The organism is Streptomyces sp. DSM 40868 (assembly GCF_011820545.1).
Classification (GTDB): Bacteria; Actinomycetota; Actinomycetes; order Streptomycetales; family Streptomycetaceae; genus Streptomyces; species Streptomyces eurythermus.
In genome coordinates, this window is record NZ_CP050504.1 from 1,207,284 (window position 1) to 1,263,410 (window position 56,127).

53 protein-coding genes and 1 pseudogene (2 of these 54 running past the window's edge) are annotated in these 56,127 nt (G+C 72.5%); 21 read left to right on the top strand and 33 right to left on the bottom strand.

What is annotated here, in order from left to right:
* The 5 genes and pseudogenes from HB370_RS05245 to HB370_RS05265 all read right to left on the bottom strand — a co-directional run.
* Window positions 1-619 carry the 5' portion of an aldo/keto reductase gene (locus HB370_RS05245; protein WP_030783785.1) on the bottom strand. 365 nt of this gene lie to the left of the window's left edge, so only the first 619 of its 984 coding nucleotides appear in the window; it begins with the start codon at window positions 617-619; its stop codon lies off the left edge, out of view.
* Between the two features lie 50 nt (window positions 620-669).
* Window positions 670-2,214, bottom strand: a complete 1,545-nt coding sequence (locus HB370_RS05250; protein WP_030783788.1) for an AMP-binding protein — start codon at window positions 2,212-2,214, stop codon at window positions 670-672.
* Between the two features lie 88 nt (window positions 2,215-2,302).
* Window positions 2,303-3,190, bottom strand: coding sequence for a LysR substrate-binding domain-containing protein (locus HB370_RS05255; RefSeq protein WP_030783791.1), 888 nt, complete (start codon window positions 3,188-3,190; stop codon window positions 2,303-2,305).
* Window positions 3,191-3,331: 141 nt separating this feature from the next.
* Window positions 3,332-3,598: pseudogene (locus HB370_RS05260) on the bottom strand (lipase family protein); the annotation flags it as partial.
* Window position 3,599: 1 nt separating this feature from the next.
* The gene (locus tag HB370_RS05265; protein WP_030783793.1) at window positions 3,600-4,796 is read right to left on the bottom strand and encodes an FAD-dependent monooxygenase; all 1,197 of its coding nucleotides are present in this window, start codon (window positions 4,794-4,796) and stop codon (window positions 3,600-3,602) included.
* A gap of 330 nt (window positions 4,797-5,126) precedes the next feature.
* Between HB370_RS05265 and HB370_RS05270 the strand changes: the two genes are divergently transcribed.
* Both HB370_RS05270 and HB370_RS05275 read left to right on the top strand, forming a co-directional pair.
* The gene (locus HB370_RS05270; protein WP_030783795.1) at window positions 5,127-5,507 is read left to right on the top strand and encodes a tyrosinase cofactor; all 381 of its coding nucleotides are present in this window, start codon (window positions 5,127-5,129) and stop codon (window positions 5,505-5,507) included.
* 34 nt (window positions 5,508-5,541) lie between these two features.
* On the top strand, window positions 5,542-6,363 hold the full coding sequence (locus tag HB370_RS05275) for a tyrosinase family protein (RefSeq protein WP_030783798.1): 822 nt from the start codon (window positions 5,542-5,544) through the stop codon (window positions 6,361-6,363).
* On the opposite strand, the gene HB370_RS05280 is transcribed toward HB370_RS05275, so the two are convergent.
* The 4 genes from HB370_RS05280 to HB370_RS05295 all read right to left on the bottom strand — a co-directional run bounded on the left by HB370_RS05280 (window position 6,364) and on the right by HB370_RS05295 (window position 9,098).
* Complete coding sequence (locus HB370_RS05280) at window positions 6,364-7,077, bottom strand: ribonuclease H (RefSeq protein WP_030783800.1); 714 nt, start codon at window positions 7,075-7,077, stop codon at window positions 6,364-6,366. It abuts the gene before it with no gap.
* A gap of 34 nt (window positions 7,078-7,111) precedes the next feature.
* Window positions 7,112-7,906: a VOC family protein gene (locus tag HB370_RS05285; protein WP_030783803.1), complete on the bottom strand. Its 795-nt coding sequence runs from the start codon at window positions 7,904-7,906 to the stop codon at window positions 7,112-7,114.
* A gap of 103 nt (window positions 7,907-8,009) precedes the next feature.
* The gene (locus HB370_RS05290) at window positions 8,010-8,492 is read right to left on the bottom strand and encodes a VOC family protein (RefSeq protein ID WP_030783805.1); all 483 of its coding nucleotides are present in this window, start codon (window positions 8,490-8,492) and stop codon (window positions 8,010-8,012) included.
* Between the two features lie 213 nt (window positions 8,493-8,705).
* Window positions 8,706-9,098, bottom strand: coding sequence for a helix-turn-helix transcriptional regulator (locus HB370_RS05295; protein WP_030783808.1), 393 nt, complete (start codon window positions 9,096-9,098; stop codon window positions 8,706-8,708).
* Between the two features lie 291 nt (window positions 9,099-9,389).
* On the opposite strand from HB370_RS05295, the gene HB370_RS05300 reads away from it, so the two are divergent.
* Window positions 9,390-10,280, top strand: a complete 891-nt coding sequence (locus HB370_RS05300; RefSeq protein WP_030783810.1) for an RNA polymerase sigma factor SigF — start codon at window positions 9,390-9,392, stop codon at window positions 10,278-10,280.
* 98 nt (window positions 10,281-10,378) lie between these two features.
* Here the strand turns inward: HB370_RS05300 and HB370_RS05305 are convergent, their stop codons facing one another.
* From HB370_RS05305 to mgrA, 3 genes are all read right to left on the bottom strand, one after another.
* Window positions 10,379-10,831, bottom strand: a complete 453-nt coding sequence (locus HB370_RS05305; RefSeq protein WP_030783812.1) for an ATP-binding protein — start codon at window positions 10,829-10,831, stop codon at window positions 10,379-10,381.
* 151 nt (window positions 10,832-10,982) lie between these two features.
* Entirely contained in the window at window positions 10,983-11,393 is a 411-nt protein-coding gene (locus HB370_RS05310; RefSeq protein WP_030783815.1) for a hypothetical protein, read from the bottom strand.
* Between the two features lie 310 nt (window positions 11,394-11,703).
* Window positions 11,704-12,696, bottom strand: coding sequence for an L-glyceraldehyde 3-phosphate reductase (gene mgrA, locus HB370_RS05315; RefSeq protein WP_030783818.1), 993 nt, complete (start codon window positions 12,694-12,696; stop codon window positions 11,704-11,706).
* A 112-nt stretch (window positions 12,697-12,808) separates the two neighbouring features.
* On the opposite strand from mgrA, the gene HB370_RS05320 reads away from it, so the two are divergent.
* Both HB370_RS05320 and HB370_RS05325 read left to right on the top strand, forming a co-directional pair.
* On the top strand, window positions 12,809-13,690 hold the full coding sequence (locus tag HB370_RS05320; RefSeq protein ID WP_030783821.1) for a LysR substrate-binding domain-containing protein: 882 nt from the start codon (window positions 12,809-12,811) through the stop codon (window positions 13,688-13,690).
* A 58-nt stretch (window positions 13,691-13,748) separates the two neighbouring features.
* Window positions 13,749-14,264: a DUF664 domain-containing protein gene (locus HB370_RS05325; protein WP_030783823.1), complete on the top strand. Its 516-nt coding sequence runs from the start codon at window positions 13,749-13,751 to the stop codon at window positions 14,262-14,264.
* Here the strand turns inward: HB370_RS05325 and HB370_RS05330 are convergent.
* The 4 genes from HB370_RS05330 to HB370_RS05345 all read right to left on the bottom strand — a co-directional run bounded on the left by HB370_RS05330 (window position 14,246) and on the right by HB370_RS05345 (window position 17,422).
* Window positions 14,246-15,316 (bottom strand): adenosine deaminase, encoded by a 1,071-nt coding sequence (locus HB370_RS05330; RefSeq protein WP_030783826.1) that lies wholly within the window; start codon window positions 15,314-15,316, stop codon window positions 14,246-14,248. The two genes, HB370_RS05325 and HB370_RS05330, sit on opposite strands and share 19 nt — an antisense overlap.
* 38 nt (window positions 15,317-15,354) lie before the next feature.
* The gene (locus tag HB370_RS05335; protein ID WP_030783829.1) at window positions 15,355-15,750 is read right to left on the bottom strand and encodes a VOC family protein; all 396 of its coding nucleotides are present in this window, start codon (window positions 15,748-15,750) and stop codon (window positions 15,355-15,357) included.
* Between the two features lie 735 nt (window positions 15,751-16,485).
* The gene (locus HB370_RS05340; RefSeq protein ID WP_051815745.1) at window positions 16,486-17,043 is read right to left on the bottom strand and encodes a GNAT family N-acetyltransferase; all 558 of its coding nucleotides are present in this window, start codon (window positions 17,041-17,043) and stop codon (window positions 16,486-16,488) included.
* Window positions 17,018-17,422: a hypothetical protein gene (locus HB370_RS05345; protein WP_078637545.1), complete on the bottom strand. Its 405-nt coding sequence runs from the start codon at window positions 17,420-17,422 to the stop codon at window positions 17,018-17,020. The genes HB370_RS05340 and HB370_RS05345 overlap by 26 nt, the downstream gene beginning before the upstream one ends.
* Window positions 17,423-17,668: 246 nt before the next feature.
* Between HB370_RS05345 and HB370_RS05350 the strand changes: the two genes are divergently transcribed.
* Window positions 17,669-18,127 (top strand): pyridoxamine 5'-phosphate oxidase family protein, encoded by a 459-nt coding sequence (locus tag HB370_RS05350; protein ID WP_030783836.1) that lies wholly within the window; start codon window positions 17,669-17,671, stop codon window positions 18,125-18,127.
* Between the two features lie 249 nt (window positions 18,128-18,376).
* Here the strand turns inward: HB370_RS05350 and HB370_RS05355 are convergent, their stop codons facing one another.
* From HB370_RS05355 to HB370_RS05365, 3 genes are all read right to left on the bottom strand, one after another.
* Window positions 18,377-18,892, bottom strand: a complete 516-nt coding sequence (locus tag HB370_RS05355) for a hypothetical protein (RefSeq protein WP_157855575.1) — start codon at window positions 18,890-18,892, stop codon at window positions 18,377-18,379.
* A 69-nt stretch (window positions 18,893-18,961) separates the two neighbouring features.
* Window positions 18,962-19,852 (bottom strand): serine protease, encoded by an 891-nt coding sequence (locus HB370_RS05360; protein WP_051815706.1) that lies wholly within the window; start codon window positions 19,850-19,852, stop codon window positions 18,962-18,964.
* Window positions 19,853-20,184: 332 nt separating this feature from the next.
* On the bottom strand, window positions 20,185-20,445 hold the full coding sequence (locus HB370_RS05365) for a helix-turn-helix domain-containing protein (protein WP_280117789.1): 261 nt from the start codon (window positions 20,443-20,445) through the stop codon (window positions 20,185-20,187).
* 344 nt (window positions 20,446-20,789) lie between these two features.
* On the opposite strand from HB370_RS05365, the gene HB370_RS05370 reads away from it, so the two are divergent.
* A complete protein-coding gene (locus tag HB370_RS05370) occupies window positions 20,790-21,593 on the top strand; it encodes an endonuclease (RefSeq protein WP_030783851.1) in 804 nt (267 codons plus the stop codon).
* A 175-nt stretch (window positions 21,594-21,768) separates the two neighbouring features.
* Here the strand turns inward: HB370_RS05370 and HB370_RS05375 are convergent, their stop codons facing one another.
* The 3 genes from HB370_RS05375 to HB370_RS05385 all read right to left on the bottom strand — a co-directional run bounded on the left by HB370_RS05375 (window position 21,769) and on the right by HB370_RS05385 (window position 25,036).
* Window positions 21,769-22,674: an aldo/keto reductase gene (locus tag HB370_RS05375; RefSeq protein WP_030783852.1), complete on the bottom strand. Its 906-nt coding sequence runs from the start codon at window positions 22,672-22,674 to the stop codon at window positions 21,769-21,771.
* A 34-nt stretch (window positions 22,675-22,708) separates the two neighbouring features.
* On the bottom strand, window positions 22,709-23,374 hold the full coding sequence (locus HB370_RS05380; protein ID WP_244406009.1) for a chitinase: 666 nt from the start codon (window positions 23,372-23,374) through the stop codon (window positions 22,709-22,711).
* A gap of 339 nt (window positions 23,375-23,713) precedes the next feature.
* Window positions 23,714-25,036 (bottom strand): aldehyde dehydrogenase family protein, encoded by a 1,323-nt coding sequence (locus tag HB370_RS05385; RefSeq protein ID WP_030783855.1) that lies wholly within the window; start codon window positions 25,034-25,036, stop codon window positions 23,714-23,716.
* A 216-nt stretch (window positions 25,037-25,252) separates the two neighbouring features.
* Between HB370_RS05385 and HB370_RS05390 the strand changes: the two genes are divergently transcribed.
* A complete protein-coding gene (locus HB370_RS05390; protein WP_030783864.1) occupies window positions 25,253-26,383 on the top strand; it encodes an acyl-CoA dehydrogenase family protein in 1,131 nt (376 codons plus the stop codon).
* A 28-nt stretch (window positions 26,384-26,411) separates the two neighbouring features.
* On the opposite strand, the gene HB370_RS05395 is transcribed toward HB370_RS05390, so the two are convergent.
* Both HB370_RS05395 and ssuE read right to left on the bottom strand, forming a co-directional pair.
* Window positions 26,412-27,554, bottom strand: a complete 1,143-nt coding sequence (locus HB370_RS05395) for an LLM class flavin-dependent oxidoreductase (RefSeq protein WP_030783867.1) — start codon at window positions 27,552-27,554, stop codon at window positions 26,412-26,414.
* 42 nt (window positions 27,555-27,596) lie between these two features.
* Window positions 27,597-28,157, bottom strand: a complete 561-nt coding sequence (gene ssuE, locus HB370_RS05400) for an NADPH-dependent FMN reductase (RefSeq protein ID WP_030783868.1) — start codon at window positions 28,155-28,157, stop codon at window positions 27,597-27,599.
* 540 nt (window positions 28,158-28,697) lie between these two features.
* On the opposite strand from ssuE, the gene HB370_RS05405 reads away from it, so the two are divergent.
* Entirely contained in the window at window positions 28,698-29,132 is a 435-nt protein-coding gene (locus tag HB370_RS05405) for an SPW repeat protein (RefSeq protein ID WP_030783871.1), read from the top strand.
* A gap of 116 nt (window positions 29,133-29,248) precedes the next feature.
* Here the strand turns inward: HB370_RS05405 and HB370_RS05410 are convergent, their stop codons facing one another.
* From HB370_RS05410 to HB370_RS05420, 3 genes are all read right to left on the bottom strand, one after another.
* The gene (locus HB370_RS05410) at window positions 29,249-29,710 is read right to left on the bottom strand and encodes an SRPBCC family protein (protein ID WP_037701816.1); all 462 of its coding nucleotides are present in this window, start codon (window positions 29,708-29,710) and stop codon (window positions 29,249-29,251) included.
* A gap of 33 nt (window positions 29,711-29,743) precedes the next feature.
* Window positions 29,744-30,262, bottom strand: coding sequence for an acetyltransferase (locus HB370_RS05415; protein ID WP_030783875.1), 519 nt, complete (start codon window positions 30,260-30,262; stop codon window positions 29,744-29,746).
* A gap of 117 nt (window positions 30,263-30,379) precedes the next feature.
* The gene (locus tag HB370_RS05420) at window positions 30,380-31,825 is read right to left on the bottom strand and encodes an APC family permease (RefSeq protein ID WP_030783877.1); all 1,446 of its coding nucleotides are present in this window, start codon (window positions 31,823-31,825) and stop codon (window positions 30,380-30,382) included.
* A 200-nt stretch (window positions 31,826-32,025) separates the two neighbouring features.
* Here HB370_RS05420 and HB370_RS05425 point away from each other — a divergent pair, with 200 nt between their 5' ends.
* Window positions 32,026-34,743: an exo-beta-D-glucosaminidase gene (locus tag HB370_RS05425; protein ID WP_030783882.1), complete on the top strand. Its 2,718-nt coding sequence runs from the start codon at window positions 32,026-32,028 to the stop codon at window positions 34,741-34,743.
* A gap of 245 nt (window positions 34,744-34,988) precedes the next feature.
* Here HB370_RS05425 and HB370_RS05430 read toward each other — a convergent pair whose 3' ends face one another.
* Window positions 34,989-35,360, bottom strand: coding sequence for a MerR family transcriptional regulator (locus tag HB370_RS05430; RefSeq protein WP_030783886.1), 372 nt, complete (start codon window positions 35,358-35,360; stop codon window positions 34,989-34,991).
* A 60-nt stretch (window positions 35,361-35,420) separates the two neighbouring features.
* On the opposite strand from HB370_RS05430, the gene HB370_RS05435 reads away from it, so the two are divergent.
* Window positions 35,421-36,686 (top strand): MFS transporter, encoded by a 1,266-nt coding sequence (locus tag HB370_RS05435; RefSeq protein ID WP_030783888.1) that lies wholly within the window; start codon window positions 35,421-35,423, stop codon window positions 36,684-36,686.
* Between the two features lie 4 nt (window positions 36,687-36,690).
* Complete coding sequence (locus HB370_RS05440) at window positions 36,691-37,182, top strand: nucleoside deaminase (RefSeq protein WP_030783891.1); 492 nt, start codon at window positions 36,691-36,693, stop codon at window positions 37,180-37,182.
* A 5-nt stretch (window positions 37,183-37,187) separates the two neighbouring features.
* Here the strand turns inward: HB370_RS05440 and HB370_RS05445 are convergent, their stop codons facing one another.
* Window positions 37,188-38,042 carry a GNAT family N-acetyltransferase gene (locus HB370_RS05445; RefSeq protein WP_030783894.1) on the bottom strand — a complete coding sequence of 285 codons (855 nt, stop codon included), beginning with the start codon at window positions 38,040-38,042 and terminating at the stop codon, window positions 37,188-37,190.
* 368 nt (window positions 38,043-38,410) lie between these two features.
* A complete protein-coding gene (locus HB370_RS05450) occupies window positions 38,411-39,118 on the bottom strand; it encodes a chaplin (RefSeq protein ID WP_208974374.1) in 708 nt (235 codons plus the stop codon).
* A gap of 283 nt (window positions 39,119-39,401) precedes the next feature.
* Here HB370_RS05450 and HB370_RS05455 point away from each other — a divergent pair, with 283 nt between their 5' ends.
* On the top strand, window positions 39,402-41,114 hold the full coding sequence (locus HB370_RS05455; RefSeq protein WP_030783899.1) for an alpha/beta hydrolase: 1,713 nt from the start codon (window positions 39,402-39,404) through the stop codon (window positions 41,112-41,114).
* 206 nt (window positions 41,115-41,320) lie between these two features.
* A complete protein-coding gene (locus tag HB370_RS05460) occupies window positions 41,321-41,860 on the top strand; it encodes a DUF4232 domain-containing protein (protein ID WP_030783901.1) in 540 nt (179 codons plus the stop codon).
* Between the two features lie 53 nt (window positions 41,861-41,913).
* On the opposite strand, the gene asnB is transcribed toward HB370_RS05460, so the two are convergent.
* The gene (gene asnB / locus HB370_RS05465; RefSeq protein ID WP_030783903.1) at window positions 41,914-43,755 is read right to left on the bottom strand and encodes an asparagine synthase (glutamine-hydrolyzing); all 1,842 of its coding nucleotides are present in this window, start codon (window positions 43,753-43,755) and stop codon (window positions 41,914-41,916) included.
* Between the two features lie 413 nt (window positions 43,756-44,168).
* On the opposite strand from asnB, the gene HB370_RS05470 reads away from it, so the two are divergent.
* Entirely contained in the window at window positions 44,169-45,263 is a 1,095-nt protein-coding gene (locus HB370_RS05470) for a hypothetical protein (RefSeq protein ID WP_030783907.1), read from the top strand.
* A gap of 119 nt (window positions 45,264-45,382) precedes the next feature.
* Complete coding sequence (locus HB370_RS05475; protein WP_030783909.1) at window positions 45,383-46,408, top strand: Gfo/Idh/MocA family oxidoreductase; 1,026 nt, start codon at window positions 45,383-45,385, stop codon at window positions 46,406-46,408.
* A gap of 38 nt (window positions 46,409-46,446) precedes the next feature.
* Here the strand turns inward: HB370_RS05475 and HB370_RS05480 are convergent, their stop codons facing one another.
* Entirely contained in the window at window positions 46,447-46,860 is a 414-nt protein-coding gene (locus HB370_RS05480) for an SsgA family sporulation/cell division regulator (RefSeq protein ID WP_030783910.1), read from the bottom strand.
* Window positions 46,861-47,209: 349 nt separating this feature from the next.
* Between HB370_RS05480 and HB370_RS05485 the strand changes: the two genes are divergently transcribed.
* Entirely contained in the window at window positions 47,210-48,619 is a 1,410-nt protein-coding gene (locus HB370_RS05485) for a SpoIIE family protein phosphatase (RefSeq protein ID WP_030783913.1), read from the top strand.
* A gap of 39 nt (window positions 48,620-48,658) precedes the next feature.
* Here HB370_RS05485 and HB370_RS05490 read toward each other — a convergent pair whose 3' ends face one another.
* Window positions 48,659-50,155 (bottom strand): hypothetical protein, encoded by a 1,497-nt coding sequence (locus HB370_RS05490; protein ID WP_030783915.1) that lies wholly within the window; start codon window positions 50,153-50,155, stop codon window positions 48,659-48,661.
* 334 nt (window positions 50,156-50,489) lie between these two features.
* On the opposite strand from HB370_RS05490, the gene HB370_RS05495 reads away from it, so the two are divergent.
* From HB370_RS05495 to HB370_RS05510, 4 genes are all read left to right on the top strand, one after another.
* A complete protein-coding gene (locus HB370_RS05495) occupies window positions 50,490-51,638 on the top strand; it encodes an aminoglycoside phosphotransferase family protein (protein ID WP_030783917.1) in 1,149 nt (382 codons plus the stop codon).
* 475 nt (window positions 51,639-52,113) lie between these two features.
* The gene (locus tag HB370_RS05500; protein ID WP_030783921.1) at window positions 52,114-53,598 is read left to right on the top strand and encodes an alpha/beta hydrolase; all 1,485 of its coding nucleotides are present in this window, start codon (window positions 52,114-52,116) and stop codon (window positions 53,596-53,598) included.
* A gap of 184 nt (window positions 53,599-53,782) precedes the next feature.
* A complete protein-coding gene (locus tag HB370_RS05505) occupies window positions 53,783-54,508 on the top strand; it encodes a dienelactone hydrolase family protein (protein WP_030783924.1) in 726 nt (241 codons plus the stop codon).
* A 316-nt stretch (window positions 54,509-54,824) separates the two neighbouring features.
* Window positions 54,825-56,127, top strand: the 5' portion of a protein-coding gene (locus tag HB370_RS05510) for a peptidoglycan recognition family protein (protein WP_037701840.1). It continues 686 nt past the right edge of the window; only the first 1,303 of its 1,989 coding nucleotides appear in the window; its start codon is at window positions 54,825-54,827; its stop codon lies off the right edge, out of view.

Below are 56,127 nucleotides of genomic sequence, written 5' to 3' on the forward strand. Positions count from 1 at the left end.
GCCCGGAGGCGAGCGGCACCCGCGCGATGATGCCGACGCCGGCCGCGCGGGCGGCGGGCACCACCTCGCGCAGCGGCTTCATGCGGAACGGGTTGAGGATGATCTGCACGCTGGCCACGCCCGGGCGGGCGATCGCGGTGAGCGCCTGCTCACAGGTCTCCACGCTCACCCCGTAGGCGGCGACGCGCTCCTCCGCCACCAGGGTGTCCAGGGCGTCGAAGACCTCGTCGGAGGAGTAGACGGGGGTGGGCGGGCAGTGCAGCTGCACCAGGTCGATGCGGTCGACGCCGAGGTTGCGGCGCGAACGGTCGTTCCAGGCGCGGAAGTTGTCCAGGACGTAGTTCTGCGGGATCTGCTCCACCCGGCGGCCCATCTTGGTGGCCACGAGGACGTGCAGGTCGGGCCGGCCGCGCAGGAAGGAGGCGATGGTCTGTTCGCTGCGCCCGTCGCCGTACACGTCGGCGGTGTCGAAGAAGGTCACCCCGGCCTCGGCCGCCGCCTCGAGGACGGAGAGGGCCACCTTGTCGTCCACGTCGCCCCAGTCGGCGCCCAGCTGCCATGTGCCGAGCCCGACCACCGATGCCCACTGACCCGACCTGCCGATCACGCGTTCGTCCATGGCCTCAGTCTGTCATCCGGTACGGCGTCCCGTGCACCTGGCAGGCCGGATCAGCCGGTCAGCAGGGTGCGCAGCTGCCGCTTGTCCGGTTTGCCCGCCGCCGTCAGCGGGATGTCCGGCACCAGGTGCAGGGTGGCGGGGGCGTAGAGGCGCCCCTTGCGGGCGGTGACGAAGTCCCGGATCTCCTCCAGCGTGGGCCGCTGCCCGGCGGCGGGAACCACGGCGGCGTGGACGTGTTCCACCGCGTCGTCGTCCCGGCTGCCGAACACCGCGCACCGGCCGACGGCGGGATGGCTCAGCAGCAGTTCCTCCAGCTCCGCCGGGTAGACGTGGCCGCCCACGACCACGATCATCTCCTTGATCCGGTCCACCAGGTAGAGGTAGCCGTCCTCGTCGAGGTAGCCGACGTCGCCGGTGTGCACCCAGCCGTCCCGCAGCACCTCGGCGGTCAGCTCCGGCTGCTTCCAGTAGCCGCCCATCACATACGGCGAGCGCACCCGCACCTCGCCCCACTCCCCGGGCGGCAGGGTGGTGCCGTCGGCGTCCCGGATCGCGATCTCCACGCCCGGCAGGGCCCGGCCGACCGTCAGCTGGCCGCCGCGGCCGGTCACCTCCTGCTCCTCGGGGCCCGTCTGGGTGATGAGCTGCGTCTCGGCCTGCCCGTACATGCCGTGCAGCACCGGCCCGAGGACCCGGGCGGCCTGCCGCATCCGGGCCGGAGAGGCGGGCGTGCCGCCGTAGCTGATCCGGCGCAGCGCGGACAGGTCGGTGCGCGGCAGGTCGGGGTGGTCCAGCAGCCGGTACAGCAGGGGCGGCAGCAGCCAGGTGTGGGTGACGCGTTCGCGCTGGATCGTGGCCAGCACGTCCCCGGGTTCGAAGCCGTGCCGCAGCACCACCGAGCCGCCCTGGTACAGCGCCAGGTCGGCGAAGATCCCGGCGAGATGGGCGAGGGCGGTGCAGGCCAGGAAGCGGGGCGGGTCGCCGGCGACCGCGAAGCCCTGGTCCATGCTCAGCCGGTAGGCGCCGTGGGTCATGCGGATGCCCTTGGGAATGCCGGTGGTTCCGCCGGTGTGCCGGACGCACCAGTCGTCGTCGGGTCCCACCCGGCCGCCCATCGGCCGGGCCGGGCGCCGGGCCGCCGCGGCGAGCAGGTCCTCCGCGTCACCGTCCGGTCCCAGCCAGCGGAGTTCGGGGGTGCCGGGGAGCCGGGACAGCTGCCGGGCCGCCTCCCGCTGCCGGTCGTCCGCCAGCAGCAGGGAGCAGTCGACGCTCGCCATCACCCGCGCCATGACCGGCGGGCTCATGCCCTCGTAGAGGACGACCACGCGGGCGCCGGTCAGGTTGGCGGCGTAGCGGGCCACGAGGGCCTCCACGGTGTTGCCGGTGAGCAGGGTGACCGTGGTCCCGCGGCCGACCCCGCGCCCGGCGAGTTCCCAGGCGAGCCGGTGCACCTGGTCCCGGAACTCGCCGGCGCGGACCACCCGTCCCTCGGCGGTGGTGACCGCCGCCCGTGCCGGCCGGGCGGACAGCACGTCGAGGACGGCCTCCGCGTAGCTGCGGAACCCGGCCTGTGCGGGGGCGTGTTGCTCGCTCATCACTGTTCTCCCTCGTCCGGAGCGGTGGGCACGGTGCGACGCTAATGGGGAGGCGCTCATGCCTTCCACGACCGGTTCGGCCATGTGTTCATGACGCGAGGGGCATGAGCCGTTCCCGGGCCAGCCGGCGGAAGTCCCGCGCGGCGGGCGAGAGATAGGCGTTCTGCCGCCACACCAGGGTCAGCGTGCGGTGGCAGTCCGGGGCGTCCAGCCGCAGCCAGGCCACCGGTCCGTCCTCACCGATGGCCCGCCGGGCGACGGCCGGCAGCAGGCAGAGGCCGAGTCCGGCACCGACCAGCTCGGGGGTGGCGGCCGCCTCGTCCCCCTCGCAGACCACTCGCGGGGTGAGGCCCTCGCGGGCGAACAGCCGCTCCAGCAGCGCCCGTTGCCAGTGGCCGGCGCGGGTGCTGACGAAGTCCTCGCCGGCCAGCTCGGCCACCGCGACGCTTCCCCGGCCGGCCAGGGGGTGCCCGGTGGGTACGGCCAACAGCACCTCTTCGCGGGCCAGTTCCAGCGTGGACAGCCCGGGCCCGGCGAGTGGCTGGGAGGCGATGGCGAAGTCCACCTCGCCCGCGCGCAGATGGCGGTGCATGGCGTCCGCCGGGGCCTGGAAGAGGCGCACCCGCACCCCGGGCCGCAGCGCGCGGAACGCGGAGAGCACGCCGGACAGCTGGAGCAGGGTCTCGGCGGCCACGGCGACACGTCCGGGGCCGGGCCCGGCGGCGTCGGCCAACTCCCGCCGTGCGTCGTCGAGTTCCGTCAGCGCGCGGTCGACCCGGGCCAGGAAGGCGGCGCCGTGGTCGTTGAGCCGTATGCGGCGGCCCTGACGGTCGAACAGCGGGACGCCGAGTTCGGTTTCGAGCCGGGGGATGGTCCGGCTCACCGACGGCTGGGCGACCCGTAGTTCCTCGGCGGCCCGGCTGATGTGCTGGTGCCGGGCGACGGCCTGGAAATAGCGCAGGGACAGCAGATCCATGCCGACAGTGTCGCCGGATCCCCGGCGGTCGCCCCGCCGGACACCGGCCGGGTGGACCGGCAGCCCATCCCACGCGGTCGCCCCTCCGCACACCGGCCCGGTGCCGACACCCGGTCCCGCCCGGTCGTCCCGCCGGGCGGCTCAGGCCGGGTTGTGTTCCAGGGCGGCGAGGTAGTGGCGCATGAGGTGGTCGCGGACGCCGTCGGCGGCGGGTGCGAAGGGGTCCGCGGTCAGACCCCGGGCCCGGTCGCCCAGCGCCGGCAGCAGCGGCACGGACTCGTGCAGCCTGCCCTCGGAGTCGAGGTGACGCAACGCCCTGACGGGGGTGCGGACCGGCTCCGGCGGGAGCTACGGAACGATGCCGTTGTTGTTGACGAAGCGGTACATCCGGCCGCCGAAGCCCTGGTGGTCAGCGGGGGCGCTCGGTGCGGGCCTGCAGGACGCGGGCGGCGCGGGGGCCGAGCCAGCGCTTGAACCTGCGCAGCGGCTCCAGCCGTCCGGCCGCCTTGTCCAGGCCGTAGTACAGCTGCGGAGGGACGTACGGCAGCAGGGGTGAGTGGCGCTGGCCGAGCAGGGCGAACATCCGGTGCGGGGGCAGGTGGATGTAGCGGGGCAGGTTCTCGTACCAGCGGGCGCTGTGGCGGGCGGCGCTCTGCGCGGGCAGCAGCGCGGTCCGGCGCCGGCGCTCGTAGACGGCGAGGGCCTCGGGCAGGGGGTGCGCGCGCAGGGCGTCGGCGAGGCACATGGCGTCCTCCAGGGCGAGGGTGGTGCCGGCGCCGATGGAGTAGTGGGTGGTGTGGGCGGCGTCGCCGAGCAGGACCACGTTGCCGTCGTGCCAGGTGCGGTTGGTGAGGGTGCGGAAGGTCGTCCAGGAGGCGCCGGGGCGGGCGACGAGGGGGTGGCCGTCGAGGACGCGGGCGAAGAGTTTCTCCAGCTGGGGGAGGTCGTCGCCGGGGCCGGCGCGGTCCAGCCCGAGTCCGGTGAGGGTCTCCGGGGCGCACTCGACGACGCAGGTGCTGTGGTCGCCGCTGTAGCCGTAGCCGTAGGCCCAGATCCAGCCGTGCGGAGTCTCCGTGAAGGCGAAGGTGAAGGCGTCGAAGACCTTGGTGGTGCCGAGCCAGAGGTAGGGGTTGCGGCCCGGGGTGACGTGGGTGCCGAAGTGCTCGGCGCGGCGGGTCCGCAGGGCGCTGTGGACGCCGTCGGCCGCGACGACGAGGTCGGCGTCGGCGGGCGGCCGGGTCCGCGTGCTCCCGTACTCCAGGCGGACGCCGAGGACGCGGGCCCGGGCGGCGAGCAGGCCGAGCAGCCGGTGCCGGCCGATGCCGAAGCCCTCGTCGCCGTGGTGCCGGGTGGTCAGGTCGCCGACGTGGGCGACGCCGTCCGTCCACCGGACGGAGTGTGCCTCGATGGCGTGGGCGGTCTCGGGGTCGTAGGCCCGGAGCCGGTCGAGCAGGCCGCGCCAGTACGTCACGCCCCAGCCGTAGGTGGAGCCCTCGGGGTCGCGTTCGTGGACGGTGATGTCGTGGGCCGGGTCCTGCCGCTTGAGCAGGAGGGCGAGGCAGAGGCCGGCGGGCCCGCCTCCGACGCAGACGACCTTCACACGCACACCCCTGTCAGTGACCGTTCGCACCCGAACGGCACCGGAGAGTAGCAGGGCGGCGTCACATGATCGCGTCAGTCTGGAGTGGTGAGCCGCGCCACTCGGCCGGACCGCCACCGGAAAGGATCAAGGAAAACCGGGGCGCTCCAGCAAGGAATTCCCCGTTCCGGTGCGGATCGGAGCACCGCCCCAGCAAGATCATCTTTGTTGAACTCTGTATGACATGTGGTTAATTGTCCGGATCACAGCCAACCGGTTCCGGCGGATTTCTTCCGCTCCGGGTGCTGTCGATAGGCATGCGTCGTCACCAAATCTTCACTCTTCCGGAGGACACGCATGCCTGAGATCACCCGGCGCCGCGCGCTCACCGCGGCAGCCGCCGTCGCCGCGACCGCCTCGGTGGCCGTCACCTTCGCCGCTCCCGCCGCGTCGGCCGCCGGCCACCACGAGCCCGCCGCGCCCGAGTCCTTCGACGAGGTCTACAAGGGCCGCCGGATACAGGGGCGTCCGGCGGAGAGCGGCGCACACCACCACGAACACGGCGGCGGATACGAGGTGTTCATCGACGGCGTACAGCTGCACGTGATGCGCAACGCCGACGGCAGCTGGATCAGCGTCGTCAGTCACTACGACCCGGTACCCACCCCGCGCGCCGCCGCCCGTGCCGCGGTGGACGAGCTGCAGGGCGCCCCACTGCTGCCGTTCCCCGCCAACTGACCACCCCAGCAAGGACTTCGGAGCACCGCGCACCATGACCGTACGCAAGAACCAGGCCACCCTGACCGCCGACGAGAAGCGCAGGTTCGTCGCCGCCGTCCTCGAACTGAAGCGCAGCGGGCGCTATGACGAGTTCGTCCGCACGCACAACGAGTTCATCATGTCGGACACCGACAGCGGGGAGCGGACCGGCCACCGCTCCCCCTCGTTCCTGCCCTGGCACCGCAGATTCCTGCTCGACTTCGAGCAGGCGCTGCAGTCCGTGGACTCCTCCGTCACGCTGCCGTACTGGGACTGGACCGCCGACCGCACCGTGCGGGCCTCGCTGTGGGCGCCGGACTTCCTCGGCGGCACCGGGCGCAGCACCGACGGCCGGGTGATGGACGGGCCGTTCGCCGCGTCCACGGGCAACTGGCCGATCAACGTACGCGTCGACGCCCGGACGTTCCTGCGCCGCTCGCTCGGCACCAGCGTGGCCGAACTGCCCACGCGCGCCGAGGTCGAGTCGGTGCTGGCGATGTCGTCCTACGACCTGCCGCCGTACAACAGCGCCTCGGAGGGCTTCCGCAACCACCTGGAGGGCTGGCGCGGGGTCAATCTGCACAACAGGGTCCATGTGTGGGTCGGCGGGCAGATGGCCACCGGGGTCTCCCCCAACGACCCGGTGTTCTGGCTGCACCACGCCTACGTCGACAAGTTGTGGGCCGAGTGGCAGCGGCGGCACCCGGAGTCCGCGTACGTGCCGACGGGCGGCACGCCGGACGTGGTGGACCTCAACGAGACCATGAAGCCGTGGAACACCGTGCGCCCGGCGGATCTGCTGGACCACACCGCGTACTACACGTTCGACGCCTGATCAGGCCTCGGCGGTACGGCACTCCGGGTGGCCCCAGCCCTGCGCGTTCTTGGCGATCTTCTCGCCGGCCGCGTAGGACCGGCCGCACAGGCAGCGGCCGGGGAACTTGGCCTTGATGGTCCGGGAGGACGACGAGGACGAGGACGCGCCGGCGCCGGTGCGGCGGGGCGTCTTCCGCCGCGGCGCCCCGGCCGCCGCCGGGGTGTCGGGCGACGGCGGGGGCTCCGGGGAGCCCAGTTCACTGCCGGCGGACTCCTGGACGGAGGCCGCCTGGCTGGCCGCGCGGTCGGCGAAGTCGTTCAGCGGGTCGCCGTCGACCTGGTGGGCGGGTACGTAGCGGAACTCGACGGACCGGCCGCCGAGGAGTTCGTCGATGCGGACCACCAGGTCCTGGTTGGCGACGGGCTTGCCGGCCGCGGTCTTCCAGCCGTTGCGCTTCCAGCCGGGCAGCCAGGTGGTGACGGCCTTCATCGCGTACTGGGAGTCCATCCGGATCTCCAGCGGCACGTCCGGGTCGACGGCCGTGAGCAGCCGCTCCAGCGCCGTCAGTTCCGCGACGTTGTTGGTGGCCCGGCCGAGCGGGCCCGCCGCCCAGCGGGCGGGGGTCCGCTCGTCGCCGTCCGAGACCACCCACGCCCATCCGGCCGGTCCGGGGTTTCCCTTCGAAGCCCCGTCGCACGCGGCCACCACACGTTCACGCATGCGCTCGATGATGCCATGGCCGCGGGCGGGGCCGTGCCGGGGCCGGTCAGACGTCCCTGATCGCGGGCATCTGCCCCTCGGTGGTGGTGATGTCGATCACCGAGAAGTCGGCACCCTGCGGGTCGCTGAGCGCCGCGAACCGCCCGAAGGGGCTGCTCATCGGCCCGAAGCGGAGGATGCCGCCGAGTTCGACGGCGCGCGCGACGGCCGCGTCGCAGTCGTCGACGGCGAAGTAGACATTGATGTACGAGGGCACCTCGGGCGGGAAGTCCTCGGTCATCCGCATCCGGCCGAGGACGGTGTCCTCGCCGATGTCGAACATCCGGAAGTCCACCGCGTCGTCCTCGATCTCCTTCATCCGGTAGGGGAAGACGGAGGCGAGGAAGGCGTCCGCCTGCTCCGGCTCCCTGGTGAAGACCTCGGCCCAGCAGTAGGCCCCGGGCGTGGCCGTCGCCTCGAAGCCCTCGTGGGCGCCGGCCTGCCACACGCCGAACACGGCGCCGCTGGGCTCACGGGCCAGGCACATCGTGCCGAAGTCGCCGACCCGCATCGGTTCCAGCAGCACCTCGCCGCCGGCCTCCCGGATCCTGCGGGCGGTGGCCGCGGCGTCCGGCGAGGCGAAGTACAGACACCACTGCGACTGGCCCTCCTGGCCGGGCATGGGCGGGACGACGGCCGCTACGGCCTTGCCGTCGGCGTAGGCCTGGGTGTAGTTGCCGTACTCCGACGAGGACTCGCCGAAGGTCCAGCCGAGGACGTCGCCGTAGAACCGCTTGGCTCCCTCGACGTCGCTGAACATCGCGTCGGCCCAACAGGGCGTTCCTTCGGGTTGTACGGCCATGCCGACGGCCCTCCTGGAGTGGTGTGTCCCCGTTTGTTCACGCTAGCCACCGGGGGTCCGGCCCGCGCGCCGAGCCGGGACCCGTGACGGCGCCGGGCGGCCGCTACTCGCCCGCGTACGCCCGCTCCAGCCCGGCCGCGTCCAGCTTGCCCATGCCCATCATGGCGCGCAGGGCGCGTCCGGCCCGCTCCGGGTCCGGGTCGGCGATCATGTCGGGCAACGGGGCGTAGACGACCTGCCAGGACAGGCCGTACCGGTCCTTGAGCCAGCCGCAGGGGCCGCCCTCGCCGCCGCCCTCGGTCAGCTTCGTCCAGTAGTGGTCGATCTCCTGCTGGTCGGCGCAGAGGATCTGGAAGGAGACGGCCTCGTTGAACGTGAACTCGGGGCCGGCGTCGAGCGCGACGAACCTCTGGCCGTTGGCCGTGAACTCCACGGACAGCACGGAACCGGCCGGGCCGGGCCCGGACTCGGGCCACCGCACGACCCGCTCGACGGCGGAGTTCTTGAACACGGACACGTAGAAGTGCGCGGCCTCCTCCGCCTTGCCGTCGAACCAGAGACAGGTGGTGAACGCGTCGGCGGTCATGAGCGCCTCCCGGGGCGTGGAACGGGACAGGGAACGTCGGGGAACGTCGGGGAATGTCGGGGAACACGGTCATGGAGGCAGACCGTTCCGCGCCGCGGAACTCATCGGCCCGGCCACCGGTTCATTCGAACAGGTGAAAGATTCCGGGCGCCGGGGCCCGGCCTGCCTGCCGACAGGCAGGCAGACAGGACCCCTGTACGTCCGGTGCCGGGCTCAGGCGGCGAGGCAGAGGCCGCGGTACGAACGGGGCCGCGGGGCCGCCGCCCGGTGGTGGCCGGCCGTACGGCGGGCCAGCTCGCCGTGCGCCCGCGCCAGCAGGTCGCCGAGGCTCAGGCCGAGGGCGTGCGCGGCGGCCGCGAGGACCTCGGACGACGCCTCCTTGCGGCCCCGCTCGATCTCCGACAGATACGGCAGCGAGATCCGGGCCGCGTCGGCCACATCCTTCAGGGTGCGCTCCTGTTCCCGCCGCTCTCGGCGCAGCACCTCGCCGACCAGATCACGCCACAGGGGTTCCCTTGGGGCGGGCTCGGTCCGAGGCGCCTGAGGGCGGGCCGGGGCCGGTCGCAGGGGGATCACTCGGGCTTCGTCACTCACCGGGTTGCTCATCCCGTCAGCCTAGGAGCGATGCCGCCCGGGGCAAGGAGGGGCGTTGCGCCCTGAGGGAAATCGCGGGCCGGACCACGCCCGACCGGACGTTTCGCGCCACTGCGGCACGGCGGGGGCATGCGATGCGTCACCATGGGTACCCGGGCCGTGAGCGGCTCCGCGAGCAGGCATGACCCGTCGCACAGCGGGTACTCGCCGGAGACTGCCCGGACACTGGAGCCGGCCCTATGCGGGTGCCGGCCCGGAGGCCGTACAGGGAGACGTCGAACCGTGACTTTCGTGGGAGAGGCAATGAACACCGCCGCCGGGATCCGGTCGGAAGCCGAGGTCGTCGAGCAGACCGAGCAGGACAGGACGGGCGAGGGGTCTCTGCCTGGCATCACGGACCCGGCGTCCGTCGCACCGCGCGACGCCCGGGAGCTGTCCCGCCAGTTCTTCCGCCGCCTGGCCGAACTGGAAGAGGGAACGCACGAGTACCAATACGCGCGCAACACACTCATCGAGATGAACATGTCGCTCGTGCGGTTCGCGGCCGGACGGTTCCGGGGCCGCGGCGACGACATGGAGGACATCGTCCAGACCGGCATGATCGGCCTGATCAAGGCCATCGACCGGTTCGAGCTGTCGCGCGAGGTCGAGTTCACGTCGTTCGCGCTGCCGTACATCGTCGGCGAGATCAAGCGGTTCTTCCGGGACACCACCTGGGCCGTCCATGTGCCGCGTCGGCTCCAGGAGCTGCGGGTGGAGCTGGCCAAGGCACGCGAGGAGCTGTCCAGCCGGCTGGACCGGGACCCGACGGTCGCGGAGCTGGCCACGCTGATGAACCTCCCCGAGAAGGAGGTGGTCGAGGCCCAGCTGGCCTCGAACGGCTACAACTCCGCCTCCCTGGACGCCGCGCTCACCGGTGACGGCCCCGAGGACGGCGAGGCCGTGCTCGCCGACTTCATCGGCGTGGAGGAGGAGGGGCTGCGGCTCGTCGAGGACTTCCACGCGCTGGCCCCGCTGATGGCGGAGCTGAGCGAACGCGACCGGCAGATCATCCATCTGCGGTTCGTGGAGGAGGCCACCCAGGCCGAGATCGGGGAGCGGCTGGGGTGCTCCCAGATGCACGTCTCCCGGCTGATCAAGCGGATCATCACCCGGCTGCGCCAGGGCATGCTCGGCGAACTGGGCTGCGCCTGACGTCCGGGGACCGGGCCACCGTCCCGGCTGGGTCAACGTCCGGCCGGGACCGGCGAGCCACGTCGTGATACCGGCCCGCCCACAGGGGTCACACGGGCTCAGCGGCTCAAAGGAAAGACGGCCCGTACCCGCTTGCCCACGGGAACGCGTTCCACGGTGACCTCGGTGGCCAGTGCGTGCACGATCTCCAGCCCGTGCCGCCCGACGCGCTCGGGGTTCTTCGGGAAACGGCGGGGCAGAGCGGTGCTGCTGTCGTACACGGACACCACGACCGAGCTGTCCGTGCCCTCCAGCTCCAGGATGTAGGGACCGTTGCTGTGCCGGTCGGCGTTGGTGACCAGTTCGCTCACCACGAGCAGCAGCTCGCCGCCGGCCCGGTCGTCGACGCCGGCGCACCACTCGGTCCGCAGCTGCTGGAGGAACCGGTCGGCGAAGGCGCGTGCCTCGGCGATGCAGCCGGGCGCGCCGGTGTAGTGCGCCGCGCGCCGCAGCGGCTCCACGGGTACGTCGAAGCCAGTCGGTATCACTTCCCCGCCCAGGTGCTCGGTCATGCTGTTCTCTCTCGGAAAAAGGCCCGGTGCGGCCGGTCGCCGTCGCTCCAGTCCTGGTACCCCGAGCCCGGCCCCGCAGTCCCTACGAGGCGTTCGCCGACCGCGCACAGGGGCACCGGCCCCCGACGGAGATGCCACGGCGGCGCGGCGGTCAGGCGACGGGGACGATCAGCGCCGGTATGGTCCGCTGCATGCGCACCGCGTCGACGGACTCCGCGAGCAGCTCGTACTCGGTGGTGTCGTCGCCGGTCGCGATCCGCACCAGCCGACCCGCGGCCAGCTCGTCGGCGACCAGCTCCTGCCGGTCCGGGTCGCCGCACCACGCGCGCAGGACGGCCGGTACGTCGGGCACGGTGTCCGCGACGGGGACCAGCGCGCCGGGCGGGAAGTGCGCGGCCTCCGGGCGGGGGTCGAGCCGGTCGGCGATCCAGCTCGCCCGGTCGCGCAGCCACCACAGGGCGAGCGCGAGCGTGGGGGCCCGGTAGGTGCCGAGCGGTACCCCGATACGCTGTCCGCCGCAGGTGCCGTACGCGGTGACATGGCACAGGAACTCGTCGTGCATGCGCACTCCCCCGTCGCGTCGTCCGCCTGCGGGCCGGCCTCGCTTTCGCTGCGGCTCGTGTGCGGTGCGTGATCGGGGCCTCGCTGGAAGTGAAGCCCGCACAGTCGAGTATGTTCACTGCTGAACCACTGTCACCATGTTTTCCGGCCAGTCTCCCGGCATATTCCGCGCCCGCTCTGACCGGAATCCAGCGGTGCGGCAACGCCCTGCTCCGGGTGTGCTGCCCGCGGCCCCCGAGGGCCGCCGAACCGTACGAGCCCGGCCGCCGGGGCGGGCGGCCGGGCTCGTACGGTTCCGGTGGGGCAGGACGTCAGGGCTTGACGATGGCGTCGATCCGCGCCAGCTCCTCGGTGTCGAACTCCAGGTTGCCGATGGCCGCGACGCTGTCCTCGATCTGGCGGGTGCTGCTCGCGCCGACCAGCGCGGACGTCACCCGGCCGCCGCGCAGCACCCACGCCAGCGCCAGCTGGGCCAGCGTCTGGCCGCGGGACTTGGCCAGCTCGTCCAGCGCGCGCAGCCGGGCGACCAGGTCCTCGGTCACCGCGTCCGAGTTCAGGAACGGGCTGTCGCTCGCGGCCCGGGAGTCCTCGGGGATGCCGTCGAGGTAGCGGCCGGTGAGCAGGCCCTGCTCCAGCGGGGAGTAGACGATGGAGCCGACCTGGAGTTCGTCCAGGGCGTCGAGCAGGCCCTCGTCCTCGGGGCGCCGGTCGAGCATCGAGTAGCGCGGCTGGTGGATGAGGAGCGGGGTGCCGAGGTCGGCGAGGATGCGGGCGGCCTCGCGGGTCTGCTCGGCGGAGTAGTTGGAGACGCCGACGTAGAGGGCCTTGCCCTGCTGCACCGCCGAGTGCAGGGCGCCCATCGTCTCCTCCAGCGGAGTGTCCGGGTCGGGGCGGTGCGAGTAGAAGATGTCGACGTAGTCCAGGCCCATCCGCTTCAGGCTCTGGTCGAGCGAGCCGAGCAGGTACTTGCGCGAGCCCCACTCGCCGTACGGGCCGGGCCACATCAGATAGCCGGCCTTGGTGGAGATCACCAGCTCGTCGCGGTAGCGGGCGAAGTCGTCCTTCAGCGCCGCGCCGAAGGCGGACTCGGCGGCGCCGGGCGGCGGGCCGTAGTTGTTAGCCAGGTCGAAGTGCGTGACGCCGAGGTCGAAGGCGCGGCGCAGGATGGCCCGCTGGGTCTCCACCGGCCGGTCGGGGCCGAAGTTGTGCCACAGGCCGAGGGACAGGGCGGGGAGCTTCAGGCCGCTGCGTCCGGTGCGCCGGTAGGGCATGTCGGCGTAGCGGTCGGGGTGTGCGGTGTACAACGCGACTCCATGAGGGGTGGGCACAGGATCTACCGGTTCCACTGTTGCCCGGGCGGTGGGCAGCGGTCCAACAGAAGAATCCGATGAGATTCAGCGGCTAGGCTGCTCAATCATGGAACTGCGCCATCTCCAGCACTTCGTGGCGGTCGCCGAGGACCGGCATTTCACCCGGGCCGCCGAACGCCTGATGGTGTCCCAGTCGGGTCTGTCGGCGTCCATCCGGGCGCTGGAGCGGGAGTTGCGGGCGCCGCTGTTCGTCCGGACCACGCGCCGGGTGACGCTGACGGAGGCGGGACGGGCGCTGCTGGTGGAGGCCGAGCGGATCCTGGCCCAGGTACGGGCGGCGCACGACGCGGTGGCGGCGGTGCAGGGGGTGCTGCGCGGCACGCTCGCCCTCGGCACCGAGCAGTGCATCGCCGGGGTGCGGGTGGCCGAGCTGCTGGCGGCCTTCCGGGGCCGGCACCCCGATGTGGAGATCCGGCTGCGGCAGGCCGGTTCGGGCGAGCTGGCGGAGGAGGTCGCGGCCGGGCGGCTGGACCTGGCCTTCGCCTACCGCACCCGGGCCGACAGCGACCAGCTGCGCTCGGTGTCGCTGGCCGACGAGCCGATGACGGTGCTGTGCCATCCCGACCACCGGCTCGCCGCCGCGCCGGCCGTGCTCGGCCCGGGCGACCTCACCGGTGAGGTGTTCGTGGACTTCCACCCCGACTGGGGTCCGCGCCGCACCACCGACGCCGCGTTCGCCGCGGCCGGGGTCCGGCGCACGGTCGCGCTGGAGGTCAACGACGTGCACAGTCTGCTGGACCTCGTGGACGAGAATCTGGGGATCGCGGTCGTGCCCCGGCACTTCCGGCACAAGCGGCCGGCGCTCACGGCGCTGCCGCTGAAGGGCACGGGCGAGGCGCGGTACGAGACGGTGGCCCTGCTGCCGCCGGAACGGGCCACGAGCCCGGCCGCACGGGCACTGGTCACCCTGCTCGAGACGGGCACCTGACGCACCGGTCGCCGGATTCCGGGCGCGGGAGCGGCGGCGGTTTGCGATGGTGGTCGGTATGCATGCCAAGGACATCCTCATCGACGGCTACGGCCGTATCCGGGAAGAAGTCCACGCCGTACTCGACGGCCTCGGCCCCGAGGAGCTGCACCACCGCCCGGCCCCCGACGCCAACAGCGTCGCCTGGCTGGTCTGGCACCTCACCCGGGTGCAGGACGATCACATCGCCGACGCCTTCGACCTCGACCAGGTGTGGCTCGCCCAGGACTGGCAGAAGCGGTTCGGGCTCGGCCTGCCCCGGCACGACACGGGCTACGGGCACACCCCGGCCCAGGTCGCGAAGGTGCGGGTGGAGTCGGCCGGCCTGCTCACCGGGTACTACGACGCCGTCCACGAGCAGACCCTCGGGGTGCTGCGCACCCTGGCCGCCAAGGAACTGGAGCGCATCGTGGACGAGCGCTGGGATCCCCCGGTCAGCCTGGGCGTGCGCCTGGTGAGCGTCCTGTCCGACGATCTCCAGCACGTCGGACAGGCCGCCTACCTCAGGGGGCTGGTTCAGAGCGCGGCGGCGTAACCCGGCAGGACCACGTCCTCGATCAGGGCCGTGCGCTCGTCGAACGGGACGAACGCGCTCTTGAGGGCGTTCACGGTGACCGTGCGCAGGTCCTCCACCGTCCAGCCGGCCTGCTCCACCAGCAGGGACATCTCACGGGTCATCGTCGTCCCCGACACCAGGCGGTTGTCGGTGTTCAGGGTGACCCGGAAGCCCAGGTCCTTCAGGGCGGTGATGGGGTGCTCGGCGATCGAGGTGGCACAGCCGGTCTGGAGGTTGGAGGTGGGGCACATCTCCAGGGCGATCCGGCGGTCGCGCACCCAGGAGGCGAGCCGGCCGAGCTTGCCGTCCACGATGTCCTCGGTCAGGCGCACTCCGTGGCCGATGCGCTGGGCGCCGCACACCTGGAGCGCCTGGTGGATGCTGGGCAGGCCGTACGCCTCGCCGGCGTGGATGGTGAAGGGCATGCTCTCGGCGCGCAGGTACGCGAAGGCGTCGAGGTGGTCGGCGGGCGGGAAGCCGTCCTCGGCTCCGGCGATGTCGAAGCCGACGACACCGGCGTCCCGGTAGGCGACGGCCAGTCCGGCGGCCTCGCGGACCCGGTCGAACATGCGCATGCCGCACAGCAGGGTGCCGACCCGGACGGGGGTGCCGGCCGCCGCGGCCTTCGCCATGCCGGCGGCCAGGCCCTCCTGGACGGCCTCGACGACCTCGGTCAGGGTGAGTCCGCCCTTGAGCATCAGCTCGGGGGCGTAGCGCACCTCCGCGTAGACGACTCCGTCGGCGGCGAGGTCGAGGACGTACTCCTCGGCGGTGCGCAGCAGGCCCTCGCGGGTCTGCATGACGGCGAGGGTGTGCTCGAAGGTGGCGATGTAGCGGACCAGGTCGCCGGAGTTGGCGGCCTCGACGTACCAGGCGGCCAGCTCGTCGGGGTCGGTGGTGGGCAGGGTGTGGCCGACCGCGGCGGCGAGTTCCACCACGGTGGCGGGGCGCAGGCCGCCGTCGAGGTGGTCGTGCAGGACGGCCTTGGGAAGCCGGCGGAGGGTCTCGGTGTCGATGCGGGACGCGGTCATGGGCGTGTCGTTTTCCTCGGCTGGTGCTGTGGGTCGGGTCAGTGGGCGGCGGGCTGGAGCAGGTCCCAGCGGTTGCCGTACAGGTCCTGGAAGACGGCGACCGTGCCGTACGGCTCGTGGCGCGGCTCCTCCAGGAAGGTCACGCCGGCGGCGGTCATCCGGGAGTGGTCGCGGGCGAAGTCGTCGGTGTGCAGGAAGAAGCCCACGCGTCCGCCGGTCTGGTCGCCGACGCGGGCGCTCTGGGCGGCGTCCTTGGCGCGGGCCAGCAGCAGCCCGGTGCCGGGCCCGTCACCGCCGGGCTCGACGACGACCCAGCGCGAGCCGTCGGGCCGCGGGGTGTCCTCGGCGAGGCGGAAACCCAGGGCCTCGGTGTAGAAGCGGATCGCCTCGTCGTAGTCGTGGACGACGAGGGTGACCAGGGCGACGCGGCGCATGGCTACCTTCCGGCGGGGGGCGGTTAGCGGGTGAGGTTATACGTAAAACTACCCCGACGCCAGTCCGCTTTCTACGCGCGTCACTCCGGGGTGGGCGGGAGGTACCGGGCCGGGTGTCCCAGTACCGTCGGGTTTCCCGGACGCCCGGACCTCTGGACGAGCGGGCGCCGGTGACCAGCCGACGGCATCCAGGCTGTTTCGTGAGTGGCCGCCTGTGAAACACCCAGCGCCGACGGCGCCAACCTGCCGCGATCACGTTTCACGGGTTGTCGCGAACGACGGGGCAGGTGAAGCGCCCTCGTCAACGATCCGCGTCGCACCGGCAGGGGCGAGGTCACCGCCCCGTACCGCACCGGCCGCATCCGCCTGGCGCCCCGGCTCGCCGAAGCGCTCGACGTGCCCGCCCCGCCGTACGCGAGCCCGGCGCGCCGCCTGGTTCGCGCTGCCGCGGCCGCAGGCCCCCGACGCTGAGCCGGCCGGGCACATACGCCGCCGCGCACGCGCCTTCGATGACGCTCCCCGGCCGGACGTCGTCCGGCCGGGACGCACGGCCCTCACTCGGCCCGGATCTCGCCGCGCTCGACGCTGATCACCGGCTGCTTGTCACTTCGCCGTAGCTTGGGGAGAACAGGACCGTGAGTCCCGCGGGTTCACGCGAACTCAAGGGTTCTTGGTGGGAACCCAAGGGTCCGGCGCCGTGCTTCACGGTCCTGGTTCCGCGAGTTTGACTCCACCTCACGAGCATGCCGCTTCCTGGCTCGCTGGGCGGCCGAAAGGGTAAGCGGGTTGACCGAGGGGGTGGCCGTAACGCAACTTGTCGAGTGCGGCCCCGCCGGTGGTGTCCACCACGGCCGTGCCGTCGGGACGCCAACCGGCGGCCTCGTAGAAGCGCCGGGCCCGTTCGTTGCCTTCGACTACCCACAAGACGGCCTGTGCGTAGTCAGCCTGTCCGAGGGTCGTCAAGGCTGCCGCCATCAACTGCTTTCCGATCCCGGCGCCCCAGACCTCGGGCATCGCGTAGAGCGTTCCGATTTCCGCGATGGCAGAGTTCTCCTCGGAGGGGCCGAAACTCGCGAACCCGACGATCCCCGCCTCGCTTTCGGCTACCAGCACTCCCGACGATGGCCACCGTGTCCCTGCGATACGTGACTTCCAGCGGGACTCTTCGTGGCTCGGGTCCATGGCGTCGAGGTAGTGCTGCGGAACAAGACCGGCAAAGGCTGCCTGCCAGGAGCGCACGTGGACACGAGCGACCGCCGAGGCGTCATCAGGCCCTGCCTGTCGAATCCGCATGGCCGTCATTCTTCAAGGCTCCGCGCTCCGGGCCAAGTTCTTTTGGCGAGGGCCCTGTCGAGTGCTCGGCTGCCTGTTCCAGCAGTGCCCGCGCCGAGTTCGGCGGCGGTCTTCCGGGTGTCAGCAGGTGAGGGTTGGCCGTGTTCGGCCAGCGGCTGCGACGGTGGTCGAGCCGGTCCAGTACCGCGCGGTGGGTGAGGTCGTCGAGCGGGCGGACGTGCCCGCCGACGGTGATGCGCCGGTTGCCCAGGTCGACGTCTCCGGCTCCATGTCCCACGATGGCCGGCCGAGCCTCCTCGCCTTCGCCCCGACCACAGATCGATCGGACGAAGGTCACCGGCTCGAAGAACGCCCCAAGGAGCCGGAACACCCCGGCCACGGGGACAGGGTTCAGGGGAACTCAAGGGATGTCGCGCACACCCGCGACTGTGTCGCGCATGAGCTTCGTCGGCAGTCCGCAGGGCCGTCCACGCATCGTGGTCAGCGGGGTGCCGTCCCCCGTCGGGGGCGGGTGGAGCACGGCGTCGGGGACGTGCCGGGGACGTGGACCTACGCCCGGGGTCGGAGGTGCGCACGGACCCGGGCCCCAGGCGCCGGCGGGCGGGGCCCGGTAGCGTCGCCGGGCATGACGATCGACGAACGGGTCCGCCCTCCGGCCCGGCGCAAGAGCGACCTGCTGGCACGGCTGGAGCGGGAGACCGACATCTGGGTGGCGACGGCGGACGCGCACGGTGTGCCGTGTCTCGTACCGCTGTGGTTCGTCTGGCACGAGGAGTCGTTCTGGCTGTGCACACGCGGCACCAACCCCACCGGCCGCAATCTGCGCGACGGCGGCCGCACCCGGCTCGCCCTCGGTCACACCCGGGACGTCGTGCTGGTCGACGGGGAGGTACGGGCCTTCGGCGCCGGGGAGGTGCCGGAGGCGGCGGCCCACGCGTTCACGGCGAAGACGGGCTGGGATCCGCGCGCGGACAGCCCGGCGTACGCCTTCTTCCAGGTCCGGCCGGTCGCGGTGCAGGCGTGGCACGAGGAGCGCGAGCTGCGCGGCCGGCATCTGATGCGGGACGGCGCCTGGATCGTGTGAATCCGGCCGGTCGGCGCGCGGACTTCGCAGTCTCTCCGAAACGACCGACAGGGCTGCACATCGGCACCAGCCGGTGCTGGTCGTCGTCGCCGACAGTACGGCCGGGGGTGGTCTGAACGCACTGGCTGTGTCGGCCTGTGCCGCCGCGGTGGTGTTCGACGCGGCAAGAGCGGCAACGGAGAGGGACGCCGACGCACCGCTGAAGCGAAAGCCCAGCCGGCCACCGGAGTCAGCTGCTCCTCGCGAGTTCTACTCGGAAACCTTGAGTTCGAGTTCGCAGTCCAGTGTCTGCGTATACGCCCGGCCGCCCTGCTCGTATTCGAAGCGGCACTCGCGAACTGTATCTTTCGGCGGTGCAGTGATCTTCATCTTGGCCAGGTAGAAGACATTGCTTTCTTTTCCGGCCGCAACCTTGACAGGATGCGTGACGTAATTCTTCAGTTTCGCGAATTCGGGCGTGTACGACGCGCCTTCTTGAGCGAGAAGCGGAAGTCCTTCGGTGTCGTTCAGATCATAGGCACCATACTCAAGAACCCTGATACCGGAAGGGATGTGCTCGACCGCAACACCCTTGATCTCGATGGGCTTCGACGACGTGTTGTACGGCACGGGGAGAGCGAAGTACCAGATCTCCCCCACCCGGGCGTGCTCATTGCCCACGGTGCCGCTTGACTGAGTCCCGTCGGTCGCCAGAGCGTTTCCAGTCGCTGCCCGGCCCCCCTCATGCGCCGGTGAGCATGCGGCCAGCGCGAGAACGGCGAGCACGATGAGCGCCCTCGTACAAGTAGGAGACACCCGGCTCGCCGGAGACCCAGTCATTCTTGGCATCCCGAATCAGCCGTTGCGGCCCATCACCTTGTGGATCCATCCCGCGTAGGCAGAGGCGCTGGTGTAGAGCCCCGGACCCTCGCTGCACCGCACGCCTGGGGCGCCGGGACCCGAGGTGACGCCGATGAGTTCCCAGCGCCCCTTCCGGTCCTGCCGGAGCTGGGGGCCGCCCGAGTCGCCGTTGCATGCCATGGCCTCGGGCACCTGGCTGATCGTGCACAGGCGGGTGCTGTCCGCGTAGCCCGGCGCACACTCGGAGACCGCACCCCTGCGCGTGTCGAGTTCCTGGAGTCGGTCGGGGAAGACCCATGTGGCGGGGTCGGGGGCGTCGTCGATGGTGCCGAAGCCCAAGACCCGGGTCGGGGTGCCGGGCCGCCCCGGCTCGTCGGCGACGCGGATGGGCTTCTCGGCGACCGGGCGGTTCAGGCGGATCAGAGCGACGTCGTTGCGGTTGGGGCCGGTGCCCTCGCCGTTCCTGTAGCCCGGGTGGGACACCTTCTTCACGACGGACCGGACCGTGCCCCCGGAGTTCTTCCACTCACTGCCGATCCGGACGGTGCCGTCCAGGGTGACAAGCCTCGTGTCGACGCAGTGGGCAGCCGTGAGCACCCACTTCGAGTCGATCAGCGATCCCCCGCAGACACCCTTGAAAGCAGGGTCGTCCACACCCGTCACCGGGATCGACACCATGAACGGGTAACGCTGCGTGGAATCCTCCCCGTTGACGATGGCTTCGGCGTTGCCGGTCATCACGGCGGCGCACGCCGCTCCCGCCAGGACCACCGCGGCGGTGCGCGCCCCCGTACGGTGCGAGGACTTCGAGCTGAACACTGATTCTCCGATCGGACGAGCAGGTGCGATGTGCCCAGCCTGCGCGATCAAGAGAGAGTGATCCATCCGGCCAGCGGGCCTGTGCGGGGTAGGGAGTACCCCAGGACGGCATGTTCCGCGTCCGTTCGGCGCGATGAGCCGTCCCTGTCGAGGGAAGGCCGTGATCAAGGTGGCGTCCAGCGTCATCCGGCGCACCGAGGTGGGGCCTGTCGGGTGGAGTCCACTCGACAGGCCCACCCGGTGTCTCGCAGCGCCACTGGACGCGGAACATCGCGGGTGCCGCCGACTTCAGTCCGGCCGGGACGGCGCTGGACTACGCCGGAATCCGGCGTTGGTCACCTCACGCGAACGACGGAGTTGATCCGGCAGAGGACGGGTCGCCGCCCCGCGGAGGACGGCTACCGGCCTGAGTGGGCGGCCGTGCCGAGGCGCCGCTGCGGTTGCTCCCCGCCCCGGCCGCGCAGGGAGACCTCCGTCTCGGTGAGGACGCGGTGGACGAATCCGTACGACCGGCCGTAAGCCTCGGCGATGGCCCGTATGGACCTGCCGCCCTCGTACTGCTCCTTCATCTCCCGCGCGAGCTTCTCACGCGCCGCACCCGTGATCTGTTCGCCCTTCCGCACGGCTCGTCTCCTTCCGTGACCGGCTCCGGTTGTGATCGTCGTCTACCCCGGAAAGGACGCGATGTTCCCCGCCGCCGCATTCTTCCGCGAGCGGTCACCGCCCGGGACACGGGGGCGCCGGCGCTGTTGACGGGTTCGGGGTCGTGGCGGCGCAGCGACCGGTCCACCGTCCATGTCCGTCCCCCACAGGACCACCGATCTCGCCACGACGGCCCCCGAACCTCTGTCCGGCACCGCTCGGGCGGCCGGTCTCGCACAGGGAAGCGTGAGTTGTCCACTCCCGTCATCCAACCGACACTCACCCGTCACCCATTTGACTGCATGTCCATGCCACTCTCCCGGATGCCGCCCCCGTTCAACCCGCGTAGATGGGACCCCACATGCCGACGATACGCACCCGCCGCTGGAAGTCAGTGGCATTCGCCACGGCCGCCGTCCTGGTCGGCCTCACCTCCCCCGCCCTCACCGCCACCCCCGCCGCGGCGACCACGACGGCGTACGACTCGACGTACTACAAGAACGCCGTGGGCAAGACGGGCACCAGCCTCAAGTCCTCGCTGCACACCATCATCAGCAGTCAGACCAAACTGTCCTACTCGGCGCTCTGGGAGGCACTGAAGGTCACCGACCAGGACCCGGCCAACAGCAACAACGTCAAACTGCTGTACTCGGGCATCTCCCGCAGCAAGACGCTCAACGGCGGTGACGTCGGCGACTGGAACCGCGAGCACGTGTGGGCCATCTCGCACGGCGACCTGACGACCTCCACCGGTCCGGGCACCGACCTGCACCACATCCGCCCGGAGGACGTCCAGGTCAACGGCATCCGGGGCAACAAGGACTTCGACAACGGCGGCAGCGGCTTCACCAACTCCGGTGGCAGCCTCACCGACTCCAACTCCTTCGAGCCGCGCGACGCCGTCAAGGGCGACGTGGCGCGCATGATCTTCTACATGATCGTCCGCTACGAAGGCGGCGACGGCTGGGCCGACCTGGAGGGCAACGACAGCGTCAGCAACAGCAGCAACCCCTACATGGGCCGGCTGTCGGTGCTCAAGCAGTGGAACGACGAGGACCCGCCGGACACCTTCGAAGAGCGCCGCAACCAGGTCATCTACGACACCTACCAGAGGAACCGGAACCCGTTCATCGACCACCCCGAGTGGGTGGAGGCGATCTGGTAGGACGGGCCGGTCACACCGGGCAGCATCCGGTCGGCACGACCGCGGGCAGGGCGCACCACGCCTTCTCTGCGATGTCGGGCCGATCGGTGTCCAGTGCTCGACCCGGGTGAGATGGCCAGAGCCGGCTGGTCGGACCGCGTCGTGCCCGCGCCTCGTTCAGCCGTGTCCACGGCGGTCAGGTCGTCTGTGTGCGGGCCTGGTCGAGGCGGGTCAGCTCCGCGGTGGTGAGCCGCAGCGCTCCGGCGGCGACGTTCTCGGTCAGGTGGTCGGGGTTGCCGGTGCCGGGGATGGCGAGGACGTGCGGGCCCTGGTGCAGTGTCCAGGCGATGCGGACCTGCGCGGGAGTCACGTCGTGGGCGCGGGCCACGGAGAGCACCGCGTCGTCGTGCGCGGCCGTCGCACCGCTCTCTCCGGCCTCTCCGGCCACGGCGTAGAAGGGGACGAAGGCGATGCCGTGCTCGCCGCACAGCCGCAGCAGCTCGTCGCCGGCCGGGTCGGGCCGGTCCAGGGCGTACCGGTTCTGGACGGAGACCACCGGGGCGATCCGCAGCGCCTCGGTGAGGTGCCGGGGTTCCACGGCGGAGATCCCGAGGTGCCGGATGAGTCCCGCCGTGCGCAACTCGGCGAGGGCGCCGAAGTGTTCGGCGATGGAGTCCTGGCGCATCCGGCGCAAATAGACGAGGTCGAGATGGTCCCGTCCGAGCTGGCGCAGGTTCTCCTCGACATGGCCGCGCAGCTCGTCGGGACGGGCGGAGGTGCCCCACGCGCCGTGGTAGTCGCGGTAGGGGCCGACCTTGGTGGCGATGACGAGGTCGTCGGGGTACGGGGACAGCGCGGTGTTGACGAGTTCGTTGGCGGAACGCAGCGAGGAGAAGTAGAAGGCCGCCGTGTCGATGTGGTTCACCCCGAGTTCGACGGCCTTGCGCAGCACCGCCAGCGACCGTTGCCGGTCGCTCGGGGTGCCGTGGTGGAAGGCGGCGCTGCCCGTCAGCCGCATGGTGCCGAAGCCGATGCGGTGGACGGGCAGATCACCCAGCCCGAAGGTGCCGGAGGCGTCCGCGGTGATCGTTTCCGTGGTCATCGGCGGAGTCTCGCACACGGCGCCCCGCCCCACGTCAGCAGTACAGGTTGGCTCCCGGCGCGACCCCGAGGATCTGGGCGAAGCGCTGGTAGGCGGAGACCCGGCTCTGCACCTGTGCGGGGTTCTTGCCGTCGCACTCCAGTGAGCCGTTGATGCTGCGGATGGTCTGGCCGAACCCGGCGCCGTTCACCATGGCGTTGTGCGGGGTCATGGTGCCGGGCCCGGACTGTGTGTTCCAGTACCACAGGCCGGTCTTCCAGGCGACGGACGCGTTGTTCTGCACCAGGTTGGGATTGTTGAGCAGGTCGATGCCGAGCGCGTCGCCGGCGGCCTTGTAGTTGAAGTTCCAGGACAGCTGGATGGGGCCGCGCCCGTAGTACGCCGCCTGGCCCGCCGGACAGCCGTAGGGTTGGCTCTGGTCGCAGTAGTGCGGGTAGTTGGCGGTGTTCTGCTCGACGATGTACACCAGTCCGCCGGTCTCGTGGCTGACGTTGGCGAGGAAGGCGGCGGCCTCCTGCTTGCGCACGGTGTCGCTGCCGGTGTTCGCGAAGGCGGGGTAGGCGCCGAGCGCGGCGGTCAGGCCGCTGTAGGTGTAGAAGGAATTCCGGTTCGGAAACATCTGGTTGAACTGCGACTCGCTGACCACGAAACCGGCGGCGGAGGCCGGGGACGCCTGGAACGCCAGGGCGGAGCCGCCGATCGCGAGCGAGGCCAGGAGCGCGGCGATGCGGTGTTTCGACACGGACCAACTCCTTTGTACGGCACGGCCGCGCCCGCCGGAGTCGGGGAGCGGCCGTGGTGGGGGGTTGGGCACACTCAACCGCTTTGGTATGTACCAGTCAAGGGTTTAGACCAGTCGATCACGTACGACCGGGACGTGAACTTCCTTGCGGCGCGGGCAAGTCGGGCCCGGCCGTGCGTGCGGCCGGACCCGAGAGGCGCGCACAGCCAGACCCAAGGGAGGCGCGGCCGGGCCCGGATGGCATGCACGGCCAGGCCCAAGGGGACGCGCGGCCGGGTTCGAGAGGCGTGCGGACGGTCAGCTCAGCGGCTTCACCAGGACGGCCTTGCGGTGGCTGAACGTCTCGATGGAGTAGCGGCCGTGGTAGTTGCCCATACCGCTCTCCCCCACCCCGCCGAACGGCAGGTCGGAGACGGTGAGATGGGCGACGGGCAGGCCGTGTCCGAGGCCGCCCGAGGAGGTCTCGGACGCGATGCGCGCCCGGGTCTCGTCCGACTCGCTGAAGACGTACAGGGCCAGGGGCTTGTCGCGGTCGTTGATGAAACCGATGGCCTCGTCCAGGCCGGACACGGTGACGATCGGCAGGATCGGACCGAAGATCTCCTCCCGCATGACGGGCGAGGCGGGGTCGACGTCGGCGAGGACGGTCGGCGCGAGGTACTTCGTCGCCCGGTCTCCGACGCCGCCGACGGCGACCCGGCCGGAGCCGAGCAGGCCGGACAGCCGGTCGAAGTGCCGCTCGTTGACGATCCGGCCGTACTCCGGCGAGCGCGCCGGATCGGTGCCGAACAGCTTCTCGACCGCGCGGACCAGCGCGGCCTCCAGGGCCGGTGCGGTCTCCGGGTCGGTCAGGACGTAGTCGGGGGCGACGCAGGTCTGGCCCGCGTTGAGGAACTTGCCGCGGGCGAGCCGGTCCGCGACCACCTCCAGGTCGGTGCCGCGGTCCACGAACACCGGGGACTTTCCGCCCAGTTCGAGGGTGACCGGCGTGAGGTGCTCGGCGGCGGCCCGCATGACGATACGGCCGACGGTGCCGTTGCCGGTGTAGAAGATGTGGTCGAAGCGCTCGGCCAGCAGGGCCGTGGTCTCCGGGACACCGCCCTCGACCACCGCGACCGCGTCCGGGTCCAGGTAGGCCGGGATCAGCTCCGCCAGCGCGGCGGAGGTGGCCGGGGCCAGCTCGCTCGGCTTGGCGACGACCGCGTTTCCGGAGGCCAGCGCGCCGACCATGGGCGCGAGCAGGAGCTGCGCCGGGTAGTTCCAGGGCGCGATGACGAGGACGACGCCGAGCGGGTCGTACTGCGTCCAGGCCGTGGCGTCGGCGCCCAGGTGCGGCGGTACGGGCGCGGGCTCGGGGCGCAGCCAGTCCGCCAGGTGCTCCAGCGTGTGGTCGATCTCGCGGACGGTGAAGTCGATCTCGGTGCGATAGGCCTCGGTGTCGCTCTTGCCGAGGTCGGCGCGGAGGGCGGCGGCGAGGTCGGCGCCGCGCTCCGTGAGCAGGGCGCGCATCCGGCGCAGCTGGTCGGTACGCCAGTCGACGGACTTCGTACGACCGGTGGCGAAGGTGGCGCGCAGCCGGGCCACGACGTCGGCGGGCCGCTCGGGCAGGGAGTGGTTCACGGTGCCTCGGATGGATCACGTAGGAACAGTCGGATGCATTTAGCAACCTTTCATGTCCTCAAGTTCATTCCGGCGGGACCGGCGGAGTGGCGAGGGTCACATCGGCCTTCCGATGCCGACGACGCCCGGTCCGCTGTACGCCGACAATGCCCGGCACCGACCGCCGCAGGCCGGGCCCGCCGACATACATCCCGAAGGCCCGGAAGAATCTCCCGCATGGATCTCACTGCGCATCCGCTCGTCGTCCGCGCCCGCCGCCTCGCCGAGGACCTGCTCGCCCCCGAGGCCGAGCGGGTCGACCAGGAGGGGGTGCCCCCGGGACATATCGAGGCGGTGAAGCGGTCGGGCCTGCTCGGGGTGACCGCGCCGGCGGACCACGGGGGCGCGGGGGCGCCGCCCGCCGTGGCGCGGGAGGTCGCGGAGATCCTGGCCGGGGCGTGCGGTGCGACCTGGTTCGTGCAGACCCAGCACCACACGCCGGTGCAGACCCTGGCGCGGAGCGAACACCCGGTGCGGGAAAGACTGTTGGGCCCGTTGTCCCGCGGGGAGCTGCTGTCCGGGGTGGCGTACGCGCAGCTGCGGTCGTATCCGCGCCGCCCGGTACGGGTCCGGCCGGAGCGCGGCGGCTGGCGGTTCGACGGGACGGTGCCCTGGTACACCGGCTGGGGTCTGAACGACGTGATGCTGCTGGCCGGGGTCACCGACTCCGGCGAGGTGCTGTTCGCCTTCGCCGAGGCCCGCGAGCAGCCGGGGCTGCGGGCCTCGGAGCCGATGCGGCTGGCCGCCCTCACCGCCGCGCGCACGGTGTCGCTGGAGCTGGACGGCCTGTGGCTGCCCGCGGAGGCGGTGGCCCTGCGCGCGCCGTACGACCGCTGGGCCGCCGGGGACCGGATCAGGACGCTGCACACCAGCCCGGCGGTCTTCGGCGTGACGCAGGCCGCGCTCTCCCTGCTGGACACGGACACGGCCGCCCCGCTCCGCGGCCGCCTCGCCGGGATCCGCCGCAGGGCGTACGAGCTGGCGGACGAGCCGCCGCCCGAGGGGTGGACGGGGCGTCCGGCCACGGCGAGGCGCACCAGAGGGGCGGAGTCGGAGGCGAGGGCGGTGGACGCGTGGGTGGGGGAACGGCTGGCGGTGCGCTCGGATGCCTACGAGCTGCTGCGTACGGCCACCACGGCTGCGGTGGTGGCCGGCGGCGGCCGCGCGATGTCCCTGACCGGCCGCGCCCAACGCCTCGCACGGGAGGGGCTGTTCCTGCTGGTACAGGGCCAGACCGCCGAGTCACGCGCGGCACATCTGAGGGCCTTGAGCGGGGCGCCGGCGGACACCGGGGAACGGAACACCTGAGCCTGCCCGCCGGAACGCGCTCCGCTGGTCAGATCGCGACCGGTGTCTCCGGTGCGGCGGCAGGCGCTCGCCCGCCGGGGTGGGTCCACAGTCCCTGCGCGGCAAGCCGGGGCAGCACGCCCTCGCCGAACCAGTACGCCTCCTCCAGGTGCGGATAGCCGGAGAGGACGAACTCGTCGACGCCGAGGGCGTGGTACTCCTTGATGCGCTCGGCCACCTCCTCGTGACTGCCGACCAGTGCCGTCCCCGCGCCGCCCCGCACCAGCCCGATCCCGGCCCACAGGTTGGGGTGGATCTCCAGGCCGTCCCGGCTGCCGCCGTGCAGCGCGAGCATGCGCCGCTGCCCCTCCGACTCGCTGCGGCCGAGTCCCTCCTGCACGGCCCGTACGGTCTCCGGGTCGAAGCCGTCGAGCAGCCGGTCCGCCTCCGCCCAGGCCTGCGCCGCCGTGTCCCGCGTGATGACGTGCAACCGGATGCCGAAGCGCGGGGTACGGCCGTGCGCGGCGGCGAGCCCGCGGATCCAGGCGATCTTCCCGGCGACCTGCGCGGGCGGCTCGCCCCAGGTGAGGTACACATCGGCGTAGCGGGCCGCGACCTCGCCGGCGGCCGGTGAGGAGCCGCCGAAGTACACCTCGGGCACCGGATCGGGCACCCGGCTGAGCCGCGCCTCCTCGACCCGCAGGTGCTCCCCGTCCAGGTCGACGCTCTTGCCCTCCCACAACTCCCGTACCACGTGCAGGAATTCGCCGGTGCGGCGGTATCTGGCGTCCTTGTCGAGGAAATCGCCGTAGGCCCGCTGTTCCCGGCTCTCCCCTCCGGTGACGACGTTGAGCAGCAGCCGTCCCCCGGTCTGCCGCTGGAACGTCGCCGCCATCTGCGCGGCGAGCGTCGGCGAGACGAAGCCGGGCCGGAAGGCCACGAGGAACTTCAGCCGTTCGGTGTGCTGACTGACCATGGCGGTGGTCAGCCACGCGTCCTCGCACCAGGCGCCGGTCGGGGTGAGCGCGGCCACGAAGCCCAACTCCTCGGCGGCGCGCGCGATCTGGCTCAGATAGGCGACCGTCGGAGGCCGGTCCCGGCCGGAGGCGGTCGCCGGGGTGCCGTGGCCGCCGCCGACGACATCACGGCTGTCGCCGTTGGTGGGCAGGAACCAGTGGAAGGTGAGGGACACGGGGGTCTCCGATCGCTTGTGTCCGTGGGGTGGGCGGGCCGCTCAGCTCGCGGTCGCCACCGCCGGTACGGGCGTGCGGTCCAGGGCGGCGGCGAACTGGTCCACCACGTGCCCCAGGGCCTCGGCGGTGGCCGGTGCGACGGCCACGGAGCCGTCCTTCCGCACGGTGATGTCCTTGTCGAGGGTGAACCAGCCCTGGACTATGTGCGCGGCACCCATGGAGTTCAGCACCGGCCGCAGGGCGTAGTCGATGGCGAGGACATGCGCGGTGGAGCCGCCGGTGGCCAGCGGGAGCACGGTCTTGCCGGTGAGCGCGAACTGCGGGAGCAGGTCCAGGAGCGCCTTGAGGACGCCGGAGTACGACGCCTTGTAGACGGGCGTGCCGACCACGACGCCGTCGGCGCGGGCGAACAGCTCCGCGGCCTCGACGATGGCGGGGTGCCGGAAGTCCGCGCCGAGCAGGGCCTCGGCCGGGATGGTGCGGACATCGAGCGGGATCACCTCGTGGCCCTGGGCGATGAGCCGCTGGTCCAGGTGGCGCAGCAGGAGGCTGGTGCGCGAGGAGGCGGAGGGGCTTCCGGAGACGGACAGGACGGTGGCCATGGGTGTCTCGTTTCTGGGGTGCGCCGGACGGCCGTACGCGAGTGGGGCGCCCGGGGAGAAGACGGTCGGGAGCACCGCGTCCCGAGCCGGACCGGGCACGCGGAACCCCTGTTGCGGAATCGCTCGACGGGACGCCGGGCACGCCGAATCCGCTGGAAGACGGAGGGAGTTCAGTCGCGCCGGACGCCCGGAGGAGAAGGAGAAGGAGGGCGGTTCAGCCCGCGGCGCGACAGGAGGCGCTGGAGACGCGTGCGAGATCGACATGGCGTCGCCGCGTGAGATCCAGTCGCATGGTCATGCCATCGATCGTGGCAGCAGCCTGCGACGACCGTCAAGGAGATCGCTGCCGTTCTCGTATCGCGGACCCCTTCGGGGCCCGGTGGAGTTCGTGCCCTCCGTCCGATCTCCGGAGGGCGTTCCGGAGCACCCTTCCCGCCCTCTACACATAAGCCGAAAGTAAGGGCAAAATGGTCCATATGGCGCACTCGCCCTGCACCGGACCGGACCCGGTCCGGCCTGCGAAGTCGAAGGAGACGAGTCATGGCCGACTTGCACAGGGGTGACCTCTCGAGCCACCCCGATGTCTCCGAGATGCGGGACCGCTACGCCCGCGTGCTCGGTGGTCGTGATGTGGCGCTCGTGGACGGGCCGGTGTTCCTGCTCGGCCTGTACTGTGCCGCGTCCCCGTGGATCCTGCACTACACGGCGAGCCAGCCGGCCCTGGTCACCCACAATCTGATCGTGGGCATCGCGATCGGCCTGCTGGCCCTGGGATTCACCCGGGCGCCCGAGCGCATGTACGGCCTGAGCTGGGCCATGTGTGCCATGGGCATCTGGATGATCATCGCCCCGTGGATCGTGGGCAGCCGCCCGGACGCGGGCGTCATCGTCAACAACATCGTCATCGGAGCCCTGGCCCTCGTCCTCGGACTGGTGTGCGCCGGCACGGCCGCGAAGAGCACTCCCAGGCCGTAGCACGCGGATCCCCCGACCACGAAAGAGAAGACCGAGGAAAGGAGACGGGAACATCGGAAACGAAGAAGAACATCGAGGCCGGTCCGCCGGACGGACCGGCCTCCCCTTGTCCCCGGTCAGCCGGCCGGCACCCGCCACGGCTCCTGCGGCAGTGGCCGGCCGGTCTCCAGCAGCGATTTGAGGTTGGACAGCACGGCCGGCCAGCCGGACGCGACGGCGGAACGCTCGCGCTCATCGCCCAGGCCGTCGTGCGTGACGGTCAGCCGGACGATGTCCTCGTACGGCCGGATCTCGAAGGTGACCCTGGAGTGCCGGTCCTCGCGCCCCTCCTCACCGGGCGCGGCCCAGGTGGTCACCAGCCGGGCTGGCGGCTCGCTCTCCACCACCCGGCCGACCGCGTCGGCGACGCCGGAGCCGTCGGCGCGCACATGCTCCCAGCGGGAACCGGGCCGCCAGTCGGAGACGTTCCGGTGCCCCCAGTAGACGGCCGTCAGATCGGCGTCGGTGAGCGCCTCCCAGAGTCTCTCGGGAGTGCTCGCGATGTAGATGACGTACACGAAGCCGGGTTGCTCGGTCATGGTCGCCCAAGCTGTCGAGGTGATCGTCCGCTGTCAAAGGTCCGCGTCGGGAAGGGCCGGCACGGTGAGGGAGATCCACACGTCCGGCGGCAGCCCCGGCCGGCCCGGCACCGGGCGCGGCTCGCGGGTCCAGGCGTCGCCGGCGAGTTCCGTGGCGACCCGGGCCCAGAAGCGCGCCGCGGCCGGGTTGTCCTCCTGGTAGGCGATCTCCCACGGCCCGGGGTGCCGGATGAGCACCTCGCGCGCGGCCCGCAGCCCGATGCCCCGGCGCCGGGCACCACGCACCACGAAGAAGCTGTTCAGCACGCGTACCGGGCCGTCGAGCCCGCGGACGAACGCCAGCCCGGCGAGGCGGTCGCCGTACGTCAGCAGGTACGGTGCCCAGCCGGGCCCGGTGAAGGCGGACGCCACCCACTCGTTGCGGAAGCCGCCGTCGGCGGCGGGCAGGCCGCCCTGGAACTCGGACAGATCGTGGCGGAACATCAGCCACAGCCGCTCCACGGCGGGCCGGTCGTCGGGGGTCGCGGGGCGGACGGCGAGGTCCGCGGCCATGTTCTCGGCCGTGTTCCCGGTCGCGTTCTCGGTCGTGTTCTCGTTCGTGTTCTCGGTCATGAACGAAAGCGTCCCCGGCGGATCGTGGTCCGGCCGGGGGAGGTGGTGCCCGTAACTCTAGCTCATCTCAAGGGCGTTGCGCGTCTCGCCGATGTCCTCGCCGGTCTCCTTCGGGCCGAACGGCCAGACCCTCTCGTGCCGCGCCCACCCCAGGAAGGCCAGGCAGCCGAGGGCCAGCCAGGCCAGGGACCACTCGACGGGGTGGCGGTCCGGTGAGTTGTGGTCGGCGTAGCCGTAGATCACGCACCAGCCCGTGAAGGCGAGGACGCTCGGCAGCGGGTACAGCCACATGCGGTAGGGCCGGTGCAGGTCCGGCCGGCGTCGGCGCAGGACCGTCAGCGCGACGATCTGGGCCAGCGCCTGCACGATCACCATCACCGTGGTGAGCAGCTGGATCAGGGTGGCGAGGTCGGTGTGGCGGCCGACCAGGAAGCCGACGGCGGTGATCACGCCCATGGTGGCGAGGCCGGACACCGGGAACCGGTGCCTGGGGTGCAGCTTGCCGTACGCCCGGAAGAAGACCCGGTCGCGGGCGGCGTCGTAGGGCACCCGGGAGCCGCCGAGCAGGCCGGTGAAGACGGAGGCGAACGCGGTGACGAGGATCAGCGCGGTCACGGTGTCCGCCGCCGCCCTGCCCCAGGTGTCCTCCAGCACCGCGGAGGCCACCGAGGTGGAGGCGATGTCGTGCGGGTCGGTCATCCGGTGCCAGTCGACCACACCGAGCGTGCCGATCTGGAGCAGCAGGTAGATCGCCATGACGCCGAGGATCGAGAAGAGCACGGAGCGCGGGAGGGTCCGGCCGGGGTTCTTGATCTCGGCGCCCATGTAGGCGGTGGTGTTGTAGCCGAGGTAGTCGTAGATGCCGATGGTCAGGCCCGCGGCGAACCCGGGCCAGTAGTGGTCGCTCATCACATTGAACGCGCCCTGTGGGTAGGTGAACGCCATATGTGGGCTGAAGTGAGTGGCCGCGGCGATGATGACCAGCAGCACGGAGGTGATCATCACGGTCCACAGGACGGCCGTGATCCGGGCGATGTGCTCGATGCCGCGCCAGAGCAGGAGCACCACGAGGGCGATGACGCCGAGGCCGGTCAGGTCGCCTGCCGTCCGTCCGAGGCCGGGGGCGAGATAGCCGAGGTACTGGACGAAGCCGACCACGCCCGTGGACATGATCAGCGGGATGAACAGCATGGCCGTCCACACGAACAGAAACGGCATCAGACGCCCGGTGCGGTGCCGGAAGGCCTGGCGCAGATAGACGTAGCTGCCGCCGGAGCCGGGCAGGGCGGCGCCCAGTTCGGCCCAGACCAGCCCGTCGCACAGGGCCAGGACCGCGCCCGCGAGGAACCCGGTGACCGCCTGCGGACCGCCGAACGCGGCGACCATCAGCGGGATGGTGACGAACGGGCCGATGCCGCACATCTGGCTCATGTTGATCGCCGTGGCCTGGAACAGGCCGACGCGGCGGACGAAGCCACCCGTGGGTGGTGGGCTACCGGACATGGGGGCCTCCTGACACGGCGGGCATCCGACGCACCCGGCAGTGGCTGACCTACCGTCAGACCCACGACGGCGAAACGATCCTGCCCAGGCCGGCGGCGTGCCGTGCCGGTCTCCGCGAGGCTCGTTGACAGTGTCCGGGGCGCGACCTAGCGTGACCCAGGTTAGTAAAGTTTCCTAACTTTACGAGGCTGGAGACCGCCGTGTTCCCTCGCCCCACCCGCCGGCTCCCCCTGGCCGCCGCGGCGCTGCTCGCCCTGGGCGGTGCCCTGACCACCGGCGCCTGGGCCGGCCGCGGGGAGGCGACCGAGCCCCACCGGCCGGAGCGGCTCACCCCCGTCCCCTCCGCCGCGGGCACCAGCACCCCGCTGTCCCGCTTCGCCATCCAGTCCTCCGCGAAGGTCGGCGACTCGGCGGCGGCCGTGTCCTCCCCCGGCTATCCGGCGCGGAACTGGTATCCGGCCGGCCCCCGCTCCACCGTGCTGGCCGCGCTGCTGGCGAACGGCGTGTACCCCGACCCGTTCCGCTCCACCAACCAGCGGCAGATCCCGCGGGCCGACTTCGACGTGCCGTGGTGGTACCGCTCGGACTTCGAGGTCGAGGACACCGAGCGGCGCACCTTCCTGGACTTCAGCGGCGTCGTCTCGGCGGCCGACGTCTATGTGAACGGCCGGCTGGTGGCACCGGCCTCCCGAATCACCGGCGCCTACACCCGCCATGAGCTGGACATCACCTCGCTGGTCCGGCCGGGCACGAACACGGTCGCCTTCCGGGTACGGCCCAACGACCCGAACCGGGATCTGACCATGGGCTGGCTCGACTGGCTCCAGCCGCCGCCGGACCGGAACATGGGCCTGGTCCGGGACGTCCTGGTCCGCCGGGAAGGCCCGGTCGCGCTGCGCGACGCGCACGTGGTCACGAAGCTGGCGGTGCCCTCGCTCGCCACCGCCGACCTGACGGTCAGGGCCCAGGTCCGCAACGACACGGGCTCCGCGGTCACCACGGAGGTCACCGGCAGCGTCGGCGACATCCGGTTCGCCCGGACGGTGACGCTCGGCGCGCACGAGTCGAAGACGCTCTCCTTCTCCCCCGCCGACGTCCCCGGCCTGCGCCTCACCCGCCCCGAGGTGTGGTGGCCGGCCGGCATGGGCGGGCAGCCGCTGTACGACCTGGACCTCACCGCCACCGTGGGCGGCACACCGTCGGACACCGCGCACGAGCGCTTCGGCATCCGGGACGTACGGGCCCCGCTGAACGCCGACGGCGCCCGCCAGTACCGCGTCAACGGCCGTCCCCTGCTGATCAAGGGCGGCGGCTGGTCCCCGGACGAGTTCCTGCGCTGGGACCGCGCCTATACCGAGGACCGCCTGAAGTACGCCCTCGACCTGGGCCTGAACACCCTCCGCCTGGAAGGCCACCTGGAGCCCGACGAGTTCTTCGACCTCGCCGACCGCTACGGCCTGCTCGCCCTGCCGGGCTGGGAGTGCTGCGACAAGTGGGAGGGCGACGTCAACCCCAACGGCTCCGGCGAGCCGTGGTCCGCCGCCGACCACACCGTGGCGCGGGCGTCCATGGCCGCCGAGGCCGCCCGGCTGCGCGGCCATCCGAGCGTGCTGTCGTTCCTGATCGGCAGCGACGCCGCGCCGGACGCCACGATCGAGAAGGGCTACCTGGACGCGCTGGCAGCGGCCGACTGGCCCGTCCCCGTGATCCCCGCCGCGTCCGACACCTCCTCCCCACGGCTCGGCGACTCGGGCATGAAGATGACGGGCCCCTACGACTGGGTGCCGCCCGGCTACTGGTACGCCAAGCGGGAGGGCGGGGCCACCGGCTTCAACTCCGAGACCAGCGCGGGCCCGAGCATCCCCACCCTGGACACGTTGCGCCGGATGATGACACCGGCCGAACTGGACACCCTCTGGAAGGACCCGGACGCCCGGCAGTACCACCGTTCGCCGTCCGTCACCTTCGGCACGCTCAAGATCTACGACGAGGCGCTCACCGGCCGCTACGGCGCTCCGACGGGCCTCACCGACTATGTGCGCAAGGCCCAGCTGGCCCAGTACGAGACCGTGCGGGCCCAGTTCGAGTCGTACCGGCGCAACGCGACCGACGGCGACCGGCCCGCCACCGGTGTCGTGCACTGGATGTTCAACAGCGGCTGGCCCTCACTGCACTGGCAGCTGACGGACCGTTACCTCGACCAGAACGGCGCCTACTTCGGCGCGAAGAAGGCCAACGAGCCGCTGCATGTGCAGTTCTCCTACGACGACCGCTCCATCGTGGTGGTGAACAACCGCACCGCTCCGGTCCGGGGGCTCACCGCGCGGGCCACGCTGTTCGATCCCGACGGCACGCGCCGCTTCGACCAGAGCGCCGGCGGGGTGGCGGTGAACGGCGGCGGCGCGCATGCCACCGCGCTCACGCTGCCGCCGGCGGTGGGCGGGCCGGCGCGCACCCATCTGCTGCGGCTGGTGCTTTCGGACGCGGCCGGCAGGGAGGTGAGCCGGAACGTGTACTGGCTCTCCACCCGGCCCGACACCCTCGACTGGAGCGACACCACCTGGTACTACACCCCGACGACGGAGTACGCCGACCTGACCGGGCTGGCCTCGATGGCCCGGGTGCCGGTGTCGGCGAAGGCCGTCACCCGCGCGTCGGGCGGTGTGTCGACCACGACGGTGACCCTGCGCCACCACGGGAGCGGGACGACTCCGGCGCTGCTGACGGACGTCGACGTGGTGGGTGCGGAGGGCAGGCCGGTGCTGCCGGTGCGCTGGTCGGACAACCAGGTGAGCCTGTGGCCGGGCGAGTCGGTGACGCTGACCGCCACCTACCGGACGGCGGACCTGCGCGGCTCGGCGCCGGCCGTGCGCGTCTCCGGCTGGAACACACCGGAGACGACGGTCCCGGCGGGCTGACGGGGCGGGGGCGCGCTGGGTGCGGCCGGTGGCGGCGGTGCCGTTGCCGTCGAGCCAAGGGCGGTAGGAACCCGAACGTGCCGCCCTGCTGGTGGAGCAACCGGCTTGGGAGTCCTCCGCGCGCCGGTTGGCTGAAATGCACATGGCGAGCGGAGCGGGTCAAGCGGTTCCGGTGCCGACGGGATCGCGCCGGACCACCACCGGAGGCACATGGACGACGCGACACGACGGCCGTGCCGGGAGGTTCAGCCGCCGTCCGGCCCTACCGCCGCCAGGTAGGCGGCGAGCCGGTCGCGGTTGCGGGCCAGGCAGTCGATGCGGGCCTGGATGCGATCGATGTGCTCCTGGAGCAGGGCGGCAGTCCCGGGCGGCACGTTCCCGGGGGACGGCACCAGACGGCCGGACCCGCACAGGTACGGCAGGATCGCGCGGATCATCTCGGTGGTCAGCCCGGAGTCCAGCAGACCCCGGATCTGCCGCACCCGCGCGACCGCGGACTCCGGGTAGCTGCGGTAGCCGTTGCCGGAGCGGTCCGGGTGCAGCAGGTCCTGTTCCTCGTAATAGCGCAGCAGCCGGGTGGCGACGCCCGTGCGCCGGGACAGCTCACCGATGCGCATCGCACCTCCCGGGTTCCGCGCTTGACCTTCACACTGATGTGAAGCTTCCACCATGGTCGCATGACCCCGTCCTCCCAGGTCAAGGGCGGTCGCCTGCCGTGGTCCGGGCTGCTCGCCCTGTCCTCGGCCGCGTTCACCGCCGTACTGACCGAACTCCTCCCGGCCGGCCTGCTGCCCGCCATGGCGCCCCCGCTCGGGGTCGCCGGGTCCCGGATCGGCTTCCTCGTCACCGCGTATGCCGCGGCCTCCTTCGTGGCCGCGGTCCCGGTCACCGCGGCGCTGCGCGGACTGCCCCGGCGGCCGGTGCTGTGCGGTGCGCTGCTGGGGTTCGCCCTGAGCAACACGGTGGTGGCGCTGTCGTCGTCGTACCCGCTCACCGTCGCGGCCCGGCTGCTGGCCGGGGCGATGGGCGGCACGCTGTGGGCGATGCTGGCCGGTTACGCGGCCCGCATGGTGCCCGCCGAGCGGCGCGGCCGGGCCATCGCGGTGGTCCTCGCCGGGATCACCCTGGCCCTGGCGCTCGGCGTGCCCGCCGGTACCGCGCTGGCCGGCGCGGTGGGCTGGCGGGCCGCGTTCGCCGTCCTGGCCGTGCTCGCGGTGCTACTGGTGGGCTGGGTACGGCTCCGGGTGCCCGGTTTCCCCGGCGAGCCGCCGCACGCGCGCGTGCCCCTGGTCCGGGTCGCCCTCCGTCCCGGGATCCGCCCGGTGCTGTGCGTGACGTTCTTCCTGCTGCTGGGGCACCAGGTGATGTACACGTACATCGGACCGTTCGCCGCGCATGCCGGGTACGGCCGTACGGGCGTCCTGCTCGCGGTGTTCGGGACGGCCACGGTGGCGGGGATCTGGCTCACCGGGGTGCTGGCCGACCGGCGTCCCCGGGCCGCTCTGCTCGGGGCGCTGGCGCTGGTCGCGGCCGTGCTGCCGGCTCTGGGGCCGGCCGGCCGGGCGCACGCGTTCCTGGTGGGCGCGGTCGCGCTGTGGGGTGTGGCCTTCGGCGGGGCGCCGACGCTGATCCAGACCGCGCTGGTCGACGCCTCCGGACCGGGCGAGGCCGATCTGGCGACCTCGTTGCAGACCACGGTGTACAACGCGGGGATCGCGGCCGGTTCGCTCACCGGCGGCCTGGCCCTGGACGCGCTGGGCGCGGGAGCACTGCCGTGGACCGCGCTCCCGCCGGTGCTGCTGGCGCTCGGCACGGTCGCGCTGGGACGGCGCTACGCCTTCCCGGCCGAACGGCGCTCCGTTGCCCTGGAGGCAAAGCCGCTGGCCCGGCCGGGTGCGGTGGCCGTAACCTGCCCGGCCGGAGATCATGACGCACGGAGGTGAACCGATGGTCCGGGACGATGAGCTGCGGTATCTGCGCCGCTGTGTCGAGCTGGCCGAGGAGGCGCTGGACGCCGGTGACGAGCCCTTCGGGTCGGTCCTCGTGGCCGGGGACGGAACCGTGCTGGCGGAGGACCGCAACCGGGTGGCGGGCGGGGACCACACCCGGCATCCCGAGTTCGAGCTGGCCCGCTGGTCGGCCGCGCGCCTGACGCCCGAGGAACGGGCGGAGGCGACCGTCTACACCTCCGGCGAGCACTGCCCGATGTGCGCGGCGGCACACGCCTGGGTCGGGCTCGGCCGGATCGTGTACATCGTCTCGTCCGTGCAATTGTCCGGCATCCTGGCCGAGTTGGGCGTGCCCGCCCCGCCCGTACGGACCCTGCCGGTGCGGGACATCGCGCCCGGGGTGGCCGTGGCGGGACCGGTGCCGGAGCTGCTGGACGAGGTACGGGAGCTGCACCGGCGCTTCCACTCCGGGCGGCCCCGACTCGGCTGAGGGGGTCAGCCGAGTTCGAGGGTGGTGACGCCGAAGACCCGCTCCTGGGCGTACGCGCGCACCGGGCCGGTGTACATGCGGGCGGTCTCGAACGAGGGTCGCAGTCCCGCCTGTTCGGCGAGGGCGACGCCCGCCGCGTTCGGCTCGGGCACGTCGATCGCCACCTCCCGGCCGGCCACGTCGGCGGTGAGAGCGGCGAACAGGGCCCGGGCGTCGGCGGCGGTGTCCGCGAAGAGGGGGCCGATGCGCAGCGTGTCCCGGCCGGGGCGGATCACGCCGTAGCCGGTCAGGTGCCCGCCGTTGTCGCGCACGGCGGCGCGGTGGCCGGGTGCGGTGAGCCACTCGGCGAGGAACCGGGGGCGGTCGGCGGGGTGGCAGGCGCTGTCATAGGCGGTGATCGCGGCGAGGTCGGCGGGGCCGGCCGGGCGGACGCCGGCGGGCGGCTCGGCCTCGGGAGCGGGGCCGCTGAAGCGGATGGTGCGGTGGGCGAGCCGGAAGCCGGACTGGCGGTAGTTGTCCTGCTGGGCGACCACCCCGTCCAGGCCGATCGTCCGGCTCCCGGCGTGCGCCAGCGCGGTCTTCCAGGTGGTGAGGCCGTGTCCCCGGCCGCGCAGGCCGGGGCGGACCAGATAGCAGCCGAGGAAGGAGTAGTCGGGGCCGTGGTTGACCACGGAGATCGCGGAGACCGGCTCCCCGTCGATCCGGCCGAGGAAGAACCCCTCGGGGTCCTGGGCGAAGAAGGCGGGGCCGTCGGACAGTCCGGGGTTCCAGCCCTCCGCCGCCGCCCACCCGCTGATCACCGGCCAGTCGGCGAGGGTGGCCTGGGTGACGACGAGGTCCTGGGGGGCCGCAGAGGTCATCGGTGCGCTCCGTATCCGTCGGGGTCGGGCTGTCGTACGGCACGGCCCCTCGGCCGGCCGCCCGCAGCATCCTTCCGGATCAACGCGGGCCGCGCCACGGGGAGATCGGCCGGCGCGCACCTGAGAGCCCGTCCGGGCCAGGGCTTTGCCGGGCCGGGGCGTGTCCGGGCCGAGGTTCCGGCGCCGTTGGAGTGCGTGTGCACGGGCCCGTCCGGCTGGGGGGCACGTCCTGGGCGTCGCCGCGTCGCCGCGTCGCCGGCGCGGGAGGTGGCGCCCGGAGCCGAAGTCGCGCCCCGGTACCGTAGCCCGCCCGGGACTTCCCGCCGCGCCTCGGGCGTCCCGGGTCCGGTTCCTGTCAGAGCGGTGGGTCAGTGGTGGCGGGCCGGGCGGAAGCGGCGGTAGAGGAGGGCGCCCGCGACGATGAGCGCGGCGCTGCCGGCCGCTGCGGGGGCGGTGGCGTCCGCTCCGGTGTGGGCCAGCGCGGACACGGCCGGGCGCGGGGCGTGCGGGGCGGGGTGGGTCCGGGTGGGGGGCTGCGGCTTCGGGGCCCGGGGCTTGGGGGCCGGGGTGTGCCGGGCGGGGGTGTGGGGGGCCGGTCGGTGGGTGTCGCCGGGGCCGTTGACCGACTGGTTGCCGAACACCGGGTTGCCGACGCCGACCACATTGACGCTGTTGCCGGTGATGTTCACCGGCAGGTCGACGGGGAGCTGGATGCCGTTGCCCGAGACCACGCCGGGCGAGTTCGTGGTCGCGCCGTGGGCGGACGCCCCGCCGGACCGGGACGGCGCCCCGCCGTGTCCGGCACCGTCGGCCCGCGCCTTGCCGGTGTTCGCGCAGGCGTTGCCCGCGGCCGGGTTGAGCAGCCCCACGATGTCGACCGTGTTGCCGCAGACGTTCACCGGCACGTCCACGGGGAGCTGGATGCCGTTGCCGGAGATCAGTCCGGGCGAGCCGGCCGCCGTACCCCGGGCCCCGGCCCCGTCCGCCGCGAAGGCGGCGGACACCGGGAACGCCACGGCCATCGCACCGGATGCGGCGGCGACGGCGATCACACCGTTTCGGGTAGCGCGTCTCATGGGTTCCCTGCCTTCCGGACATCGCGCGGGCACTCACCCGCACCACCTAAAACGCCGGTGAACCATCCGAGTTATGGCTTATCGGCCTTTCACCCCATCGAGCGGCACTGTTATCGAACCCCACGCAAAGCCGTCGAATGATCCTCAACGGGCACGCAGGGTGCGCAGGATACGACGGCGGGTGCCGTCCCGCTCGCCGGGAGGCGGGCCGGAAGGGGGCCGCTTATGGTGATCCGAGGGCGCCGCCCCCGGCCCGTGGCGGGCGTGCCCCGGGAGGCGATCGATGCTGGCCATGCTGTCCACACGGCCCTTCGTACGGCGCTGCGCGGGCGCCTCGGTGCTCGCCCTGGCGCTGCTCGGGGCCGGACTGCCCGCGGCCGCCGCCGACCGGCCGCAGCCCGACCTGACCCGCTTCTACCAGCAGCGGCCGTCCTGGGCCGCCTGCCCGGGCCCGGACATGCCCGAGGACCTCGAGTGCGCGAAGGTCACCGTCCCGCTCGACTACGCGAGGCCGGGCGCCGGCACCCTCGACCTGGCGTTGGCCCGCTACCGTGCGACGGGCCCCTCCCACGGTTCGGTGGTGCTGAACTTCGGCGGCCCGGGCGGCGCCGGCGTCCCCGGTCTGGCCACCGAGGGCCGAGACTTCATGGATCTCACCGACGGTTACGACGTGGTCACCTTCGACCCGCGCGGCGTCGGCCGCTCCTCCCCCGTCAGCTGCGGCGAGGGCGGCGTCACGGTCCCCGCGGTGCCCAGGCAGGACCCGGGGGCCGGCCAACCGCAGGCACTGCTCCGGCAGTTGCGGCAGGTGGCCGAGGAGTGCGCCCGCAACTCCGGCCCGGTGCTGCCCCACATCGGCACCGTGAACGCCTCGCGCGACCTGGACGTCATCCGCCAGGCGCTCGGCGACAAGAAGCTCAACTACCTCGGCTTCTCCTACGGCTCCCGGCTCGGCGCGGTGTACGCGGCGCAGTTCCCGGACCGGGTCGGCCGGCTCGCCCTGGACGGCGTGGACACGCTGACCGAGTCGACGGCCGAGCAGGGCCTGGCGGGCGCCGAGGGGCAGCAGCAGGCGCTGGACGACTTCCTGGACTGGTGTACGACGGATGTCGGCTGTCCGTTCGGGCAGGACCGGCGCCGGGCCGGGGACGAGGTGCTGCGGCTGGTGCGCTCGCTCGACCAGGACCCGGTTCCCACGGAGTTCGGCGCCTCGTTCACCGGGCAGGATCTGGTGGGCGCCCTCGCGCAGGGCCTGTACAGCAAGCGGGCGTGGCCTCCGCTGGAACGCGCGCTGGCGTCCCTGGTGGAGGACGGCGACACCCGCCGGCTCCTCGGCTTCGCCCCGAGCGGCGTCGGCCTGCCCCACGCCGGCTACGGCGCGGAGCGCACCGGCCTGTCCCGGGAGCGTGACCGCAGCACGGACCGCGCCGGTGCCTCCCACGACCGCGAGCGCACCGTCCGCGCGGACGCGTCCCCTGCCCGGCGTCACGCGGACGGCGGGCTGGTGGACGTCGCCGACGTCCCCGTGGACAATCTGCCGGCCGCGCTGATGGCGATCAACTGCGCGGACGACCCCGACCGGCCCGACGCGGCGCGGCTCACCGAGGAGCTGAGGTCGCTGCGGGCCGCGTACGACCACGCCTCACCGGTCTTCGGCCGCTACCGGCTCACCCAGCTGCTGCTGTGCTACGGCCGGCCAAAGGGCACGGACTTCATCCGCGAGCGGGTCAAGGACGTGCACACGGCGAAGATGCTGCTCGTGGGCACGCGAGGTGACCCGGCGACGCCGTACCGGTGGACCGTGGAGACCGCCCGCCGGCTGGGCCCCTCGGCGGTGGTGCTGGACAACAAGGGTGAGGGCCACACCGGGTATTCCTCTTCCATGTGCGTGCACCACACGGTCAACGACTTCCTGCTCTACGGCACCCTGCCGGCCGGCGGCGGCTCCTGCCCGGCGGACTCCCCCGCGGCCGTCGGCCCGGAGGACGCCGGCTGACGGCCGGGTGCCCGCCGCCGGTGCCGGACGTGACACGACCGGGTGAGGGCCGCGGGCCGGGGCAACCTCCCGGCCGCGCCGGCCGTCACACAGGGCAGGCGGGTTCCGGCCGCCGCTCGCCCACGGCGTCCGGCCCGGGGCCGTCGTCCAGTTCCGCGAGCGCGGGCCCAGCGTCCCGCTCCCGACCACGACAGGGGGACACCCCAATGCCCATCCGCGCCGCCATCGCCGTATCCACCGCCGTATCCACCGCCGTCTCGGCCGCCGCGGCGGCCCTGCTGCTGACCGCGCCGCAGAGCCAGGCCGCCGCCGGCCACGAGCGGGCCGACCACTGCGCCGCGCGGGCGCTGACGCTGCGGGCGAAGGCCGTCACCGGCCACCCGGCCGTGCTGCGGGTCAGCGTCACCAACCGCACCGCCCGCGCCTGTGTCGTCGACCGCGTGCCCACGGTGACCTTCGGCGACCTGGACGGGGCCGCGCTGCCGGTGCCCGAGGGCGGCACCGGCGGCTACCGGCTGGCGGCGGGCGGCACCGCCTACGCCGCCGTGCGGACCATCGGCGACCCGGCGGATCCCGAGGCCCGCCGGGCGGACTCGGTCACGGTGGCGGCGTCGGCCGCGCACTGGGGCCGGACCTTCCAGCCCTGGGAGCTCGGCACCGGCCGGCAGGTGCTGGTCTGGGAGCCGGTGACCACCTGGTGGCAGCCGACGGCACGGGCCGCGGACCGGATCATCGGGCTGGGCTGAGCACCGGGCCCGGATCCCGCCGCGCGCGATGCCGCCCCGGACCGAGCACCGGCTCAGCCGAGCACCAGCTCCGGCGAGTACAGGTCCAGCCACCCGGCCAGGTCCAGGGTGCGTTCCAGTCCGCGTCGGGCGGCCTGGGTGCTGACCGGTGTGTCGCGTTCGGAGGCCGCCCGCACCCGGTCCCGGTCGAGCAGGTCGAACACGGGGTGGGAGGGCCGGGCCAGCAGCTCCTTGACCTGGTTCTGGAGCGCGCGGGCGTACCCGGGGTCCTGGGTGGACGGGTACGGACTCTTGACCCGGTCGTACACGGACTTCGGCAGGACATCCGCCGTCGCCTCCCGCAGCAGGCTCTTCTCCCGGCCGTCGAAGGACTTCAGCGCCCAGGGCGTGTTGTAGACGTACTCGACCAGCCGGTGGTCGCAGAAGGGCACCCGGACCTCCAGGCCGACGGCCATGCTCATGCGGTCCTTGCGGTCGAGCAGCATGCGTACGAAGCGGGTCAGGTGCAGATGGCTCATCCGCCGCATGCGGTACTCGAAGTCGCTCTCGCCGTCCAGCCGGTCGATGCCGGCGACGGCCGAGCGGTAACCGTCGGCCACATAGCCTTCGAGGTCCAGAGCCTTGGCTATGTCGTCACGCACCACATCGGCGTCCTCACCGAAGTGGCGGTTCATGGTGGCCAGCCACGGGAAGGTGTCGGCGCGGCGCGCCTCCTCGTCGAAGAACTGCAGATAGCCGCCGAAGACCTCGTCGGCGGACTCGCCGGACAGGGCCACCGTGGACTTCTCCCGGATCGCGCGGAAGAGCAGCAGCAGCGAACTGTCCATGTCGCCGAGGCCGGACGGCAGGTCGCGGGCCCGGATCACCCGCTCGCGCACAGCGGGGTCGGAGAGGGCGTCGGAGTCGAGCACGATGTCCTGGTGCTCGGTGGCGGCGAGCCGGGCCACGTCGTGCACGAAGGGCGTGTCGGGCGTGCCGCGCAGCTCGTCGGCCACGAAGTTGTCGGTCTGTCCGGCGAAGTCGACGGCGAAGCTGCGCACCTTCTCGCCGTGGACGGCGAGCTGCCGGGCGGCGAGCGCGGTCATGGCCGAGGAGTCGAGTCCGCCGGAGAGCAGGGTGCAGCGCGGCACGTCGGAGACCAGCTGGCGGCGCACGATGTCGTCGAGGAGCGAGCGCACGGTGGCGATCGTGGTGTCACGGTCGTCGGTGTGCGGGCGGGTCTCCAGGCGCCAGTACACGCGGGTGGACAGGCCGGAGCGGTCGACGGTGACGACCGTGCCGGGTTCGACCTCGGCCATGCCGTCCCAGACGGCGTGTCCCGGCGTCTTGATCATGACGAACAGCTCACGCAGGCCGTCCAGGGTGACGCGGGCCCGGGCCAGCGGGTTGGCGAGGATCGCCTTGGGCTCGGAGCCGAACAGGACGCCGTCGGGGGTCCGGTAGTAGTAGAAGGGCTTGATGCCCATGCGGTCGCGGATCATCACCAGCTTGTCGTGCCGGCCGTCCCAGACGGCGAACGCGTACATCCCGTTGAGCCGTTCGGCGACCGCGTCGCCCCACTCCAGATAGCCGTGCAGCACCACCTCGGTGTCGGAGTCGGTGGTGAAGCGGTGGCCACGGTCGGTGAGTTCCCGGCGCAGTTCGGTGAAGTTGTACGCCTCGCCGGAGTAGACCATGGCCACGGTGCCCTCGGGAGTGGGCACGGACATCGGCTGACGGCCGCCGGGCAGGTCGATGATGGCGAGCCGGCGGTGCCCCAGGGCGGCGGGCCCCTCGCTCCAGGTGCCGCGGTCGTCCGGGCCCCGGCAGGCCATCGTCTCGGTCATCGCGTCCAAGGCGGCGGCCTCGGTGGTCAGATCACGGTCGAAGGAGACCCATCCGGTGATGCCGCACATGCGCTACCTCCTGCCTCCGGCCGCCGACGGACCCCCGCTCACCTGCGTTTTCCTGGGGAACGGGGCCCGGCCGGGCAAACCAGTTGTATCGAGCATCTATATCGAGCGTCCGTCAGACGTCCGGCGGAGTCAACGCGCCGGAAACACGGGACGGGTATCCGGCTCCACGGTTTCGGCCGCGTTTTGCCTCAGCAAAATCGACGGATCCGCGTGTTCTCGCGGACCGACCGACAGGAACCGGCCACAGGCAAAAACTTCCTCAAGTAAACGGCGTGTTACGTCTTCGCGATCAGAAACCCGATGAGCAGACCCGGAAGGGTCCACGGCGGGAACGCGCGGGCACGGACAGGGCCGCCGCAAAGGTCCCGATTACCCCGAATGCCGTAATGGCGATTCCGCCCTATCGTGCTGTCATGGAGCACGCACTGAGTCCCGCGACCCTCGCCGAACTGCGCCGCCCGCGCCCCTATCCGGCGGTCTCCGTGCTGACCCCGACGCACCGCCGGCAACGCGGGGACGGCCAGGACCAGGTCCGGCTGCGCAACGCGCTGACCGAGGCGCGCCGGCGACTGGAGTCCGACCCCGCCGTCACCCGTGAACGCCGCGCGGATGTCGAGGCGCAACTCGACCGGGCCCTGTCCGAGGTCGACCTGTCACACCCCGAGGACGGCCTGGTGATCTTCGCCGCGCCGGGCGAGCACCAGGTGTGGTCCCTGGCCCGGCCCGTACCCGAGCGGGTGGTGCTGTCGGACACCTTCCTGACCCGCAACCTGGTGTCGGCCCACGCCGCCGAGCGGCCCTTCTGGGTGCTGTCGCTCTCCGCCGACCGCGTCACGCTGTGGAACGGCGGCGCAGGCCGCGTCGTGGAGGAGCACTGGGGCGGCTTCCCGCTGACGCGCGCCCGGGAGAACTTCGACGCCGAGCGGCTCATGCGGATCGGCGACCAGCCGAGCACCTTCCGCGACGAGGACACGCGCCGGTTCCTGCGCGAGGCGGACACCGCCATGAGCAGGGTCCTGCGCGCGGCGCCCCGGCCGCTGTACATCACCGGCGAGCAGGCGGCGCTGTCCCTGATGGAGGAGGCCGGCACCGTCGCGCGCCACGCCGTGCCGATAGGGCGGGGCGGGCTCGCCCACGCCGGTCCGGAGGCGGTGTGGCAGGCCATCCGGCCGGTCCTGGAGGAGGAGTCCCGCAAGAACGCCGCGTCCGTCCTGCGGGAGCTCACCTCGGCGCGCGGGCGCCGGGCCTACGCGGCCGGGGTGGACGAGCTGTGGCAGAGCGCCCGGGACGGCCGCGTCCGGCTGCTCGCGGTGGAGGAGAACTACCGTACGACCGTCCGCGAGACCGGCGACCACCTGGAGCCGGCCCGGCCCGGCGACCTGGACGCCCGCGACGACATCGTGGACGAGATCGTCGAGCGGTGCCTGGAGACCGGAGCCGACGTGCGCTTCGTCCCCGACGGCACACTGGGCGACGCGGACGGCATCGCCGGGGTGCTGCGGTACTGAGCCGGGAGGCGCCCTGCCCTCCGGCTCCGGCTCCCCCGCTCCCCGCCCTTGCCGCCGGCTGACCAGCCCCAGCCCCCGCGTACGCTACGGCGTGATCGTCGGCGTGAGGGAGCGTGCGCATGGGTGAGTTGCTGGGTGTGGCCGTACTGGGTGCCGGGCACATGGGCGCGGACCACATACGGCGCCTCGCTCGCGTGGTGAGCGGCGCCAGGGTCGTGGCCGTCGCCGATCCCGACCTCGCCCGGGCCGAGGCGGCGGTGGCCGGTCTGACCGGGGTCACCGTGCACACCGACCCGCTGGCCGCTCTGGACGCCCCCGGGGTGGCGGCGGTCCTGATCGCGTCCCCGGGTCCCGCGCACGAGGAGGCCCTGCTCGCCGCCTTCGCCCGCCGGCTGCCGGTGCTGTGCGAGAAGCCCATGGTGCCGGACTCCACCGGCGCCCTGCGGGTCATGGAGGCCGAGGCCGCGCTAGGCCGCCGGCTGGCGCAGATCGGCTTCATGCGCCGCTACGACGCCGAGTACCGGCGGCTGAAGGCACTGCTGGACGGCGGCGGTCTGGGCCGGCCCCTGATGCTGCACTGCACCCACCGCAATGTCTCCTCGCCCGACGGCTTCACCAGCGCCATGCTGATCAACAGCTCGGTGTCGCACGAGATCGACGCGGCCCGCTGGCTGCTCGGACAGGAGCTGACGGCGGTCACCGTGCTGCGGCCCACGCCGTCCTCGCGCGCGCCCGAGGGCCTGTCCGATCCGCAGTTCGTGCTGTTCGAGACCGAGTCGGGTGCCCTGGTGGACGTCGAGGTCTTCGTCAACTGCGGTTTCGGCTACCAGGTGCGCTGCGAGGCGGTGTGCGAGGCGGGCAGCGCGCGGATCGGCGAGGCGCACACCATGGTGGTCACCACCCGGGACGGCGCCCGCGAGGAGGTGGCGCGGGACTATCTCGTCCGCTTCGCCGACGCCTACGACTGCGAGGTGCAGGCCTGGGTGGACGCCACCCGGCGCGGCGAGGTCACCGGTCCGAGCGCCTGGGACGGGTACGCGGCGTCCGTGGTCGCCGAGGCGGGCGTACGGTCCCTGGAGACCGGTGCCCGGGTGACCGTCGAAGCGGCCCCCCGCCCGGCGCTGTACGCCCGGCCCGGCGGCTGACGCGGCGACCGGCGCGGCCGAGGTCCGGCCGCGCCGGCTCACACGCCGCCGAACAGCGCGCTCAGCCCGCGTTCCACCACCCCCGTCACGTCCTCCGCACCGCCCGCCACCACCTCGTAGGTGCGCCGCAGGAAGCCGCGCAGCGCCGGGGCCGGGAAGAGCAGCAGGGCCATGCCGTGCGGCGAGTGGAGTTCCAGGACGGTCCCGGTGCGGCCGTAGGGCCATATCCGCACGTCCCCCTGGCCGGCCGGGGCGCCGAGCCCCTCGTCGAGCAGGGAGCGCGCGAAGGTCCAGGTGACCTCCTCGCCGTGCAGGGCGGCCTCGGCGGGGAAGTCCAGGTACACCGCGAGCGGGTCGTCGGCGGTGTAGCGCAGCGTGGCGGGCACCGGGACCTCATGGTCCCCGGCGGCGACGAGACGGGCGTGGGCGAGCTGTGCGACGGTGGTCTCCATGCTCATAAGGAGTCCGTGAGGGCCGGTCGCATGCCGTCAATTCCGGTCAGAGTTCGGCGGGTACCGGCCGCTCCGCCGCCCCCTGGAACACGGCGGTGTCGAACGTCCGCCCGAAGGCCGGGCCCAGACCGCTCGCCTCGCCCAACACACGTACGATTCCTACGACTTGGGCACCGCGGCGGGTACGCCTTTCGTCCCCATGAATCCCTCCCGAAGGACTCTGGCATATGCCTGAGGCACCACCGTAACGTGTGTTGCCAAATCCCTTACAGGCGGTCGCGGGCTGTGCGAGAGTCGTAACGGTCCCCGCCGTCGCCCGCCGTACCGTCCCCCCATTCCGGAGTGCGTCATGTCGTCCCCTGTCTCCGCGGACCGCCCCGCCGCCCAGCCGCCCGGCCGTGGGTCGGTCGAGGCGCTGATAAGGCAGACGCGGCGGCTCAAGGGCGACGTGGACGCCGTACGGCGTGACACCCGCGGCGACGGTGCGGATCCCGAGGAACGCTGGCAGCGCGCCCTGTACGACCTCGCCCTGCGCCAACTGAACGACATCGACGCGCACTTGGCTCAGCTGCGGGACGGCCCGCCGCCCGGACCCGCCCGGCCCGCACCGCCGCCCGCCGCCCCGGACGGCTCGCTGCTCGCCCGCGTCGGCAGCGCCGAGTGGAACCTGCTGACGGACCAGGCCACCTGGTCCGCGGAGCTGTACCGCATCCTCGGCCTCGACCCGGCCGGCCCCGCCCTCACCCTGGACGAACTGCCCGGTCTGGTCCTGCCCGAGGACCGGCCGAAACTCACCGAGATGGTGACGTCCTGCCTGGTCGACGCCAAACCGATCGACGGCGAGTTCCGCGTCGTACGGCCCGACGGCACCGTACGGACCGTGCACATGATGGGCGAACCCGTGCTCGGCGCCGACGGCGGCACGACCTCCATGTGGGCCGTGCTGCGCGACGTCAGCGAACTGCGCCACAGCCAGCGGACGGTGTCCGAGACTCGTGACTCGCTGCACCGGCACCGCCGGCGGGAGCAGACCGAGCGCCCGGTCGCGGACGAGTCGCAGGAAACCGTGCTGCCGCCCTGGCACGGCTCCCTGCGGCTGCCGCACCAGGGGCCGGCGGCCCTGGACCTGGCCGCCCACCGCCTCCCCGCCGCGACCGCCACCCTGATCGGCGCGGACTGGCACGACGCGCTGGAACTGGCCGACGGCCAGACCCAGCTCACCGTGGGCGGCCTCACCGGGCAGGGCGTGGCCGCCGCCTCCGGCCTGGCGATGCTGCTCGGTGCCGTACGCGGTATGGCGATGGCCGGCACCCGGCCCGGCCGGCTGCTCACCCTGCTGAACCGGTTGCTCGGCACCGCCGCGCAGCCCGCCCTCGGCAGCGCCGTCTGCTGCCGCTACCTGCCCTCGACCCGCACCCTCCTGTGGGCGCGCGCCGGACACCCCGCCCCGCTGCTGTACCGCGACGGGACCGGGCGCCCGCTGGACGCGCCGGACGGCACCCCCCTCGGCGCCTCCTCGGGCACCCGCTACGAAGAGTGCGCCGTCACCCTGCGCCCGGGCGATCTGCTCCTGCTGCACACCGGCGCACTGCTGCCGGAACACGGCGGGACGGCGACCGTGGACCGGCTGCTCGGCCTCGCCCCCCGGTTCGGCCCCGCGCAGACCGCACGGGACTGTGTGCGCACGGTCGTCGAGGAGTTCGGCGGCCCCGGACGCGAGGACGACGCGTGCGTGCTCGCCGCCAAGGTCACCCCATGACGGCAACCGGCCCCTCGGGCGGGGCGGCGCGCAGGTCCCCTACACCTGCGCGCCGGCACCGTCCTTCTTGGTCCGCTCCTTGGGCAGGGCGGTTCTGATCTCCTCGCGCAGCTCCTGGATCCCGGGATAGCCGGAGTACTGCGCGGTCAGCCGGTACATCTGCCGCAGCCGGTCCCAGGTGCGGCGCGAGGAGTTGGAGCCCATCGCCATCAGGGCCAGCCGCGCGTAGCGGTCGGCCTGTTCGGGATCGTCGGCGATGAAGCAGGCCGACGCCATGGAGAGATGGTCGAAGATCTTCGACCGCTCCCGTCCGTCCACCCGCAGGGCGAGGGCCTTCTGCGCGTAGTGCTGGGCGGGCCCGGCCGCGTTCGGGTCGAACTCCGCCAGGGTGCGGTAGGCGAGCGCCTGCATGCCGTACAGGTCCTCGTCCTTGAAGGTCTGCATCCAGTCCGGTGTCGCCGCGTCCTGCCGGTCGCTGACGAACAGGTCCTCCGCCCGGCCGAGCGTGCGGCGCATCGCCTGCCCCTTGCCCATCGCCGCCTGGGCCCAGGCCTCGATGGTGTGGAACATCGCCTTCGTACGCGGCTGGAGGCGGTCCCCGGCGCCGGACTGGGCCAGCTTCATCAGGTCCAGGGCCTCGTCCGGGCGGCCGAGGTGCACCATCTGCCGGGCCGCCCGGGACAGCGCCTCCCCCGCGCGCGGCCGGTCACCTCCCTCCCGGGCGGCGTGGGCGGCGATCACGAAGTACTTCTGCGCCGTGGGCTCCAGACCGACGTCGTGCGACATCCAGCCCGCGAGGACGGCCAGGTTGGCGGCGACGCCCCACAGGCGCCGCTGGAGGTGGGCGGGATGGTGGTAGGCGAGCATGCCGCCCACCTCGTTGAGCTGGCCCACCACCGCCTTGCGCTGGAGGCCGCCGCCGCGGGCCGCGTCCCAGGCCCGGAACACCTCGACCGAGCGCTCCAGCGCCTCGATCTCCTGGGATCCGACGGGAGCGGCCTCGTACCGGTCGAACCCGGCCGGGTCGACGTGCAAAGGGTCGTCGAGAACAGGGGCATCGGCCCTGAGGGCCGGATCGGTGTGCAGCCATTCGTACATGGCACCGCTGAGTGTGGATCCCGTGGCGAGCGCGGCACCCGCGCCCACCAAGCCGCGTCGGTTGAGCATGAGGTCCATTCCCGTGAATTCGGTGAGGACCGCGGCGGTCCGCTCGGGCGGCCAGGGCAGGCCGTCGGGGTGTTCCTCGATCCCGTCGCCCTGCCGTTTCCCCGCACGCCCCTGCCGTACCAGACCGAGGTCCTCGATGGTCACGACACGGCCGAGACGCTCGGTGAACAGGGCCGCCAGCACCCGCGGCACGGGATCGCGCGGGATCTCTCCCATGTCGATCCACCGCCGCACCCGGGAGGTGTCGGTCGCCAGCTGGGGGTGGCCCATGGCCGCCGCCTGCCGGTTGACCAGTCTCGCGAGTTCGCCCTTCGACCAGCCGGCCAGGCCGAACAGGTCCGCAAGGCGGGTGTTGGGTCGTCCGCTCACGTCAAGCCCCCAGGTTCTCGGCTGAGTTGACACTAACCGGGTGCGGGTTGCCGGGCGACTATTCGCCACGGTTCGCCAGGGTGCGCCAGATGGTGTGCCACCACTCATCGGGTGTCAGGTAGGAACGCGCCACCCCGACCTGGTCCGCCACCTCACGGTGACGGCCATCCGGTCGCACATGCCGGGCACATTCCCCAGGGTGTGCCCGGAGGGCCGGGTCGGGTGGGCGTACGCTCCCGAAACCACGCTCACGGGGCACGCACCCGCGAGCACGGGTTCGGAGTGCGGACGTACAGGCAGGCACAGCAGGCACACGAAGGGATCTGTCTTTCCCATGTACGCAGCATCGTCCTCCGTGTCCGCCCCGGCCCGGCCGCTGCGCACCCGTCCTGCGGGTGGCGGGCCGTACCTGGACCCGGTGGCGCGCCCCGGCGTCCCGGTACCGGGGGTGGGCCGGCCGCGGCGGGTCCCCGGCCGGCCCGGGACCCAGCCGCTCAGCGGACGGCTGGACCTGTCCGGCCCGCAGGGCGCGCGGCTGCGGACCGCACTCGCCTCGGTGCAGCGGATCTGCCCCGAGTTCGTCCCGGTACAGGTGCTGCGGCAGGGCGGACGGTCGGTCCTTCTGGTCGGGACGACGGGGCGCGGTACGGCGGTCGCCAAGTGTCTGCTGGACCACTCGCCGGCGTGGGTGGAGCGGAGCCGTCAGGAAATAGCCGCATACCGCTCGTTCGTCCGGCACCGGCCGCCGGTGCGGGTGCCGAGGCTGATCGCGGCGGACCCGGACAACTGCACGCTGGTGATCGAACGGCTGCCGGGCCGTCCGGTGGCGTTCCAGCGGCATCCGATGGAGGCACCGCCGCGCGCGGACATCCGGGCGGCGCTCGGCGCGATCTGCCGGGTGAACGCCTGGCGGCCCCCGGCGGGCACCTTCGACATGCCGCTGGACTACGCGGCCCGGATCTCCCGGTACCACGAACTGGGCCTGCTCACCGACCGGGACCTCGGCGACCTGCAGAAGCTGCTGCACGGCATCGCCCACGAGGTGGGCCGGCAGGGCATGCTCCAGTTCTGTCACGGTGACGCCCTGCTGTCGAACATCCTGCTGTCCCCGGCCGGTCCGGTGCTGGTGGACTGGGAGCACGCGGGCTGGTACCTGCCGGGGTACGACCTGGCGACGCTGTGGCTGGTCCTCGGGGACTCCGCTCCTGTGGCCCGGCGCCACATCAGCCAGCTCGCCCAGTCGGCGGGCCCTGCCTCCCGGGATGCCTTCCTGGTGAACCTGATGCTGCTGCTGACCCGTGAGATCCGCACGTACGAGACGGCGGTGCAGCGTTCGATGCAGGAGTCGGCGCCGGTGCCCCCCGGCACGACGCCGCCCGGTGCCGTGCCGTCCGGCGAGCAACAGCGACTGCTGCTGCGTCGGTTGCACGACGACTGCCAGCTGGCCCGCAGGGCGGTGCGCGCGGCGGTCGGCACCCGCTGACGACGGAAGACCAACTCGCGGTGCGCCCCCAGAGGCGGCGCACCGCGACCTTTCGTACGGGCCTTGGCGACGGCAAGTGGTGTGCGCCGGTGACGGGATCGAGGTGCATCGGAACGAAAACGGGCGCTGAGCCTCCCGCGCGTCCGAGAGCGTCCTGGAGGTGGGGTGACCCCGCGGACGAAGCTGCTGGGGTGGCGCTGGGCATGGGGAGCGGGTCCGCCGAGCGCGTCGGCCTGCCCGCGCCATGGGTGATCGGCCGCCACCGGCTGCCCGTCCTACGGCGCGGAGTCCCTTCCCTGATCCGGCCCGGATCTTTTTCGTCCTGGGGCCCCGAACGCCCCTGAGCGATCCCGGAGCGGACCCGGAGAAGCCCCTGACACCGGCTCCGTGTGGTGGACAGAGCATCTAACGTGACGACGGTGCCCCGGCCGGGCCCGTACGTCTGACACACCTGCTCTCTTCACGAGGAGGATCCATGCCGTTAAGGGGCGGAAACGCACTGTGGCGCATTGCCGCGCGAGGCACGGCCATGGTCGTGGCAGCCGGCACGGCCGTCCTCACCGGCCTCGCCGCCGCTCCCGCGGTCCACGCGTCACCGTCTGCCGAAGGGGCCCTGCGGTGGGCACCGTGCGATGCCCCGGAGAAGCCGGGAGCCGAGTGCGCCACTCTTTCGGTGCCGGTCGACTGGACGCACCCGGGCGGGCCGAGGCTCGACCTGGCCGTGGCCCGCCGCAAGGCCACCGACCCCGGCGCACGCGTCGGCGCGATGGTGTTCGGCCCCGGCGGACCGGGCGACTCGGGTGTGGAGATGGTGGTGGGCCGTATCAGCCGGTTCAGCCCCGAGGTCCGCCGCAGGTTCGACATCGTCAGCTTCGACCCGCGCGGCGTGGGCGGCAGCAACCCGGTGACCTGCTCCGGCGCCCTGCTGGCCGAGCGGCCGTCACCGGAACTGAGGAGCCAGGCCGACTTCGACGCCACCATGGCGTACAACAGACGGCTCCGTGCCGACTGCCGGGCACGTACGGGCCCGGTCTTCGACCACCTTGACACCAGCCAGACGGTCCGGGACGTGGACGCCCTCCGGGCCGCCCTCGGCGAACGCGAACTGACCTTCCATGGCAGCTCGTACGGCACGCTGCTCGGCGCCCAGTACGCCGAGACCTACCCGCGCCGGGTGCGCGCGATGGTGCTGGAGAGCGTCATGGACCACAGCGTGCGGGCCACCCGTGACTTCCTGCGGTCCGAGGCGGCCGCGGCAGAGGATTCCTTCCGGGAGTTCGTGAAGTGGTGCGACGGTGCCGCGGACTGCGCGCTGCACGGCCGCGACGTCCGCGCCGTCTGGCAGGGCCTGTTGGCACGGGCCGGGCGCGGCGAGTTGGCCGACCCTGCGAAACCGGGCGCCCCGCTGTCGTCTTCGGACCTGGTCAACAAGATCGCGTTCCGGAAGTTCTACAAGGCCGACCACGCGGGCCTGGCCACGGCGATCGCGGGGATGGAGGCGAGCGAGCCGCTCCCGGCATCGCCCACCTCGACAGCACCGCTGCCCCCGGCCACCCCGGTCTTCTGCTCGGACTGGCACCTGCCGGTGCGCGACTACGAGGAGTACGCCTCGCTGGTCGCCCTGATGAACAGGACGGCGCCTGACCTGCCTTACCTGCTGCCGATCCACATGGCGGCGGCGTGTCTGGGCGCGCCGACCGCCAACCCACAGCACCGCCTGGACGTACACGGTGCCCCGCCGGTCCTGGTGTCCAACGCGCTGCACGACCCCGCCACCGGCTACCCGTGGGCGGTCTCGGTGGCCCGGCAGTTCGGCCGCAGCGGCGTGCTCCTCACCTACGAGGGCCACGGCCACGGCAGCGTGACCAGCGGCCCGTGTATGGAGGACGCCGTGGACAGCTACCTCACCGACCTGGCAGTCCCCGCTCGGGGCACCCACTGCCCCGCCGTGCCGTCCTGACGACTCGCCGGCCCGGATCCGCTGGGTGCTGGGCATCAGCCCCGCTGGACATGGTCGACGATCCGCTCGTACAGGCTCTGAGCCGACCGCTGACGGGTGGTTCCGGACCACGTCGGAGACCTGCCTTCTGCCGGCGGCAGAAGAGCGGCCCGGCCGGGCTCGGCGATCACTACAGTCCAGGCTCATGACGACGGTTACAACGCGCACGATCGAATACGCGGCCGACGGCCTGACGATGATCGGGCACCTCGCGCTCCCGGCCGGTGCCGACCGCCGGCCCGCGGTCCTGGTCGGGCCCGAGGGGGTGGGGCTCAGCGACGTCGAGCGCCGCCGGGCCGACGCGCTCGCCGAGCTGGGATACGTGGCCCTGGCCTTCGACCTCCACGGCGGGCGCTATCTGGGCGACCCCGAGGAGATGCTGGCCCGTTGCATGCCGCTGCTCGCCGACCCCGACCGGATGCGGGGCATCGGCCACGCGGCGCTCGACGTGCTCCGCGCCGAGCCGCGGACCGACCCGGACCGGATCGCCGCCATAGGCTACGGCACCGGGGGCGCGATCGCGCTGGAACTGGGGCGCGACGGCGTCGACCTGCGCGCGATCGCCACGGTCAACGGGCTGACCACGGGCCGGCCGGGTGAGACGGCGCGCATTCACTGCCCGGTGTGGGCCGGGGTCGGTTCGGAAGACCCGATCATGCCGCCCGCGCAACGGGACGCGTTCACCGCCGAGATGCAGGCTGCGGGCGTCGACTGGCGCCTCGTCGTCTACGGCGGTGCCTTGCACGCCTTCCATCACCCACCGGTCGACCACATCGTGCGTCCTGGGGTCGGTTTTCACCCTCAGCACGCGGAGCGAGCTTGGCGGGACGTCGTCGACCTGCTCGCCGAGTGCCTGCCCATAACGGAGTGATCGCAACCCGCGAGCGTGCGTGCCGGACGCCGCTGCGCAGATGGGGGTTCGTTCATGGGCTGTCAGGCGATCACAACGGGGTGCCGTCCTGGGTGTGATGGACGATGTCGCTGTACGGAAGCCGGTGCCTCTCATCGTGCCGGCAGATCCAGGCGCCGCCGTCGTGGTGAATCGCCCTTCCGACGGCGACATTGACGGGTTGTCGGTGAACCGGTACGACTGATCCACCCGGCGCCGCACGCCCCGCCCTTCACTGGAGGCCGCCTTGCGAAGACACGCCACCGCTCCCCCGGCCCCGGCCCTCCCCGGACGCCCGCTGCGGACCGCCGTCCCGCTCGCCTCCGCGGCCCTGCTGCTGTCCCTGCTCGGCGCGGCCCCCGCCCATCCCGTCCCGGACTCCTCCGCGCGCCGTCTGCAGCAGGCGTTCGCCGCCGCGGCGGCCGACTACCACGTGCCGCAGAGCGTGCTGCTGGCCGTCTCCTACCTCCAGTCCCGCTGGGACAGCCACGGCGGTGCGCCGAGTGTGTCGGGCGGCTACGGTCCGATGCACCTCACCGACGCGCGTACCGCGCTCGCCACCGCCTCGCGGTCCGCCCCGGAACGTTTCTCCGGGGAGCACTTCGCCGGGGGCGCGGAGGACCCCCGCGGCGACACCGCCCGTGCCGCACTGCGCCCCGGCGCACCGCGCCCCGCGGGCTTACGCCCCGCTGCCGGGGCTCCGGTGCCCTCGGCGGTGCCGGCCCGGCTGCGGACGCTGCCGAGGGCCGCGGAGCTGACCGGTGTCCCGGCCGCGCGGCTGCGCTCGGACCCGGCGGCGAACGTGGCCGGCGGGGCCGCGCTGCTCGCCGCCGCGCAGAAGGAACTGGGCGGGCCGGCGAGCGCCGACCCGGCCGACTGGTACGGCGCGGTGGCCCGGTTCTCCGGCGCCGACGACACGGCGACCGCCGCCGCGTACGCCGACGACGTGTACGAGGTGCTGCGCACCGGCGAGGAGCGGGTCACGGACGACGGCCAGCGGGTGACCCTGGCCGCCCGGCCCGGGACGGCCCCCGACACCGGGTGGCTGCGTCGGGCGGGCCTGCGCACGCTTCCGGCGGACGGCACCGAGTGTCCCCGGTCGGTCTCGTGCACCTCGGTCCCGGCGCCGTACGAGGAGTTCGGGGACAACGACTACGGCAACCACGACCTCGGCGACCGCGCGGCCTCCCAGCAGATCAAGTACATCGTCATCCATGACACGGAGGGCGCCTGGGAAGGGGTCATGAACCTGATCCAGGACCCCACCTATGTGTCGTGGAACTACACGATTCGCTCGACCGATGGGTTGATCGCCCAGCATGTGAAGGCGAAGGACGTGGCCTGGCACGCGGGCAACTGGGATGTCAACGCCCGGTCGATCGGCATCGAGCACGAGGGTTTCCTGGCCGCTCCGGACGCCTGGTACACGGAGGAGATGTACCGTTCCTCGGCGCGGCTGGTGCGGTACCTGGCCAGGACGTACGACATCCCGCTGGACCGGCAGCACATCCTGGGCCACGACAACGTGCCCGGGCCGACCGCCTCCACCATCCCCGGGATGCACACGGACCCGGGCCCGTACTGGGACTGGCGGCACTACT

Coding starts and splice junctions, on each gene's coding strand:
- HB370_RS05450 (WP_208974374.1), bottom strand. CDS start 39,118: ATGAGACGCGCTACCCGAAACGGTGTGATCGCCGTCGCCGCCGCATCC.
- HB370_RS05325 (WP_030783823.1), top strand. CDS start 13,749: ATGCATGCCAAGGACATCCTCATCGACGGCTACGGCCGTATCCGGGAA.
- HB370_RS05440 (WP_030783891.1), top strand. CDS start 36,691: ATGGTCCGGGACGATGAGCTGCGGTATCTGCGCCGCTGTGTCGAGCTG.
- HB370_RS05255 (WP_030783791.1), bottom strand. CDS start 3,190: ATGGATCTGCTGTCCCTGCGCTATTTCCAGGCCGTCGCCCGGCACCAG.
- HB370_RS05500 (WP_030783921.1), top strand. CDS start 52,114: ATGCCGTTAAGGGGCGGAAACGCACTGTGGCGCATTGCCGCGCGAGGC.
- HB370_RS05295 (WP_030783808.1), bottom strand. CDS start 9,098: ATGAGCAACCCGGTGAGTGACGAAGCCCGAGTGATCCCCCTGCGACCG.
- HB370_RS05435 (WP_030783888.1), top strand. CDS start 35,421: ATGACCCCGTCCTCCCAGGTCAAGGGCGGTCGCCTGCCGTGGTCCGGG.
- HB370_RS05495 (WP_030783917.1), top strand. CDS start 50,490: ATGTACGCAGCATCGTCCTCCGTGTCCGCCCCGGCCCGGCCGCTGCGC.
- HB370_RS05455 (WP_030783899.1), top strand. CDS start 39,402: ATGCTGGCCATGCTGTCCACACGGCCCTTCGTACGGCGCTGCGCGGGC.
- HB370_RS05320 (WP_030783821.1), top strand. CDS start 12,809: ATGGAACTGCGCCATCTCCAGCACTTCGTGGCGGTCGCCGAGGACCGG.
- HB370_RS05350 (WP_030783836.1), top strand. CDS start 17,669: ATGACGATCGACGAACGGGTCCGCCCTCCGGCCCGGCGCAAGAGCGAC.
- HB370_RS05415 (WP_030783875.1), bottom strand. CDS start 30,262: ATGGCCGCGGACCTCGCCGTCCGCCCCGCGACCCCCGACGACCGGCCC.
- HB370_RS05375 (WP_030783852.1), bottom strand. CDS start 22,674: ATGACCACGGAAACGATCACCGCGGACGCCTCCGGCACCTTCGGGCTG.
- HB370_RS05285 (WP_030783803.1), bottom strand. CDS start 7,906: ATGGCCGTACAACCCGAAGGAACGCCCTGTTGGGCCGACGCGATGTTC.
- HB370_RS05480 (WP_030783910.1), bottom strand. CDS start 46,860: ATGGAGACCACCGTCGCACAGCTCGCCCACGCCCGTCTCGTCGCCGCC.
- HB370_RS05275 (WP_030783798.1), top strand. CDS start 5,542: ATGACCGTACGCAAGAACCAGGCCACCCTGACCGCCGACGAGAAGCGC.
- HB370_RS05305 (WP_030783812.1), bottom strand. CDS start 10,831: ATGACCGAGCACCTGGGCGGGGAAGTGATACCGACTGGCTTCGACGTA.
- HB370_RS05300 (WP_030783810.1), top strand. CDS start 9,390: ATGAACACCGCCGCCGGGATCCGGTCGGAAGCCGAGGTCGTCGAGCAG.
- HB370_RS05310 (WP_030783815.1), bottom strand. CDS start 11,393: ATGCACGACGAGTTCCTGTGCCATGTCACCGCGTACGGCACCTGCGGC.
- ssuE (WP_030783868.1), bottom strand. CDS start 28,157: ATGGCCACCGTCCTGTCCGTCTCCGGAAGCCCCTCCGCCTCCTCGCGC.
- HB370_RS05475 (WP_030783909.1), top strand. CDS start 45,383: ATGGGTGAGTTGCTGGGTGTGGCCGTACTGGGTGCCGGGCACATGGGC.
- HB370_RS05470 (WP_030783907.1), top strand. CDS start 44,169: ATGGAGCACGCACTGAGTCCCGCGACCCTCGCCGAACTGCGCCGCCCG.
- HB370_RS05430 (WP_030783886.1), bottom strand. CDS start 35,360: ATGCGCATCGGTGAGCTGTCCCGGCGCACGGGCGTCGCCACCCGGCTG.
- HB370_RS05445 (WP_030783894.1), bottom strand. CDS start 38,042: ATGACCTCTGCGGCCCCCCAGGACCTCGTCGTCACCCAGGCCACCCTC.
- HB370_RS05370 (WP_030783851.1), top strand. CDS start 20,790: ATGCCGACGATACGCACCCGCCGCTGGAAGTCAGTGGCATTCGCCACG.
- HB370_RS05360 (WP_051815706.1), bottom strand. CDS start 19,852: ATGGATCACTCTCTCTTGATCGCGCAGGCTGGGCACATCGCACCTGCT.
- HB370_RS05405 (WP_030783871.1), top strand. CDS start 28,698: ATGGCCGACTTGCACAGGGGTGACCTCTCGAGCCACCCCGATGTCTCC.
- HB370_RS05390 (WP_030783864.1), top strand. CDS start 25,253: ATGGATCTCACTGCGCATCCGCTCGTCGTCCGCGCCCGCCGCCTCGCC.
- HB370_RS05485 (WP_030783913.1), top strand. CDS start 47,210: ATGTCGTCCCCTGTCTCCGCGGACCGCCCCGCCGCCCAGCCGCCCGGC.
- HB370_RS05250 (WP_030783788.1), bottom strand. CDS start 2,214: ATGAGCGAGCAACACGCCCCCGCACAGGCCGGGTTCCGCAGCTACGCG.
- HB370_RS05335 (WP_030783829.1), bottom strand. CDS start 15,750: ATGCGCCGCGTCGCCCTGGTCACCCTCGTCGTCCACGACTACGACGAG.
- HB370_RS05505 (WP_030783924.1), top strand. CDS start 53,783: ATGACGACGGTTACAACGCGCACGATCGAATACGCGGCCGACGGCCTG.
- asnB (WP_030783903.1), bottom strand. CDS start 43,755: ATGTGCGGCATCACCGGATGGGTCTCCTTCGACCGTGATCTGACCACC.
- HB370_RS05340 (WP_051815745.1), bottom strand. CDS start 17,043: ATGCGGATTCGACAGGCAGGGCCTGATGACGCCTCGGCGGTCGCTCGT.
- HB370_RS05270 (WP_030783795.1), top strand. CDS start 5,127: ATGCCTGAGATCACCCGGCGCCGCGCGCTCACCGCGGCAGCCGCCGTC.
- HB370_RS05460 (WP_030783901.1), top strand. CDS start 41,321: ATGCCCATCCGCGCCGCCATCGCCGTATCCACCGCCGTATCCACCGCC.
- HB370_RS05290 (WP_030783805.1), bottom strand. CDS start 8,492: ATGACCGCCGACGCGTTCACCACCTGTCTCTGGTTCGACGGCAAGGCG.
- HB370_RS05330 (WP_030783826.1), bottom strand. CDS start 15,316: ATGACCGCGTCCCGCATCGACACCGAGACCCTCCGCCGGCTTCCCAAG.
- HB370_RS05410 (WP_037701816.1), bottom strand. CDS start 29,710: ATGACCGAGCAACCCGGCTTCGTGTACGTCATCTACATCGCGAGCACT.
- HB370_RS05420 (WP_030783877.1), bottom strand. CDS start 31,825: ATGTCCGGTAGCCCACCACCCACGGGTGGCTTCGTCCGCCGCGTCGGC.